Genomic DNA, 57,671 nt, shown 5'->3' with positions numbered 1-57,671 from the left:
TAATAGCATTTTTAGTAAGTATATTTTTCTACAAGTATTTTGAATTTTCGTTCCTTTATTTTATATTGTTTTTATTACTACCGGATATAACGATGTTAGGCTACATAGTAAACACTAAAATTGGCGCGTTATTTTACAATATTGGCCATAGTTTAGTCGTGCCAGCCATTCTCTTGATTATAGGCTTTGCCACAGTATCGCCCCCGCTACTAATGGCCTCTATAATTTGGCTTGCTCATATATTTTTAGATCGTACGCTAGGCTATGGTTTAAAATATGATGATGCCTTTACTAAAACTCATTTACAACAAATAGCTTAAGTTAGAAGTTGTGATTTGTATCGATGGGTTGGATGGTTTTATCAGCGATGTTTGATGTTATATCAGCGGTTTTTGTGGTTTTATCAGCGATGTTCGTGGTTCTATCAGCGATTCTTCCGCTTTTATCAGCGATGTTCGTGGTTCTATCAGCGATTCTTCCGCTTTTATCAGCGATGTTCGTGGTTCTATCAGCGATTTTTCCGCTTTTATCAGCGATGAGTGTTTTTATCAGCAGTTCGGTTCACTTTATTAGCGATTATGTACACCCTTTCAAAACCAATTTTTCGGAGGGATACTATGGTATTGAATTTAGTACTTCGCTTTCTATTAGAAATTTGCGTGTTAATGGCTTTTGGATATTGGGGTATACAAACTGGGAAAGGCATGTTCTTCAAGCTTTTACTTGGCATTGGAGCACCGGCTTTGTTCGTAGTTAGTTGGAGTTTGTTCGGTTCACCCAAAGCAACATTTCCATTGAATGGGATTTCGCATTTTTTGTTTGAATTTGTGATATTCTCTTTAGCCGTCATAGCTCTGTATGCTACAGGACGAAAACAATTAGCGATTATATTTGCCATACTAATTATCATTAATGAGATTTTATTGTCCGTATTTCATCAACGCTAAAAAATCCACGTTTTTATAAGTGGATTTTTTAACTCTTTTGAAGATACTTGTATATCGTTGTAAGGTTACCTTTAATACCGTTTACTCCCTTCCATTCCCTATACTTTTTAGGTAAATCAAATTCAGAAATAAAATCTTCCAGTGGCAACTTTCGTTGAAGAGCCTCTTTTGCGCGTTGAATCATGAATGATAAATAGTCAATTAATGTATCGCATAAAGTCATATCAGCAACATTACCATGGCCAGGTACAATTATATTTATATCGATTTGTTTAGCTCGCTTTAATATAGTCAAAAATTCTTCAGGATTATAGATTGGAACATGTAAATCTTCAGTCGCTAAATCACCCATAAAAGCTATTTTTTCGTTAGGCAGGTACATAAATGTGTCACTCGGTGAATGTCCTCCGCCTAAACAGTATAATTCCACAGTTCTTTCGGAACCGGTGATGGTTAATTTCTCTTCAAACAACAAGGATGGTAACACAATTTGTAATTGGGATAAATCAACCAACACCTTCGACATTTCTTGATATTGGTTTATTAAACTCGCTTTTATAATGGTGTCCTTTGTTGAGCCGATTTGATTTTCCAGTTGAAGGAGGTATTGATTCATGTCCTGCTTTTCCTTCTCATAATCTTCAATCTTATTTTTTTCTTTGCACAATTTCTCAGTTACATATGTAGAAATAATCGTTGTATCTGAAAATACTCGATTCCCAAAAACGTGATCTCCGTGATAGTGACTATTAATCAAATACTTTACTTTCTTACCCGTTAAACTTTCGGCTTGGCGCCTTAACTCTTCCCCCGCTGAAGGAGTACTTAGCGAATCAAAAACTAGAAGTCCGTCACCTAAATCAATTATTCCTGCATTACTCCAAGCACCTTGACCTGGTTTAGCAATAGCAGCAAACACACCGTCACATAAAGTATGCAAAGTAAAATATTTTGTTTCTACAATCTCCCGCTCCATTCATAGCTCCCCCTAAAAGTTTTTACATATTATAGCATTCATACTGGAAGATAAATCAATACAAAAAAAATCCACTCTTTTAAAGTGGATTTTTCTCATCATATTAAATAAGTCTCTTAATCTTCGTTTCATATAACGCAACAATTAGTAAGCCTCCAAGTATAGGGGTTAAAGAACTTAAACTGAAATAAAAACCTTCATCATTATATTGTCCTAAGAAATGAAATTGTAGCCATGAAACGCCATATGTTTCACCTATACCGTATAAAAAAACTGTGCTAAATAAAAACAATGTAAGACATTTGATAAATTCATTTCTTTTCATTGCAATTCACCTCACTTAACGATGGTCATTTGTTTTGCATAGGCTACAAGGTCTTCGATAGTAAGCTTAGGTTTTGCAAGAAAAATGCTATATTGATAGCCGTTTTCCTGCCAGCTAATATAACGGAAGTTTTTCTCATCCATTACAGTACCTTTTTGACCTCGGATATCCATTTCTTTTTGACCTTTAATAGGCTCTTCCTTCTTAGCATTGCTAGTTGCTTTAACAACTGTTACTGAAATATTTTGCTGACCATTCTTCGCATAACTAAAGGTATATGCTGAATGATCTTCTATCCCTTTATCTAATGAAATATCCTCCAAAGTTAGTCCATTTACTTCTGGCACCATTAAAAATTCGCCAAGCTGTTCTTTCACTGTATCCAGTGTCACTGATTCAGGTTCAGGTACATTTATTTCTTCTACCGTTGCATCCTTTGGAATATCAAGTGTAAATTGTGCATCATCAATTTTTGCATTTTCATCCATTTTCGTATACTCTGATGTCATTTTACTTCCAGCACTATTCGTTATTGTTTTTAACGTTACCCATGTTTTTTTATCAACCCATACTTCTATATCACCTATTAAAGTATCATCTTTTTTAGCTTTCGCGACAACTTTATACGTATCTCTTCCAGCAATCTTCTCCTCTCCTGCAATTTTCACATCATGCGTATCCTTTACTGCGTTAAATAGTAATTCTAACTGGTCTCTTTGTGATGGGATTTCATCTAACCCACCGTTGCTAATATCTAATTTATGAACAGTGTTTTTAACAACATCATACATCATAATCTGTGAGCCATCGTTGACTGCGATGCTATGCTCACCATTTTCAGTTGTCGACTCAATACGTCGTTTACCATCTTTAATCCACTCTTTGACTTGAGCTTTTTCACCAGCCTCGCCTATATCCATTGTGTATTCACCGTAATACGTAAGTGGTTCTTTCGTTTCCTGTAATGCATGATCAATAATTTCCTGTGGTGAATATGATCCCTCTGTATTACAACCTACTAAGCTAAATGTTAGGGCAGCAACTAAACCTGCTGCACGTAATGATTTTTTCCAATTCATCATGAATTCTCTCCTTTAAATGATGGTAACCAGCAAAGTACAGCTGTCCCATAGTTTTCTTTTGATATAAGCTCTACTGTCCCACCATGTTTTTCTATTATTTGTTTTGCTATATTTAATCCTAGTCCAGTGCCGCGCTCCCCAGCCTTAGTTCGTGCTGAATCTGCTTGGTACATGGGCTCGAATAACTTCTCGATATCCTCTTTTTTTACACCTTGCCCGCTATTTTGTACAATGATATACATACCATTCTGCTTATTCAGTGCAGGCGATACAAAATCAAAGCTCTCTATAGGGCATTGTCCAGCATTCACGGCTGCTAAGCCTATCGTTGTACCTACTGCTCCATAGCGCCAAGCATTACTCATTAAATTGTCGATCACCCGTTGAAGCTGCTTCGGATGCACTGCATACATACCCTCTATGTCACAAGTAACTTCAAGCATAAATCCTTGATCTTTGCACAGCTGCTCGTAATCAGACAGTGCCATTTCAAAAAACTCTGCCCCATCAACTGCAACAAGTTCTAAATGATAGCTTGTCGATTGCAGTAAAGTGTACATTAGTAAATCCTCTAACATATGCTTCATCGTTTCAGACTTTGTTAAAATTATCTGTCGGTACTCGTCTTGCTGTTCTTCTGATAACGCCTTGCTTTGTAAAGATTCAGCATATGCTTGAATAGCTGTAAGAGGTGTTTTCAAATCATGGGAAATACTTGCAATCATTAGCTCCTTTTGCTGTTGTTCAGTTTTCAAGTGAGCACGCGCTGTTTCAATTTCGTCCTGCATGGCAAGAAAGGTTTGAGCAAGTTCCCCAATTTCATCTTTTCTTACCACTAAATTTGATTCCACATGCTCCCCCTTTGCAAAAGTACGCATTTGCCGCATCAGTTCATGTAACGGGCGATTTAATTTACGGTTAAGCAGCATCATTACTGCAAAATAAATAAGGAGAAATAAAAATATAGAGCTAGCTATTACAAGCCAAGAACGACTTTCTACACCTTTTACCCAATCCGTCCTAACTAATTGAATCTCATAAACCCCAAGCAATTCTCCATCTTGATAAACAGGTTCTTTATAAGTAAAAGCATTGTAATTTTGCTTTAGCTCATATAAACCTTTAAATATTCTATCTTTAGAATCAAACACCTGTTTCAATGGATTTGAGGAATACAAAATCAAGTCTGATTTCGAGTAAAGAGTAATTGCAAGATGCTCATTCGTTAGTGCTTCAATATCCTTTATATCCGCATTTTTTTTATAATACATAGGATTTTCGAGAACAGATTTTACCTGATTGAGCTCTGTTAATTTTTCAAAATATTCACCAACGTTTTTATCTTGGTAATAGGCATTGATCCACACATAAAGGCTATAAGCACCTGTTATCGGTAAAACCATCACGATGAAGAAAGTGATGAGTAACCATGTTTTAATCTTCATAAAAGTTCACCGATAAAGCGGTACCCCTTGCCCCATACTGTTTGTATATAATACGGTGATTTTACTGGGTCTTTTAGCTTTTCTCGTAGCGCCTTTATATGTACTGTGACTGTATGTGTTTCATCTACGCTCGCCTGTTGCCAAATATGCTGATAGAGCTCTTTTTTTGAAAAGGTTTGGCTTGGATTTTTCGCAAGTAGTTTTAACAGAGCAAATTCCTTCTGTGTTAAGGCAAGCTCTTGATCATCAAGGCGCGCTGTTTCCTTTTGCCAATCAATTTTTAAGCCGTGTGCAAAGGACGTAACATCATCTGCTATCTCTTTTTTCGTATAACGTTTCCAGCGACGTAAGTGTGAGGCTACACGTGCCTTTAACTCCTCTAAGCTAAACGGTTTCGCTATATAATCGTCAGCACCCTGCAAGCCCTCAACCTTATCTTCCTCCTCCTTACGCGCGCTCATCATTATAATAGGTACATCACTTTCCCAACGGATATTTTGGCAAACCGTAAGACCATCCATCTCAGGCAACATCCAGTCGACTAACACTAAATCGAACGTATCGGCTTGAAAATCAGCTAGCCCTTCAAGTCCTGTTGTTGCCCAAGTAATTTGGTAACCTTCTTGCTCAAGCGTATCCTTCACAATACGTCCAATCGCCGTATCATCCTCAATCAGTAATAGCTTTTCTTTCATCTGTTTTCCTCCTGTACTAACCTTACTATGTAAAAAGACAATTTTTCTGAACTTTATACTTTCTTTATAATTACCATAGATTTGGTTATCCGTCACTTCTCGTTTTTTATCCTTCGGTCAGGATGAGCTTTCCGTCACCTTCTTTTGTATCCGTCGGTCTGGGCTGACTATTCGTCGCTTCTCCTTTTCCTTCTGTCGGTCTGCCCAGGCTTTCCGTCGCCTTCTTTCCCATCCGTCGGTCGGCTCGGACCTTCCGTCGCTTTGCCTCTTCTTTCCGTCGTTCTACCCGGACTTTCTGTCGCCTTCTTTCCCATCCGTCGTTCTGCTCGGGCCTTCCGTCGCTTCTCCTTTTCTACCCGCCGTTCTACCCGGAATTTCCGTCGCCTTCTTTTTCATCCGTCGTTCTGCCCGGCCATTCCGTCGCTTCTCCTTTTCTATCCGTCGTTCTACCCGAGCTTTCCGTCGCTTCTCCTTTTCTATCCGTCGTTCTACCCAAAATGCCCCTCAATTCTTATCTACAGCAACTTCAAAAACTCCATTTCGAAAAAGATTGTTCAAAATGGAGTTACTCTTTTAGATTAGTATGAAATTTTTTGTAAAAAAGCTTGATCATTTTAATAAGCCTTATTCTGCAAACGCTCCTTTTTCCGGAATAAGCAATTCACTTATTGATATTAATATAACAGTTAGATTTCCTTTATTAGACAATATATTTTTTCTACATCTACTATTTGGCTGCCACTGACTAACTCGAGAATACTGTTTTTTTCAACTTCCGTTTCGAAAACTGATTGTTCGTCTCCGCTTTGAACTCTCACTTTCGCATCCTCTAATGGCTGCGCTATCGAAACGATACGACCACTTTTATCGTGAACGATCGACACCTTCACTTTTGTCATTTCTACTTCACCCCTTTCGGTCGATCCATAGGCCAGATTATGAGAACTTTCGTCCAGAATACCCCCGCGTCACAGTGTCTCAACTTGAGCAATAATGTGAACGTTACAGGAGTTGAAGAATGCATTGTTCATAATTTTGATTTTATAGGCTTTTTGTGACGTCGACGTGCTCGAACGACTCCCCGGCGTGAGCGTTGCGTGTCTCACAGGATTTAGAACACCCGTACCGGGAAAGACTACAATACTGAAGACCACTAACTCATTTGCGTAGAATCCATGGATGAACTACGCATAGCATTATGACTAGCTCCAACTCCTCCAATATAAAAACACGTGAAGATTTATCAAACCCCATACCTTTTAAGTCTTCGCAGAGTCTAATACTTGAAGAAGATACAGTGTCTATATCACGTGTTGTATAGTTATTTTGCGCATAAATCTCTACCGATAGACTACCATCTATTAACCTTCATAAAGATCATAGATCTATATGTATTTCTAACTCTTAAAAAATTATTAATCAAAAATAACGGATTTTGTTCATTTCTTTTTAGGACATTCTAGAAGTGGCTTGGTGATCATGGTTGGTGGTACTAAGTAAAAAAGCGTGGTGAAATGGGTAATATTTGTAATTTTTTCAAACAACTACAATTTTCGACAACATTTTCATTTTTGTTGTGTTATGGTTGTATTATTCTATTAAATGCAACTTATTAATAGAAAAAACAAATGTAAAGGGAGAGTTAATTATGTTTAAATCAAAAATTTCAAAAATGGTAGGATCACTGGCTTTATCAGGGGCTATACTAATTCCTGCAGTATCAGCGAATGCATGGACTGAGTATGTTTATGTTAAGGACTTATATCCGAACGCTGAACATTTTGTATTTGTAAATAGCGGGGCAAATGACAAGTATGTAATAGTACAAGAAAGAGGATGGGATGATAGAATATACGAAACAAAGGTAAAATGCGATAAAATGATGGATGGTAAGTGTTATGTAGCACGTGAAAGATAGTTCAAAATGTGCTACTAGGTGGGGCATTTAGTATTTATTGAAATACATAAATACAAAAAGGCGCATTGGCTCATTAACGAGTTGTGCGCTTTTTTTGTTTCTCGGGGAGTGAACCTAGAGTTGTTTAGTTAGTATCTGGTATTATAAAAACATCATTTTAAGTAAGAGATTTATTATTTGTTATATCCAGCCAATCATTCTTCGTACAAACTCTTCCAGAATATTTAACATTTACTACCATTCTACCTGCATGTAGTACTGCACTTTCTTTTGAAGCAATTACAACTACTTTTAACAATTCAATCGTGTTATTTTATTTGTCTTCATTTTCATCCTGAATTATTCATACTTTTAAAAAGAAAAACATTTTGTTCTTGAAATTTAGGGAAGAAAGATAGTAAATAAATGGACGAGATTTTTTTCACTTGCCTTGATTCCTTTTCCTTTAGATTTAAGAATAAAGTGTCATCCTTTTAGGATAAAGAAAAACAAGTAACTGTTGAAGTGACCCCTAAAAGTTAGACACGGTTATTTCATATCACACAAACCAAAAAAGCGAATGGAACTATATTCATTCCATTCGCTCTTCTTATTCCTCACTTATTTGCAATTTACTTCATTATCCAACGTGTCAATCTACCTTAATTATCCTCTCCCGCATACCATTTACCCTTAACAATAACAACCTTTCAGCAGGCACCGAAGAAATTGTCGGTAGTGTGAATTCGATCCACTCCATAACTAAATCTAACGCAGCAGGCACAGAAAGTATTTCTGCTACGACCGAAGAACAAACGGCATCAATGGAGGAAATTTCATCATCTGCTTATGCACTTGCAAACTTGGCAGAGGAGTTAAGGGAATTGGCAGCTCAATTCCGTGTATAATCTCATAAACGGAGACAGCATCACTCTTAACATTTAAGTGTAACTTTGTACATTTTTTAAGGAATAACCACTTCAGTCATATAAAAAGAAGCGGCAAGATTATTTTTTGATCTAAACCGTTTCTTCCTATTATGTTAAGCCATTCCTATACACCAATTAAATAAATTGTTAAATTTTGAATCACTCTCTAATTCTGGATAGCTATCTATGTAAATGGTATAAGCTTTTAAGTATGAAGGAATAGCTTTCTCAATTACTACATTTATTGGTAAATCTAATAAAAAATAATAACCTTGCACTCTTAATAGCATACAGTCCTTCTCATTTTAAACATCTTCTCTTTATCCTCTTGTGATAATCTAAATTTAATTGAAGGTAAATTTTGAGAGGCATAAGCTTCGATGATTTTTTTGAAAGTGTTAAAAAAGCGTTAGATATTATTTTCTAAATACACAGATAAAAATAGTATTGCTCATCTTACTACAAGGATATTAGTAGATATGGGATATTCAAATTCAGTGTATGAGCTTATCAAAGATTCAGAAGTTCGACTTTTGGTTGAATTAGCGAATAAAATCAAGAATTAACAACTTATAAATCTAAATATTAAAAGGAGGACATATGGAAATATACAATATTAATTTGAATATTCATTATTCTGCCCCACAAGAAGTTTGGGATAAGTTGGAGCGTTTATATAGAGAAATGCCTAACTGGAACAACTTTGTAAACGGCTGTCCACAGTGGTATGGTTCACATGGTAAATTGATAGAAGTAAGTATTGAATCAAGTGGATTACAATTCTATGCTAAATTACCATCAGAAGAATGGAATGAATGGATTACATTATTTAAGAATAGAGCTACAAAATTATTGGGATATGAAGTTGGCGAACCAGAAGACGGTTTTGAATTTAACTATTATGATTAACCCTACAAATTCAAAGTTGTCCATAAGCTTAATTTGAAAATACATAAGACATTTCGGTGTCTTTTTTATATCATCGACAATTCTTCCAATCACACCTAATTTCACAGGCAATTCACTATACAAATATAGCTATCACATCATAATAATAGTAAGGTAAAGCTAATTTAGCCTTACACCTCCTATTCTTTTTACTAAGGGTCACTCCATCCCAAGTGGCCTTTTTTTAATGGTTTTATCTCACGAAAATATATTTTTAAAAGCCTATAGCTCAATGGTTTAACAACCATACTCCTTCTCCGCAACCAACATATTATATATTGTAGAAAGGAGGTGTTTTTTATGGGATACTATGGCGGAAATGTTGGTGGCATTGGTAACTGCGGCTATTCCGGCGGCGGTTATGGTAATGGTTCTGCATTTGCCTTAATTGTTGTTCTATTTATACTTCTAATTATTGTCGGCGCTACTTTCTTAAATACAGGGTATTAACATTTCCGATGTAAGGGTCGCCCTCCCAGGCTGGTGACCCTTTATTAATTTCTCACATCAGAATGCCCCCACCTTACTGAACATTTTCTTTCAGATATTCATTCAATATAGTTTTGAAATTTATAGTTTCACTTTGGTATCTTTGTTTAAAGTAACCTTCTACTCCTTCTTCTTCAATTAACCTGCACCGTTAGCTTAATTAGATTATTTAAGAACTATGAAAAACGCCCCTCAAGAATCCCTCTTCGGTCATTTTAAAGATGAAACCAATATGAAAGCGTGCGAAACATTAGAAGAAGTAAAAGAAGTGAAAAGTTATATGATGTATTACAACCATTATCGAGGGCAATAGAACTTGAAAAAGCTGCCGCCTGCAAAATACAGACAGCAGCTCCAAAAGGTTGCCAAGCTTTTTTCAAAATGTCCTTTACAAAGGGTACACTTTAATGAACCGTGTAGCCCTTTTTACTATTGTTTTGAGTAATATTCCAAAATTCCTTTGTAGATAGATTCAGCAAATAGCTCAATATATTGATTATCTGTCAGTTTAGCTCGATCTTTACTATTTGATAGGAAGCCTAGCTCAACTAGAATCATTCATATTTACGTTTTTAACAATTTGATTGTTTACAAACGTCGCAAGATCAATGTCTTCCTGATGCATATCACCTAGTGTTTTAGCGAAAAATGTTTCGGTACCTTGCGCAGAAGTATTATCTGCATAATTAACACATGGATACTTACGAAAATCTCACCATAATTATCATGTGTAAAGTCAAGTTGAACAATATTCCCCCTTTTTCAACCTATAAATCTCGAGATAAACGAACCATATCCCTGCACTGAATACCGTTCTCAAAAATTTCTTCTGGGTAATGCTTAACTAGGTTTGAATTAACCAGAAGTCTGGTAGCGTGCCAAAAACAACTCTTTGAAAACTCCCTGCATCACAATTGTGGTAAAATAGGTTAATTATGGTGTGTTATATTATTGGGGGTACTATAATTGATGAAGAAATCCATAATTATTTTAGTAGTGATAGGCGCAATTGGTGTATATTGGTTTTGTCCTAAAGCACACGTTGAAGAACCTATTGTGATGTCCGTTCAACTTGACGAAGTAAGTAAAACATTAGCCGTTTCATACATAGTTGAACAAAATAACGATACGTATTTAATGGAAATTGCACATAATACAAAAGGATTTTACCCTCCACGAAACAGTGGTAATTGGGATCGGGAAACTAATTTTACAGAAGTATTAGCAGTATAAAATGGCTATGAGCTACGAGAAGATGTAGTTGAACTAACAGACGAACTGCTCTCCTACTTTCTTTCATTAGAAGGGCGTACATTACCTGTTGAAATTTCATTTGAAAACTATTATCCAATTGAAACAACACTTGTTCTACTAATGGAAGGTGAGGCAATAGACGTAATAAAGAATGATGATTTGCTTCGCTATACGTATACATCCTCTAAAGATGAAACGATTGATTCAATCGGTCATTATGATAGTGTAGCTACGATATCATTCGAGCAGAATAATTAGGAAGTTGATTTTCCACTCACACTTACACAAGGAAGTTCAGTAGATATTCTTATCCACGAACCATACAAACTTAGTTCGAAGGATAAACTTTTACTTGAAATTACAATGATTGATGGACAATCAGTTACGAATAATATCTTAATGACTAGATCTATTCCAAAAGGATACTTAAAGCAAATTGTAAAGGAAGCGAATGCTAATAATAATTGAGTAGATTATTTATAATCTACCAAAGCCTATTTAAATACATAAGCGTTTTAGTTGAATAAAGTTTTTACTATATACAAAACAAATCTAATAAACATTCCTAAATGCTAATTTGGGCACACATAAACCTCAAAATGTTGATAGTACAGCGTTCTGAGGTTGTTTTGTGTGCGATACGTCCATACGTTTTTTTATGCAAAGGCCTTGAACGCAGTTACTGTAAGTCTTTTTTTAATTTGCAGAAAAATGTTGCTGGTGTACTGTCTGTATAAAATCGTACATATTCAGGCAATTTCTTAACGTCTTAAATATGCACTTTTATTACGAGCCCCTTATTGAACTACCCTGCTCCGTTAGTTGAATAGCAACAATTTTTTTCGAAAACAGCCTTAATATTTTATGTACTCGCTATTTAATACAATAATTATAAGAGTAATTATCAGAATTATATATCCCAAAGAACCTAAATTATTATCATTATGTTTATTTTTCTTTTCAATGATTTTTTCAATAATTACAAAATAGATAGAAAAAAAAAGCTCCAATATACAAATAATCAGAGAATAATAGGATTAATAATAATGCTCAAAATATTAAATATCTAAAAACTTTACTTTTAAGTATAAATTCTCCTTCAAATAGTTTATAGTTTTATTTTACATTTAGCTGTTTTTAGCATATATTCTTTAATTCCTTTCTGAACTAAACTGCACCATTAGTTCAATAAGAAAAAAGAGCTGCATATGCAACTCAGTGATCTTCAAGAAAAGCACTCCGTTAGTTTAATTTAGCTAGGTGTTTCAATTAATATTTTTTATATTATAAATCAATACCTACGTTTTTACTCGGGTTTGAAATTGTAGAGTTTTCCTTGTTCAATACATCACTCGTAATAATATTTATCGTATTAATTTCACTATATGGAACCTCTAAAGTGGGAATAAGAATATACCTCTCATCGACTACTTTATTTATAAAGGTTTGCGAATCAGATGTTTGATGGAATTGTAACTGTATCAACAGGGTGGAAAGCTATATCTTTATCGGTTGTATTTTCAACTTTATAAGATATATCAATTAAATTTAATTCATCATTGAGATCTTTACCATGTTTCTCTTTGATTTGTTTTACAGTAAACTCAGGTAAATTTGTCAATTGTACAAAATTGATGGATTCAATAGTAAATTTAATAGCACCCATATCATAGGTTTTGTCTACATTTTTTATATTAACTAATGTAGCTTTATTATAACCATTACCTAAAAATTTCCACTGCCCTACTTCTGTAAGTGGACCGTTTGTTGGTTCGCTATTTTTGACACTTAATTGGACCACCTCTGTCTTCCCTTTTTCTTCATTAAATTCCGTACTTTCATTCATCTGGTTAGTCGGTTTATCTACACGTGCATTTACTAAAGATATAGATGAGACAGCGATTAAAGTAGCAACGCCAAATACAGACCAACGATAAGAGTTTTTGAATTTTTTTATCATAAGGATCCTCCTTTTCAAAGTTTTTTTATTTCTACTTAGGTTTGCTAAACTTGGTATTTGATAAAAATTTGAGTAGTGTTCTAAAAGGCTAATAATAGTATGACCGTATGCAAGTTGCTCCTCTGAATTTATATATGTAAGAGCTAATGAATCACAGGCTAATTCCTGATCTTCTCTCATACATGAGTAGGCATACCAAAGAATAGGATTAAACCAATTTAGAATGAGTAAGCCATACATAAGCCAATTCACCCCAACATCTCTTCGTTTGATGTGGGCTAATTCGTGATGAAAAATGTATCGTAGCTGTTGCTCATTTAATATTTCCGAGTGTACACCTGACAATAACACCTTTGGCCTAATAAATCCGACTACAGTTGGACTTGAAATATTTCCAGCAAAAAAAAGTGGGATTTCCTGTTGAACAGACATAGATTTTTTACAATTCTCTGATCTGTAATCATAGGCTGTTTTTTTATGAAGTGAAGTAAACGCCTATTTATAATGATAGTAGTAAAGCCCAAAATGATAACCCCAGTAAGCCAAATGTATATAAGGATTGTATAAAAAGAAAAAGTCTCATTGTTTTGGTTTGCAATATTGCGACTTTGTTTCTTATTTTCCTCAGCTACTTGGGTTGAACCAGTTGCAAAGGAATCTTCTTTAGTAACTAACTTTGAATAGTCTATATCTGTCAATTCTTTCATATGTTCTTTTGAAGAAGAAACAGTTGTAACAGCAGTCCCATTACTGTATGAAAAGATAGAATAAATACTGTAGGTACTATTCAAAGACCATGGCAATAAAAGTCTTACAATTAATATCATCCAAAGTAGATATTGCCCTCGTGGATTTAGCTGATTTCTAAACACAATTTTTACAAATAAGATTAGAACAACTAGAATACTTGCCATAATTGAGGTTTCTATCAACCAATTAAAAAAGTGAGGTAGATAGACGTTTATAAACATATCCATCATTATTAGCTTTCCTTCCTCTGATTTTCCTCAGTCTTCTCATCCAGAATACGTTTGAGTTCGTTAATATCTTCTGAAGACAACTTTTCTTCTTTTAAGAAATTCACAAGAAGAGGTTTAAATGCTGCGCCATAGAAACGTTTAAGTAATGATTCTGTTTCTACTTGAAGATACTTATCTTGAGACACTATAGGAAAATATGCATATATACGCCCTGTATCTTGATGGTAAGAAATAGCTTCTTTTTGGACTAATCGATTAATAAGTGTTCGAATTGTCTTCGGTTTCCAATCCGTTGTTGACTCTAATACTTTAATTACTTCATTTGCTGTTTGTGGGGATTTTGACCAAAGAACTTTCATAACTTCCAATTCAGCTTCGGAAATCTTAGGTAATTCTTTCATAATATAAAACTCACCCCCTTGTATTACAAATGTAATCCATATACAAATATTACATTCGTAATCAATAATTGTCAATCTTATTTTAATTTTCAAATAGATGCTCACAATACGCTCATGCTTTCCGTCGCCTTCTTTCCCAGCCATCTGTCTGCTCGGGCTTTCCTGCTTCGCCTTTTCTATCCATCGGTTTACTCAGATTTTCCGTCGCTTCGCCCTGTTCGGCCTATCCTCACCTTGCCATATCTATCCGTCGAGCCTACTTATTAATCAAACAAAAAAAGGAATGCACGCAATTTGTGCATTCCTCCCACTATGTTAGAAAAATAAACTTAATATGAAATAAATAGCTGCCGCCATGACTGCGGAAATTGGCATGGTGATTACCCATGTTGTCACGATTTTTCGTGCCATGCCCCATTTAACACCTCTTACACGGTGTGCTGTTCCTACTCCCATGATAGATGAAGAAATAACATGTGTTGTAGATACTGGTAAATGGATTAATGTCGCACCGAAGATGATGGATGCAGAAGCAAGGTCTGCTGCTACCCCGTTTACTGGACGGATTTTCATAATCTTGCCGCCGACTGTTTTGATGATTTTATAACCACCTACAGAAGTACCAAGACCCATCGCACAGGCTGCTGCAAAACGTACCCAGAAAGGAATATCGTCTGTGTGATGCAAGCCTCCCGCAATTAAAGCGAGCGTAATAATCCCCATCGCCTTTTGTGCATCGTTTGTACCGTGTGTAAATGATTGTAAAGCAGCTGTACCAATTTGCATTGTCCGGAAGCCTTTATTCGTTCGATATAAATTCATATCCTTAAATAACACTTTAAATAAAGACATCATTAAGAAACCAGCTGCAAACGCAAGTAATGGTGAGAAAATAAGCGCCTGAAGAATTTTTATAAAGCCACTATAGTTCAAAACATTAAAGCCAGCTGCCGCAATGGCAGCACCAGCCACAGAACCGATCAATGTATGCGATGAACTAGACGGAATTCCAAAGTACCACGTTACTAAATTCCATGTGATCGCTGATAATAATGCCGCTAAAATAACGACAGAACCTGTAGTATCTCCATTAAAAGCATTTAAGCTGAATGGGTCAACAATATCCTTTGTTAATGCTTTTGCTACCCCAACGAATGTAATAGCTCCAATGAAGTTCATAATTGCAGCCATATATATTGCGGTACGTGGCTTTAATGCCCTTGTTGATACCGAAGTTGCGATCGCATTGGCCGTATCATGGAAGCCGTTAATAAAATCGAAAACAAGTGCAAATAAAACGACTAATATTGTTATCAGTAATATCGTATCCATTTCTTACACTCCATCTTACGCGTTACGCATAATTATTGTTTCAATTGTATTTGCTACAGTTTGACAGTAGTCTGCAATATCTTCAAATTGTTCGTAAATACTCTTGAAGACGATGATGCGCATCGGATCTTTTTCTTGAATAAATAATTGCTTCATAGACGAGCGGAAAATTTCATCACATTCACGCTCATAGTCTTTAATTTGAATAGCATGTTTACGCATTTCAACAAGCTTTTTACTATTTAATAGCTCCATTGCTTGGACCATTTCGTCTGTACTTTTCGCAATATATGTTAAGAATTGGCGCATCGGGTCTGTAACTTCTGTTAAATTGTACATATCAAAATGAGCAATACAGCCTTCCATTCCATCAATAACATCATCTAATTTATTGGCAAGTGATAAAATATCTTCACGCTCGATAGGTGTCATAAATGATTTATTTAGCATAACGATAAGCTCGTGAATCAATTTATCTCCACTTGTTTCATATCGCTTCATTGTGTCTGCGATTTCTTTTAGTGAATCTATATTTTCAATACGTGCGTTATGAGCGTAATAAATACCTTCTTTCACGTTTTTAGAAATGTTTAACAATGCCTTAAAAAATGGATCTTGCTTGTTTGAGTTGAACATCATGTTCCTCCTGTTGAATGAATATTGACGATTTCTGCAATCATCATAACAAAACTTTCACATAGTTCTACAGATTTTTAAAGATAAAATAGTTGAATTTACAAAAATGTAATATAAAATTCGCCACAATTATTTTTAGGTACTTTTCCAAGTTGAAAACGTTGGAAACTCGATAACAAAATTTATCGATTTTTCTTTAAATATTACCGTTTTTTCTTTCATTTTTATAAAAATACTTGAAAAAACAATTTTTTCTTCAATTTTTTCATCGTTTTCAATGTTAAGGAATTGTAAACGATATTTACATTCCTCCATTGTCATTTATTACAATTCGCAGTACTGTTATAAGAAAAGTTTATCTTACAAATAAGGATGTGGGTATCACATATGGACATCGATTTACTATCACTTGTAATCCTTTTAGTACTTGGCTTTATCGCATCCTTTTTAAATGCGATTGTCGGTGGCGGAGGATTAATTTCGTTACCTGCGCTTTTAGCTGTTGGTTTACCCCCAAGTACAGCAATTGCCACAAACAAACTCGCCAATACAATTAGCAATGGGACTAGCATGTTAACTTTTTTACGAGCTGGCAAGGTTGATGTGAAAAAGAATAAGAAAATAATGCCTTTTATTTTTATTGGTTCATTCATTGGTGCATATACTGTGCATCTCGTATCGCCAGCTATTTTAAAGCCTCTAATGCTTGTTATGCTCGTACTAGTTACAGCTTATACGGTTTTCAAAAAAGATTGGGGTCAGAAACCTGAAGAGCAGACATTAAGTACTGTTAAAAAAATTGCCTTTGTTGGCGCTTTTGCTGCTGTTGGCTTTTACGATGGTTTCTTCGGACCTGGCACTGGTTCTTTTTTTATTTTCCTTTTACTAATGATGGGAAATGATTTCTTGCAGGCCGCGGGTAATGCAAAAGCCTTTAATTTCACGTCGAACTTAGCCGCGCTTGCTATGTTTTTACTATTAGGCAAGGTTAATTTTTTATACGGTTTACCTATGGGCTTCGTCATGATTTTCGGTGCGATAATGGGTTCAAAATTTGCGCTAAAACGTGGGACAAAAATGATGCGTATTATTTTTATCATCATGACTTGTACATTAATTGTCAAAAATGCATGGGATTATTTCAGTATTCATTAAGGTGGATCATTATCATAACGTGTGGTTGATTTCCGTTCCAACTGGGCGCTTTGTTGCTGACGCTTCGCTTTCGCACAGAGCAAAGCTTCCTGGGGGCGTCCGATGAGCCGCTTCGCTTGGCTGCAGGGTCTCATCTGTGACGCTAATCCCCAAGGAGTCGCCCAGTCTCCACTCCAATCAACTAATATACAAGGCATACGTTTTAATGAATGTCATCCACAACTTTTGGTGATGAGCCATTAAGGTCCAGTTTTAAAAAATCACCAAGGAGAAATACTATCGATTTCATCGGCGAAATTTATCAGCCAATTGACAAAATTTATTAGCGTGCTATAATTCTTTTAGGCTTCACCGCGTTGAAGCGAAGAAGTAACTAGTAGGAGGATTAGCATGTTTCGAATAGAAGCTAAGAGTAACCCTCGATTTATTGAGGCAAGCTTTATAATTATATTAATAATTGCCACGATGGCAGTCAGTATTGGGTATTTAAAAGCAACACCCCATATACCTATTTTTCTTGTCATTTCACTTTTAATTGCCTATGGATTACTAAAAAAAGTTCCTTTTCGTGAGCTTGAAACTGGTATGATTGCTGGTGCAAGTGCTGGACTTGGGGCAGTTTTTATTTTCTTCTTTATTGGCATTTTAATTTCGAGTTGGATTATGGGTGGCACGATTCCAACACTTATCTACTACGGCTTTTTAACAGTTACACCAAGCTTTTTCTTTGCAATCGTATTTTTGATTTGTAGTATCGTTGGTGTTTCTGTTGGTAGTTCTTTAACTACTGTAGCAACTGTAGGCGTTGCCTTTATGGGAATTGCCGGTGCAATGGACATCTCTTTAGCGATAACAGCTGGTGCGATTGTTTCAGGAGCTTTCTTTGGCGATAAAATGTCTCCGTTATCGGATACAACCAATCTTGCATCTGGTACGGTTGGCGTCGATCTTTTCGAGCATATTAAAAATATGGGTTGGACAACGATTCCAGCATTCGCAATCTCATTCGTTCTTTATGCAATATTATCGCCAACAGAAGCAAATACTTCATTTGAAACAGTTGAGCAATTTAAAGATGGATTACTGTCAACTGGTCTTATTCATTGGTATACATTATTGCCAATTGTTGTTCTTGTTATTATGACTTTTTATAAAGCGCCTGCACTTATCACACTCGCAGTCGTCTCAATTCTTGGTGTTGGACTTGCCTACATACAAGAACCGATTGCACTCTCAAATGTCTTTAAAATGCTTTTTGAAGGCTATGTATCTACTACGGAGAATAAAGACGTGGATGCATTACTGAGTCGTGGTGGTATGAACAGTATGCTATCTACAATTGCCTTAGTCTTATTAGCATTAACAATGGGTGGTCTATTATTTACGCTCGGCATTATTCAAAGTATTTTAGCGAAGGTAGAGAGCCTCTTTAAAAGTGCTGGCTCTGTCATTACAGGAGCTGCTATTACGGGGATTGGTGTTAACACATTAATTGGTGAGCAGTATTTATCTATCCTACTTACTGGTGAAGCTTTTAAAGCACAATTTGAGAAGGTTGGACTTGCCCCTAAAAATTTATCCCGTGTTATGGAGGACGCAGGTACTGTAGTCAATCCTCTTGTTCCGTGGAGTGTTTGTGGTATTTTCATAGCTAGTGTACTAGATATTCCAACAACAACTTATCTGCCATTTACCTTCTTCTGTCTACTCGGACCAATTTTGACGATTATCTTTGGTTGGAGCGGTAAAACATTAACAAAGCTTGAAAAATAAGATTGGTAGCTGATGAATTCGTCAGCTACCTTTTTTCTATCTCCCTCTATAATTTTGACTTTAAATGGATATTTAACGACTTTATGTGTTTTATCTTACTTTCTTCTGCTATGCTAAAAATAATAACTGGTTTTATTCGAGGGGGTATAGAATTGACACCAGCTGAATCAATTTATTTTAGCGTGATTGCTCTTGCTCTATTAATCATTATTTTACTAATCGCTTTCATTTTTAGAAAACGAAAAAAATGCGTATTAGCTATTATTATTCTACTGATTATCAGTTATATAAGCTATATTGTTTACTATCCTACTTTAAAAATCAAAACTCATGCAGAAAGGTATATTCAATTAGAAGCTTATTTGAACCAAACACATCCTAATCAACAATTTTCGGTAACGCCTGAGCATTTTGAGCCTGGCTATACAGTTGGTCAGTTTAGTGTGCATGCAATGGAAACACCTCAAATTGGCGTCAATCTTAGAGTTGATAAACACGGAAAAGTTACGCAAGTCTCTACATGGACAAAAGAGGAATACCCTACACAAGAGAATCTATGGAAGGTGATCGAATTACACTTTTTTGAAGAATATACACTCGATAAAAATATACCTCTCATTACAAAAAAAGATTTTTGGTTTAACGGAGATGGATTAACTGTTTTTGCTTTAGAAGTCGATGATTCACCAACCATTGCTGTTTTTACATATAGTACAGCTGGATACAGTTTACAACATTTTGTCGAAGGTAAAGCTGGTGAAATGATTTCTATTGAAACTGAGAATTTTGTCTTCGCTTATATGGATGAAAAGTATACAGGCGAAGCAGCAACAATTACTACAAAGTCTGGGGAACAATATGAATTAAATCCAGATAATCAAAAAATGAAATTAACTGTTATTCATATTGCTAAATAACCTTTCTTTACTTTAACTACAAGATATAAGAACCTCAATTAAAACATAAAATAACAAAAGAGTATGTTTTGAAATAATTTTTCAAAACATACTCTAATTTTTGCCCTGCTGACTATTTAATTATATTGTTACCTTTTGTCTCATCAAGTCTCTTAGTCATTTTTCCCATTGTCCTTTGATGATAAAAAGTCTTCTAATGCTTGTTTGTTCTTATCAAAGTCAATATCCAAAACGTCACCTACATCGACACGTTTGTCTTCATAAGCATCTGCAACAGGAATTCGTAAAGTGTCAATACCTTTAGATTTTCCATTTACAATCCCTTTTGCAATTGTAAGGATCGTTTTATTATCTACATTTGTATCAATGTAGGAATCTGCAACGCCAAGTATTTTTGGCAAATTCATTAAGCTTGAAACACCGATTTGTTCTTTCACCTTACCTAAAACCTCTTGCTGGCGTTCCACTCGCCCAAAATCACTTAAACGATCATGGCGGAATCGTACATAACCTAATAACTCGTTACCATGTAAAACTTGTTCCCCAGGATGTAATGTCATACCAATTCCATGAGACATTTCATAAGGAATATCAACCTCTATCCCATCAGGTGCTAAAAGATCTATAATTTTAGGGAATCCTTTAAAATCCACGAGAGCGTAGTAATTTACATCAATATCAAAATTTTGCTTAATTGTTTTCCTTACAAGTTCAGGACCTCCTAAAGCAAAAGCAGCATTTATTTTATTCATTCCGTAATCTGGGATGTCGACATACGTATCCCTCATAATCGAAACAAGTTTGACATCATTTGTCGTTTGATCATAGTGTGCAATCATTAAACTATCCGATCTACCATCCTCATCTCTAGCGTCACTGCCTATTAATAGCACATTAATCTGACCAAATTGCACATCCGCACCTTCAAATGGATCAAACGCCTTTTCGTTATCGTTTATATGACTGTCGTCTGCCATAGCCAATCCACTATTGTATTGGTAAACCCCATAAATAATCCCTGCTACGATTACTAATGCGAATGCTAAGAACAAATTCCTTAGCCATTTACGGCTCTTTTTGCTTCTTCTCATAAATCAATCCACCTATCATTTCAATTATGCCACGGTATCATTGCGTCCGGAGGCTTTTACTTCTTTCAGCGGATGTTTGCGCACGCTAAAAGAAGTTAAAATCTAAGTTATTCTATTTAGTAACGCCTTTGTAGTAAGCTGTACAGCTATTGCATCATCTAAATAACCAATAGGAAATAAATAATCCGGTATTACATCTACTGGAATAATAAAATATAATAATGTACTTCCAATTAAAGTTAGTTCAAAAAGTGTTCCTTTCCCCGATGTGAATTTTCCATATAACTCTTTTAATTGGTTTATAAAAGGGCCAATGCTTCCTACACTCTTAATTTTTTCGTCAAAATCCTTAAGAATCGTATTTTTACCTTCTTCTGTTTGCGCATATAATCCATAGCTTTCAAGTTTCTGTTCAACATTGGACACCGAAAATTCATTATCGTAAACATTTGAAGACTTAAGAAGAGCTTGTATTGCATCAACAGACGTATGAATATCATCTGAATCTGACTCTTCTTGTTTCTGTTCAATCGGGTATCCTGCTGCTTCAAAAAGATTGATTAAAGGAACTTCAAGGCAGTCAGCAAATTTTTCTAAATGTTGTGGTGTCGCTTTTCTCTTATCATTTATTATCCGTGAGATCGTAGCTGTATCGATTCCAGTGAGTTCACTAAACTTCCGCATAGATAATGAACGTTCTTTCAATAACTGTCTCAGTAATAAACCTAGAGTATTACTGTTACTCTGTTCAGCCATTTTCGATTCTCCCTTCTTACGGTGACTAACGTGACTTAAAGCAGTCGTCTAATAAATCAATTATACCTCGGCATAATTCCGTGACATCCACCGGAGGCTTTGTAAATAAATGCCACAGGACGTGGCGTTTTTAGAACTGAGTTCCTCTATTTCAGCGGATGTCTTTTGTACCAAAAGCGTAGCGACAAGTACAAATGTTTGAACACCCTCTGAAATATGTTAAATTATCATTCTCAAGAAGTGTATAATTACGTTGACATTTTGTCAACACATAAACCATTTAAGTCTCGACACATAATTGCGTCCACTAAAGAAGTTAAAAGAATGCTGCAAAAGCAATTATTAACAACATTACTCCACTAATAATTGTTCCAAATTGACCTACAGTAAATGTGCCAATCCGAACATCTGCTACTTTACTTCCTAAACTGACACCTAACCAAACAGTAATAAAACTCCCAATTGCAGCAAGTATCGAGATGACAAGCGGCGAAAGACCGAGTAAACCTGCACCTACCCCATTCGTAAGTGCATTCGCCGATAAGGCAATACCGAGAAGTACAGCTTCTCCCCATCCAATTTCCCCAGACTTATTGAAATGAGCTTCCTCGGGATTTCTTAAAATACCTTGAACATTATTGGACTGCATTTCATTGTTACTATCCACTATTGAAGTCTCTTGTTTCCGCGGTTTAGCCAACAGAATTATCCGAATTCCGATGATAAATAATAATAACGCTCCAATGATCACAGGAAGCATACCTGGAAGAATTTTTGACATCCATACACCAAATGAAATGCCTCCCATACTCATAAGAAAACAAATAACCGAGATTAAAATATTTTTATCAAATCTAACATTTATCTTACGAATTCCGTAAGAAAGACCGACACCCAAATTGTCAATGCTGGAAGAAAAAGTAAAAGCCAAAATGATTAACCAATTCACCGTACCACATCCCTTATTTTTTTATATCATATTACTCGTATTGACAAATGGTGCCTATTTATCCGAAAAACGTTGACAAAAAAACAACATTATCTTAGTAACACAATAAAGTGTGCGAATTAATAAAAAATATTGGCTATCAGCATAGCGTGAGGTTGATTACATTCTGGTTGGAGCTTTCAATGAACTAATTGAGTTAACGAGTATTAGTCAGAAGGCGGTATCGTATTATTACAGCGTTAATCCCTCTTATATTCCAATGTGGAATCAAAACTGATCATTTTACGCATTTCTGTTCAATTAAACTCTCTGGTAAGCTCAAAGAAAGGAGATGAGAGACAATGACAACAAAATGGAATGCCAATTTGTATGATCAAAAGCATGACTTTGTTTCAAAATTTGGAGGGAGCTTAGTGGATTTACTTGCACCACAAAAAAATGAAGGAATTTTAGATGTGGGTTGTGGCACAGGTGATTTAGCCCTTGAAATTGCAGCTCTTGGTGCCAATGTTCAAGGGATAGATGCTTCCCATGACATGATTATCCCTGCACAGCAAAAATACCCAAACATTACTTTTCACACAATGGATGCTACCGCACTTCAGATGACAAATCAATTCGATGCAGTCTTTTCAAATGCTGCATTACATTGGATGAAACAGCCGAATGAAGTCATTCAAAATATTTACAATGCACTAAAACAAGGTGGGCGTTTCGTCGCTGAAATGGGTGGACACGGTAATATTGCTTCTATTGTTTGGGCACTGCAAAAAAGTATGGAGGAATTAAAATTTTCTTATATCGAGGATTATTTCCCATGGTATTTTCCAACTTTAGAAGAATATCAGGCGAAGTTGGAAGGCGCTGGATTTACAGTTGAAATGATTACGCTATATGAGCGCCCAACACCCCTTCAAGGCGAGGATGGGTTACGTAATTGGCTAGTGATGTTCAGTAATAATATGCTAAAACATTTATCAGAAACTGAAAAAGAACAGATTTATGAGAAATGTGAAGAATTATTAAAGCCAAAATTTTATCAGGATCATCAATGGGTTGCTGATTATTGCAGATTACGCTTTGTTGCAATAAAAAAATAACAGCCATTTCACAAATGAAATCACAGAAAGCTTCGATGAGTAACGAAGCACGTAAAAACGCTTGGAAATATTTAAATAGACTAAACTAATAAGAGGATATTATGTTCAATATATGAGCATATATTCTCTTTTCTTATGCATATCATAATTGTTAATTAGATGTTGAGAATATCGTATAATATGTTTATAATGTATAGGAACGTTTGTTTGTTTTCGTGGAGGGTGTAGCCCATAGCGGGAGGCGTAGTGAGGTCTTTAGACCGAGCGTTAATATCTTTTAGGAGGAGTGTACTATGAGGGTGCAAGAAGTTCTTATTGAGGCTAATATTAAAAGATACATATTACTGAATCAAGAAGGGTTCCCTGTAATGCCAGTTATGAAATATATAAAGTATTTAGATAAGACAGGAAAAAGCCCTAATACTCAAAAAACATATTGCTATTCCTTAAAACATTTTTATACCTACTTAGAAGAAAAGGAGAAAGATTATAAGTTTATTAGATTAGAGGATTTAGTTGATTTTGTGGGATGGTTAAGAAGCCCTTATCAGAGTTCAAACGTTACTCCCTTCCAACAAGAGAAAGCAAAGCGAACAGAAAAGACAATTAACCTTACAATTACAGTTATAGCAAACTTCTATGACTACCTTTATCGAAACGAAGAAGTCCAAAATGACATAATGGAAAAACTGATGAAGCAAGTGTTTACAGGAGGACACTCACGTTACAAAAGTTTCTTACATCATGTAAATAAAGACAAGCCTTCAATCAGTAACATACTAAAATTAAAAGAACCGCGTAATAAGGTAAAAACATTAACGAAAGAACAAGTGCAACAAGTATTAGAAGAAACTACTAATATTCGAGATAGATTCTTAATTCAACTGTTATTTGAAACGGGACTGCGTATTGGAGAAGCTCTTGCTCTTTTCATGGAGGATTTTGTTTTTGACCATGGAAAGGGGCATCGGATTCGTTTAATAGAACGTGGGGAATTAGAAAACGGTGCGATGTTGAAATCTGGGGAAAGAGAAATTTATGTATCACAGTCCTTAATGGATTTATATGACGATTATTTGTATGAAGTTCTTGATGAATTAGAATTGGACACAAATTTTGTTTTTGTAAAACTACGAGGAAAAAATGTAGGGAAACCAATGGAATATTGGAACGTAGAATCTTTATTTAAGCGTTTGAAAAAGAAAACAGGGATAAACCTACACCCTCACCTATTTCGCCACACACACGCTACAATCTACTATCAGAAAACAAAGGATATTAAACAAGTACAAGAACGATTAGGTCACTCTCAAATTCAAACAACAATGAACCTGTACCTACATCCTTCGAATGAAGATATTCGAGAAGATTGGAATAAAGCACAATCTGAATTTAACCTAAAGAGAAATGACTGAAAGGAGTAACAGATGAAACAAATCAAGAATGTTCAGGTAGAAGCAATAGGCTTCCACGAAGGATTACAAAGAGCACTATCAACTTATCCTGAAAAGACTGTTCAAAAAGATGGTTCTGTTTCTATTGAACAGGTAAAAAATTCATATTTCTTAATCAATGACAAATGGAATATTAACGTTATAAGTGAAATTAAGCAGTTCGAAGAACTGGTATCGAACTATAACTATTCAAATAAAAATATTCAATTTCAATTCGATAACCCTTCTATCAATTTAGAAGTGAAATATGTCTATTATCAACAATTGTTTAATGATTTATGGACAATCAAAAGTATATTTATGAATCAAAGTCCATTAAAAAGAATTACGGAGTTCTTAAACGAAAAATATCCTAAACTATCATCTTTATTGGATTTAGACATTGATAAAGCAGAACGGGAATATTTGTTTTGGTTGAATGAAAAAGGAATGCCGACTCAAGCAACTGTAAAAGTAAAAAATAAAGAATATCTCAACAAGTCAGGTTTAGCAAATTTTTTAAGAAAAATTTATAAAACTTTTTTTCAATACACTGATACTCGAGAAGAATGGGAAAAAGATAGATGGGATGTTCGTATATTACACGATAAATACTGTATTGATTATAACAAAAGTAGAAATAATTACTATATTGACTTCTCGAACATAGACCAAAATATTCGTGAGCAAGTGAAAAAATATGTCAAACAGCGATTGATTAGTAAGAATAATTTTTCTTGGGGTTCAGCATTAAGCTACCTGTCTATTTTACCAAAGTTCTTTACGTGTATCTTTTCATTAGAACCAACGTGGAAGGATTTAAAACGAACACATATCGTAAAATACATTGAACATTTACATGAATACGCTATAAAGAATTTAAAACAACGTAACGCTCATCCTGAACGCCATGTAAATGAATCATTATCAACTTTGCAAAAATTCCTTGAAGATATTCAACGATATGAATATGAGATGGCTCCCGAAACCCATGTACGACTATTGATTTTTCCCGAAGATAAACCAAAAAGACGAAAAAAATCTATTGACCAAATTGATTTTATTCCCGACTTTGTATTAGAGCAATTATTCACTCACATCAATGATTTACATAAAGATGTTCAACCTGTAGTTTGGGTAGCATTTAAAACAGGACTTAGAATATCTGATGTATTAGGCTTAACTATTGATTGTTTAGTCAAACTCAATGAACAATATTCGATTGAAACAGATATTGAAAAAACTTATGTAAAAGGGCATCGAATTCCAATAGATGAACAGTTAGCAAATATTCTTGCCGTTCTTATTGATAAATCCAAAGAATTAAGTCATCAAGAGAATAATCCCGAAGGGTATATTTTTGTTCGCTATCGTGGTCAACGAAAAGGTAAACCATTTTCTCAAAAGTGGGTTCAAGACCAACTAAATATTTTAGCAAATCGAAAGAACATTACGGATGAAAATCGAGATTTATTCCATTTCAAAACTCACCAATTCCGTCACACCTATGGTGTAAAAATGTTAAATGGTGGTGCGGATATTCTAACGGTACAAGAGTTATTAGCTCATGCTTCACCCGAAATGACTTTACGATATGCCAAGCTATTAGATAATACGAAAAGAAAAGCGTTTGAATCCGTTATGAAACAAGGAGTTTTTAGTTTCAACTTAAACGGTGAAGTGCAAGAAATCAAAGCAGGAGAAGACATACCAAGGGACATCTTAGATGCCTTATGGCAGGACCATAAACTCAATGCGATGGACAACCCCTATGGGACGTGCCATGCTCGTTTGAATGGTAATTGCCCGCATATGGAAGCTCCTCCATGCCTCACTTGTGGTGACAATCAAACGCCATGTAAAGACTTAGCTGTTGGTTTTTCGGAGTTAGATAAGCAAAAATATGAGCTTCATATTAAAACAACATCAAAGGCAATTGAAATAGCAAAACAACGAGGGCGAGAAGATATTGCCGAGAAGAACGAAAAAAACTTACTACGTTATCAAAACATTTTAAACATCCTCCAAGAAGGAAATATCATCTTCGGTCGGCAAGAACGGATGAAAAGAAAGTTAGGTGTTCAAAATGACTGAATATGACCGTTCTGAACATTTGAAAGCTATTCATGCCAATCGTAAGGCTACTACCTCTCGGAAGATAGATGAAGCCATTAAAAGGCTCATAAGAGCCAATGAAAAAATAAACTTTAACAGCGTAGCCAGTGAAGCAGATGTATCTAAAGCAACACTGTATAATAACAAGGCCTTCCGTTCAAGAATTGAAACTTTACGAAATCAGCAATCACAAGTACCTACACCAAAACAAGTAAAACGAGAAATGAACGAGAGCAATAAGGATGCCCTCATTGCATCTCTAAAAAGAAAAAATCAAAAGTTGGAAGAGGAAAACAAGCAATTAAGGGAACAACTGAAAGTTGCTTATGCAGAAGTTTATAAGAAGTTATGAGGGAGAACGCTGTTTTTCCCCTCTATCTTCAACTAACGGTGCAGTTTAGTTGAAAAGTGTTGTTTAACTTGTTGTTCAACAATCGAGCAATTTTATTGAATAACATTCTTTTATGAAAGTTCCCAAAAAGCTTTGGGAACTTTCCTTACACAATATAGACAATTAAAGTCGGTATGCTGTCTTTCCTGCCAAGTAATCTATGATTTCGTTGTTTTTTATATTTAAAGTTTTTGGAAGTTCATTTCTTATTGAATTTAGACCAAATAAATAAAGGTTTTCTTTATCCTGATAATAATTAAATTGAACCTTTATTATTTTAGATGTTAGCCTTTTTATTAATTCCTCATAGAATTGAGATTCTATTATCTTATCTTCGGAACTCAAGTGAATAGTTCCACGTACTTCATTTTTTAAAATAAAGTGCAATTGCTGGGCTAAATGTACATCCGTCAAGAATGAACATTCTAAATTATGATAAGCTTGTATAGGCTCATTCTTTTTTAAGTTTTTTAGAAGTGAATTAAATCTTGGGGAATTCTTTCCCCAAATACCTGGGATTCTAACAATTATTGCACGTTCCTTTAACAAATCTTGAAGCATTATTTCACAATTAATCTTATATTGACCGTATTCAGATTTTGAAATAGGTTCATCTATTTCACTATGATGTCTTGATAAATCACCATCGAATACATTTGTCGTAGACAAAAAGTAAAGTAAACTACTTCTGTTTTTTAATTCGACAGCTAAAAGTCTATGAAACTCCAATAATTGTTCAAAATCACCGTGTAGGCACGAAATGACAATATCAGGTTCAATAGTATTTAGTATTCTCTTCAACACTTTACCATCTTGTATATTCATTTGAAACTGTTTATTATCAGGAAGATTTGTAGCAGATGTGAAGTATGTTCCATAAACTTCAAAATCATTTTCACACTTTTTTGCTAAAGCTTTTCCAACTAAACCACTCGCACCAATAATTAATAATTTCTTCAATCTTTTATCAACACTCCTTCTAAATTATTTAGTATATGTATTATAACTTGATTAGTTGGAATATTGAAAATTTTGTACATCGTATTAAATAATAATTTTTATTGTTATACATAAGGAACTAAGTCATCATCACAACACAAATCAACCATATAGATATCATCAAGTTCATTTAACATTTGTTTGACTAATTCCTTGCCAATACCTTTATTTTTATACTCTGGCAAAACTTCAAGGAACGGAATGTAAGCAGATAGAACTCCATCACTAATCGCTGTTATAAATCCAACTACTTGATTCGTATAATCATCTAAAGCAATGACCACCTTACTACTGTTTGTTAACAGCTTTAAGTGAGTTTTTGGATTAGGTGGATTCGGCCAATCTACAAAAAAGCCATTCAACATTTCAGAAGAAATTCCATCAAGAGAATTTTTGTATATCATCATATATCAGCTCCTAAATTTTCTTTAAATTTTTAGGTGGATGATATATCTCAAAAATAAAGTAGCAAAATTGCGACCTCCAAACATTTCTGGGATTACTATAAAATATTCGATTCAAATTCTATAAATCCTTCTTCAATGACTTTTACGTTAAATAACTTTGTAACTAATAATATTTCAAACTACATTAATGAAAAATTCGCCTTTTTTAGCTTTAATCTCGAGGTAATAGTTTACGTTCTTCTTTAATCCCTCCAATTTCTTGCTTTTCCCGGGCGAAATGTGAAATTCGTCTACTATAACTTGACCATTTGCATCTTTAATTCTTAGAAGTACTTCACCGTCATTATTTGCATCATTAACGATTTCCTTGTTCCAAAATATACTATCAAACTTAAAATACTCTTTATTGTCGAAATATACTGCATTCCACTCTTCCTTATCATCTGTTACATATACAGTTGTCATATTCTTTGGAAAAAAGAAATTATGCACAGCTCCCACTTCTTGAACAACAAAAGAGCCTATAATTGTAATAATAAAAGTAATCAAAATGGAAATTAAAACTTGAATACGACGCTTTTTATTTATTCTTTTAAATGGTGCTTTTGCGATTATAACTTCTTCTGGCAGAATATCATTTGTTGGCTGCTCCATCACTTCTAGATACAATCGACACTCTTCACAATGATGTAAATGTTCCTCGACAACTTTAGTAGTATCTTCACTACAAATTCCATCAATATATGAGGGTAATAAATCCTTTATAATATTACAATTCATCATGATCACCTCGGACCCTTTCTACTAATTTTAATTTAGCTCGATAATACGTTACCCTTGCCCAGTTCTCACTTTTATCGAATATCTCTCCAATTTCCTTAAAACTAAGATTGACGGAAGTTCTAAGTAAAAATATTTCACGATACGGTTCTTTTAATTGATGAATTTCTCTATGTAAGGAAATAAATGTAGTACGATTGGCAAGCTCTACGTCTGGTAATTCCGAATTAGATGGAACATCCAACCCCACTTCCAACATTTGTTCTACACTACTATGGCTATAACGTTTTTCCTTTTTTAAATGGTTATAGTATGTATGCTTTGCAATTTGGCATAACCAAACAGACATCTTACATTCACCATTGTATCGGTCAATTGACTTTACAGCTTGATAAAAAGTTTCTTGCGTTAGTTCCTCAGCTAAATCCACGTTAGTTGTTAAACAAATAAGAAACCGCTTTACTTCATCTGCATAAGATTTGTATATTTCACTTAAATCCTCCACTTTCCTCCCTCCTCTCTCTACTTTTAACGGTGGATACTTATATATAGATTTTAAAGAAGATTCGTTACAAAAATTTTTATTTTTTTAAATTAAATTTTTAATTTAAAATAAAAAACCCTTCACAATCATGATTTTACTCAAATTGTGAAGGTTATAAAAACATACTATCTATCATGAACGAGGTATTAAAATCACCAAAACACCAATTAAACAAATACCAGCTCCAACGAAATCCAAGTTGTCTGGTTTTTTCCCGTCGATTCCCCATCCCCATAAAATAGATAGGACGATAAAGACACCTCCATAGGCAGCGTAGACCCTTCCAAAGGTTGGGAAGGACTGAAAAGTAGCGACAACTCCATATAAAGCTAACACAATCCCGCCTATAATTCCCCAATAAAATGGTTTACCTTCTCTTAACCAAAGCCAAATTAAATAGCCGCCCCCTATCTCGCCAATTCCTGCGAGGATAAATAATAATGTTGCACTAATCATTTTTTTCACTCTTTCTGTATATGTTTCAGTATCTACTCTATTATACATAAAAGCACGTTACCATTAATAAAATCAAAAAATTCAGCTTACCTCCTGGGCAACCATAAGCAGAAGGTTGTTTTTTAACAGGAGATATGCGAGATATTGTAAGTTGTATATATCGCTATATTTACTAAACTCCCCTTTCTCCTGTTAGAAGGAGAATCGTAATAGCTGTCTGTGTTTTATGTATACCAACTTGGTTTTACATTACTAAAATACTGATGATCATCTAGGAAGATACTAATTTTATTTCGCATATTATCCATATCTTCTGGAATTGTTTTTAATGTCCATACAACTGTTGAAAATACACACATGGCTAAATATAGACTATACAAAGTCCAAAATTCATCATTTGGCTCTTCACCATTAAAATAACCTTTTATTTGACCAATGGAAAAAGGAACGCTAATATTTCGTGTGAAAATACCGATTTTCAAAAATTCATGAATCGGATCACCCCAATCATATCTCCCAAAATCAATAATTCCGTTTAATTTCCCTTCCTGTGCAATTAAATTACTTGGATGATAGTCATCATGTTGAAAGATATTAGGGCGATTTTCCATCAACAACATATGATTATCTATAAATTGTAGGATTTTTTCATCTTGATCAATTTTTATTGGGCATGCTAGATATGCCTCTACATATTTTTTATGCTTTAGACTTTTTCGTTCATACCATGATTCTATATGTTTAGGTGCTTGTATCTTATGTAGATTCAAAAGCTCTTGCCCTGCTTCAAAACCTAATTGATATTGCTCTTTTTCTGTTAATACTAACAATTCAGCTTCAACATCATTCCCATCAATATAAGTGGTTACTATATAACCTCGACCTTGAATTTTCCCAATCTCAATCGCTTTTATCGCTTTATTTGTATGAGTCTCAATTGTTTTTAATATTGCAAACTCCTTTTCTCTATCTTCAAATTGATTAATTGGAAAAAATCTTATCATATATTTTTCATCACTATTTTTAAGAGAAATGAAATACTTTTCATCTGAAGAAAACCCCTTATTAATTCTCTTCCACTCTCGATAATCTTTTAGCAAAGGTATCTCTTTCAATAATTGTTCAATCATGTATTCCCTCCTTTAGATAAAATATGGAATGCAACTCCAATTTCGATGTTTAAATGCTCTGTAGCGTTTAGGGGCAAAGGCGCTTCTTCCTCTTTAATACAATCCCCAGTATGTAATCGCATCTGCTACCCCTATAATAATCAGAATAACACCCGCTACAATTTGAATCACTCGTCCCATTTTCATGCTTGTACGCATAATGAATCTTTTTGCGTCAAAAAAATGAATAAGCCCCAGCATCACTAGTAGTGGTACAGAAGTTGCTATTCCAAAAATGGCCGGTAAAACTACCCCATACGAAGAGGTTACGACTGTTGGCATTAACCACACGAAAAATAGCACAAACATCGTAGGGCAAAAGGCTATTGAAAAACTAGCCCCCATCAGAAAGGAGCCCAATTTCCCCTCTTTTATAACTGCCGGAATGTACTTAGGAATTTGATTTAGAAATTTCAATTTTAAAATTCCAATTAGCACGAGCCCTGTTAGGAACATGATTGGACCAATTGCTTTGCGAAAAATAGGAAAATACTTAGTCATCTCAGTTTCAAAGGACTGACCGAAAAGCCAGGCGAAGAAACCTATTAAACTAAATACAACAACTTTCCCTAGAATAAAAAATACAATTTCTTGCCAATTATTTTTCGTTTGAAATGTCCGATTTCCATAAAAAGTGATTGCACTTATATTCCCCGTTAATTGACAAGGTGCTAAAGCGCCTATTAAACCAAGAAGAATCGCAACAATGAAAGGAGAATGTTCATAGGAGTTCAAAAATACTGTAATAGGGTCACTAATGAATTGGCTTATTTTGGACATTAAACTATACATCTAAAAACACCTTCTATTTTTTATTAAAGTACGATTACAGATTTAGTACCTCAAGTTATTTACTGTTTCTTTGTATATCAGATGACAAACTGTTTAAATTGCCTCAATATCCGCTCGTAAAAAAATAGCTTTTCACTACAAGAACATAAAAGAAAAATCCTGTATCAAAAAATTAACACAGGATTTTAATCAAAACACAAATAAGCATTAATCCACCTGAATTTGACCCATCATTCCATTATCCTCATGCTCTAAAATATGACAATGGAACATGTAGATGCCCTTATGTTTAAATTGTACAGCTATTTTTACTGTCTCATCTGGTTTTACGGAGATTGTGTCCTTCCATCCTTGTTCATTTTCAGGTGGCTTTTTCTCATCACGAGAGAGTACTTTAAATTGTGCTCCATGAATATGGAATGGATGAATCATGCCGCCCATCATATCCGGTTTATTATAAATTTCCCATACCTCAGTAACACCTTGTTTTTGGGTAAAATCAATTCTTTCCGGATCAAATTTCTTTCCGTTTATCGTGACCATGTCCATCATTCCAAAGAGTTCCACTTTTTTTGTAACAGGTAGATCTACTTCTTTACCTTCTAATGATAAATCATTTAATTTTTTAGGGAGCATACTCGTCTTTCCACTTTGATCAGTAACTACAAATGGTAAAAGGACAGAACCATCCTCATTTATTAAAGCTAGGTCTTTAACGTCCTTCATTTTTGAAAAGTCAACTACGATTTCTGCCCTTTCGGATGGCGTTAGTGTAATCTCTTTTAAAGAAACCGGTTCATTCAAGAGACCACCATCTGTTGCGATTTGAAAAAATGAATCCTCTGTATTCAATTTAAAGGTATAATTTCTCGCATTAGATCCATTTAATAAACGAAGGCGCACTTTCTCTTTGTTTACAGTCAATTTAGGATTGAGCGTTCCATTAATTAATAATGTATCTCCAATCGTTCCGTCTGTGTTCATTGTGGCGCTATAATTCAATTGCTTCTTATCATCAAATATTCTATCTTGGAAAATCAAAGGGAAATCGTTCTTTCCATAATCATTTGGCAATCCAAGACTTTTTGAATGATCATCTTCAATATAAACTAAGCCTGCAAGCCCGATATATACCTGTTCAGCCGTTTTTCCATGTGGATGGGGATGGAACCATAGCGTTGCTGCTTCCTGATTCACTTTAAATTCGAGAATTTTTTCTTCTCCAGGTTTCAGAATGCTTTGAGGCCCACCATCTTTTTCCCCTGACACTTCTAGTCCATGCCAATGAAAAGTTGTATTCTCATCAAGTTCATTGATAGTTCTAATCTTTACAGTTTCACCTTTTTCAAGACGAATCATCGGTCCGAGAAACGATCCGTTATACCCATAAGTATTTGTTTGAACACCATCGAATATTTCTGTTTTTCCTTTTTGTGCCCTAACTGTGTATACAACTTCATCCTTTTTATTACTTTTAAGTTCAGCAGGGACTTTTACTTCATTTACTCCTGTCGAATTGTTTAAACTTACGACATTGCTATGACTCTCATGGTCCTTCATCTTGTCATGATCCATGTCTTTCATATCTTTTGAAGAGTGTTCCATACCCTCCATCTTCATAGAGGAATGATCCATGTCCTTCATATCGTTACTTTTCCCTTGGCTACAAGCCCCAAGTATGCCCAAACTTGCAATAATACCTGCTGCTAATGCTATTTTCCTCATGTCAACCATTCCTTTCACCTAAAGTATATAGAACAGTTGTGTAGGAATTATGTAGAAAACGGCATTTGTATACAAAATGTTGTTCCTATATTTTTCTCACTTTTGACCGAAATTGTACCATTATGTGCTTCCACTAGCTTTTTGGTAATTGTCATACCAATACCGTTGCCAGTATATCGATTTTCCACTCGGTAATTTCGTTCAAAGATTTTTTTACTTATTTCTTCATCCATACCAATTCCATTATCATGTACAAGTATTATATAATCGTCACTTTCTTTAAATAATTTGATTAATATCATGCCATCTTTTTGAACATGGTACATTGCATTTTTTATAATATTGTGTAGAATTTGATTCAATCTCAAGGCATCTACCTTTGCATTGATTGTTTTGTCTAAATCCAATTCTACTTGTATTTCTTTTTCAAGTAATTCACTTGCCAACATAATAACAGACTTTTCGATTACATTAGCAATCGGTTGCTCTTTCATCATGACCTTAAATGTAGGATTATTAATATCATTTAATGTATCCAATTCTCCAACAAGAAGAGTTAGTCTATCAATTTCCTCAACACATGCTTTCAAACGATCTGGAGTAGCTGTCCATATCCCATCTTCAAATGCACTCAAGTAGCTTTTAATCGAGGCTAATGGATTACGAATTTCATGCGCAAGATCCTGTGTCATTTCTTTACGACGGAGTTCATAAGCGTTTAACGTTTCATCTAGTTTCATCAGTGATTTACCTAATTGACCAATTTGATCATTAATCGTATAGCTGATATTTAAGTGACGGTCTCCACGCACTAGTCTTAACGCAAAGTGATTCAGTTCTTGGATAGGCTTCGTTAATGTTTTTGCAATTAACAAACTAGAGATTACTATAAAAATAAGCAAAAGGCCTAATGACCACATTGCTGTTTCCCTTAATGCCATGTCAAAGTGGTGAATTAATTCTTTAGAATCTGTAATATGAAGCATCATCAAATGTTCATGACCTTTATAAAGTAATATCCCTGTGATGAATAAAAGTATGCTTGTAGAAAAGATAGCTATAATTAAGGCAATTTTTATATGAAATTTCATTGATTTATAACCTTTTCATTTATTCTGTATCCCAAACCAAAAACAGTCTGGATGTACTCTTCCTTCATTTTTTTACGAATATTTTTAATATGTTGATCCACAATACGTGGATTTATGTTCAAATCAAAACTATATATTTTTAGAATGATATCATCCCTGCTAAAAACCTTTTTAGGATTTTCAGCCAGTAATAGTAAAATGCTAAATTCATGTGGCGTGAGCTGAATACTTTGATGATTTACAAATACTTTTCTCTCATCTTTATGGAATTCCAACTGTCCTAAAATAATAATTTGTTTTTTATGTGAACTAGGTAACAACCTTTCAGCTCTTATTAATATTTCTTTAGGATGAAATGGTTTAACTACATAGTCATCTGCACCCATTTCAAATCCAATTACCTTATCATCAATAGAGATTTTTGCTGTAAGCATAATCACCGGAATATCGTAATTTGATTTTACATATTGGCAAATATCCTCTCCGTCCATATCCGGCAACATTAAATCTAAAATAATCATATCAAGAGGTATTTGATCGATCATTTGAATTGCGGATTCTCCTGTATGCGCAATATATGTATGATCTCCGTTTTTTTCAAAATAAGATGACAATACCTCAGTAATCTTTTCTTCATCATCTACAAGTAACACTTTCATTTTTCAATTACACCAACTTTGTATAAGAGATTCAAAAATATTATAAACAATAAAAACAGTAAAAGCGCTTCATTCATACTATTACTCAATCTAATTGCCCTTTAATGAAAGAACATCTACTCTCTAGCTCTCATATTAATCACTAATAACGTCTTTGTAAATCAGATGACAGACTGCTAAAAACGCCTCAATATCCGCAGTTACATATTTCGTTAAAAAATAGGTATTCGAAACAATATGGGCGCATTCCTTTAACGAATAGCTATGAAGCAATTGCTGATGAGATTCAGCCTCAATTACACTCTTTGGTAAAAAGGCAATCCCTAATCCTTGCTTAACAAAGTTTTTAATAACCTCTGTTTGATTAATATTCATACTTTTATAGCTTTGGAATTGTTGTAGTACTTGTTGTATGTCCTGCCAATAAGGTGCATATTCATGTGTTAATATAGTTTCTTGCTGTAATAGAGTCTGTGCATCTGTCGCCTTTTTTGATATCGGAGCAATCAAATGAAGTGGTTCTTGGGCGAGAAGGACTGTGTGGATGTCACGTGTCGATGTTAATTTTGATAAACCGATATCTACTTTGCCTGCATATACCGCTTCTCCGATTTCATTGGACTTTAACAGTTCGATCGTTAATTGAATAGCAGGGTTTTGCTGTTGAAATGTATGAATGATTGCAGGCAATGTAGAATTAGCAATTTGTGGTGAAACACCAATCGTTAACTGGGACGTATAACCATTCAAAAAGGATCTAGTATTTTGTAATCCTTCATCAATCGTTGCCATCATTTTCTCAGCGTGTTGAAGGAAGTGAACACCGATATGATTTAATTTCACATTCTTCCCTTGTCGTTCAAAAAGTGTTGTTTGTAGTTCTTTTTCTAGATGTTGAATATGCTTCGATACAGTTGATTGTGTTATAAAACGTTGTTCTGCCGTCTCACGAAAATTCTCTGTTTTCGCAGCAACTATAAAAGTTCGTAACCATTCTGTTTCCATAAACATGCCTCTCTAGTTTTTTTATTCATTATATCGAATTCTATTTACGTCTTGAAACCTTTTCTACAAAACACTTACAGAAATAAAAAAAAGCAGTTGAAGCTACAATCTCTTGTATCTTCAACTGCTTATTACCTCGTCTACTAGTAGCTGACTAGTCGGACGTATGAGGACCTGTTCCCTACTCTTGTAAATCTGTTAAAATCACAACATTTGGATGCTTTGTTAAAACACTTGCTGGCACCTCTTCAGTATATTCAGAAGCAAGTACACGTTGTAATACATCCCGTTTTGCTTCTCCAACTGCGATTAACAAAATGCATTTTGCGTGCATAATGGATTGAATCCCCATCGTTATAGCTTGTGTTGGAACTCCATCGATTGAATCAAAGAAGCGTGCATTTGCTTGGCGGGTTGATTGTTCAAGCGTTATAAGATGTGTCAATGAATCAAATGGCGTTCCAGGTTCATTGAAACCAATATGGCCATTTTGTCCGATACCAAGCAATTGGAGATCTAATGGATTCTGTTGTAATAGCAATTCATAGCGTGCAGCTTCCTCTGTAGGATTATCAGCTAAACCATTCGGTAAATAGGATTCTTTAAATGGTTTATGACGAAATAAATGTGTATCCATATAATATGCATAGCTTTGTTCATGTTTAGCACTTAATCCAACATATTCGTCTAAATTAAAGCTAATACAATCGGAAAAATCAACCTCAGTCTCACAGATTTTAGAATAAAGCGGTTCCATTGTACCACCTGTAGCTAGACCGAACGTTATAGCACCGTCATTTTTTACATTCGTTATAATGTCTACTGCACGAGCGTATAAATCATTTCTAGAAGAATAACGTTCTAATTTCAACTCACTATCCCCTTTACTCAATTTCGTTAAAACACCTATACTTGTAGCTCATCTTACCAGAGTTGCTAGATTCCTGTGGAAAAACATGATACTCAAGCTTTCCCGCACTTTCATCTTGTTTATTACTTCTTAATAGAAATAATATTATTAGAACCAGCTCGTTGGAAACCGGATTTTTCAAGTGTAACTTCTCGTCCAATTAAACTTGTGAATACAATTGGTGTGACGATAGAAGGTACATTTTCTTTAATGTTCTTAAAGTCTACTTTTAATAAAGGATCGCCACTTTGAATTAATTGCCCCTCTGAAACTATCATTACCGTTTAGCTTGGCAGTATCTAAACCAACATGAATTAAATTTCTTCACCTGTATCGGATTTTAAGCCAGTAGCATGCTTCGTTGGAAAAATCATGACTACTCTTCCATCAAACGGTGCATATACCGTACCATCTGTCGGATGAATGCCAAAACCCGGCCCCATTATACCTGATGAAAAGGCTTCGTCAGGATTGGAAACATTGACAACCTACCGATTTTTTGAAGAAAGCTAACATTTTTCGCCTCTCCCTAGGTATAGTTGTCTATACCAATCATTGTACTATCTATTATATTCTTTATCTAGAAAAAAACAACCAATTTTCAGAATTTTTGTTATTTACCCCTCGTATTCAACCTCTTATCTTTATGTATCTGTTTTATTTGGATAAAGTTATATATGGTCATCCAATACATATAACAACTAAAATTGTCTCATCCAGACAAAAAAAGCACCTCCAATTGTTAGTTATATCTCTAACAATTGAGGTGCAGTTCATGAAACAGCTAACGCCTTTTTATGCAGTTACATCGCGTTTCGTAAAGGACATATAGCTGATCACAAGGAAAATTACAGCGTAAATCGCAAGAATTGTGAGTGAGAATGGCATTGTCATATCATCTACTATAAAATTGCCTTTTTCATACTGTGTTAAGTCTGAATGTGTTAGCCAAATATATTTAACGATTTCAAATCTGCTTAGGAACATCACAATCATTCCACCTGTAAAAGATAAGAACATCGTTAAGCCAATCGCTAAAGAGCTTGAACGGAAAACTGAGCCCACTAAGAAAGCGAACAATATTGACATGACAAAGTCTCCGCCAGAAAGTAAATAGTGATAAGCTAAATCATTCCATACTGCTTTTTCAACAACTTGACCGTTGACGATTTCTAGCTCAACACCAGTTGAACCGCCAAATAGTATCAGTCCAACAAGAGCACTTACTACTACATTGACAACAAACAATAAGAGTCCGAATATGAAAGTTGTAAGTAATTTTGAAGTTAATATTTTTGCTCGCGAAACCGGACGTGTTAATAGCATTTTAATCGTACCAGTAGAGAATTCACTAGATACAATACTTGCTGCAGTAATAACTGTAAATAATGTCACTAAAGTCAGCATGCTACCTGTAAATGACATAAAGCTTGCTACACTTAGATTTTCTTGAGACGGCACATCGTTTGCTATTCGATACTCAGAAATAGCAATTTGCTCCTCGAAGCGTTTTTTATCCTCTACCGATAAACCGTCTTCTTTCATCATCTCTTTATTATTATTAATAGCCTTCTGTTCACTTTCCTGCCACGTTATATCCTCTGTCGTTTTTGTTTCATAGTATTTCATCATAATACCAGGACCAATAATAAAGAGGATTAATAGCGCGACCATTACCCAAGTACCTTTTTTATGCCATAATTTCATCCATTCATTTTGAATTAGCTTCAGCAATTTGGCCACCTCCTGTCATTTCTAGGAATTGATCCTCTAACGTTTTTTGATGTGGTTGGACGGCAAATAATTGAATTCCTTCATTAACAAATTGTGAAATGAGTTTCGGTATATCCTCTTTCTTTATTTCCACTACATAACCATTATTTTCTGCAACAAAGTTGTAATCAAGTTTTTGTAGAAGTGCTGCAGCCTGATCATTTGGTGTAGCTTCAATATAATAAAACGAAGAAGTTTCAACGTTGATATCACGAATATCGATAAGTTTGCCATTTTGTATGACAGCTACTCGATCACACATTAACTCAATTTCGGATAATAAATGACTGGAAACAAAAACAGATACTCCATCCTCCGCCGCAATTTTACGCAAATACATACGAAATTCGCGGATACCTGCTGGATCCAGACCATTTGTTGGTTCATCTAAAATTAAAAACTTCGGTCGATGAAGTAGTGCCTGTGCAAGTCCTAAACGCTGACGCATTCCTAACGAATACGTTGACACCTTTTCATGAATGCGCTTTTCAAGACCAACTTGTTTAATGACCTCTTCAATACGCTCTTTTGTAACGTTTTTATGCATACGTGCAAAGTGCAGCAAGTTTTTATAGCCCGTCATAAATTTATACATTTCCGGATTTTCTACAATTACGCCGACCTTACTAATCGCTTCTTCATAATTGTCCTTTAGAGAAAGACCATCAATAATGACATTCCCCTCAGTTGGATGCATAAGCCCTGTCATCATACGAATTGTCGTCGTTTTCCCTGCTCCATTCGGTCCTAAAAATCCAGTAATTTGACCTGGATATAAATCGATATTCAATTGCTGAATCAATTGCTTACCACGAATGGTTTTTGATATATTTTGCAATTGAACAATTGGTTGTGTTGTCATTAATTTCACCCTTTCTTATAATACGCCTTCATCCATTGCACAGCATCCTTATTCGAGACATCTCGAATCGTTTCTACTTCCTCATGTGCAATAATCGAACCATTTTGCAATAAAATGATTTGATCTAAAATAGGCTCTACCTCATATAATTCATGCGTTGATAATAATATTGTTTGGTGTTCAATATCTGTAAATTGAATTAACCCTTTAATGAGCTGTTCACGAACAATAGGATCAAGACCAGAAAATGGTTCATCCATTAAATAATAGGGTACTTCTCGCCCAAGAGTTGCGGCCATTTTCATTCGACCACGGTTCCCCTTTGATAATTGCCGTAGTTTCACACTTTTATCAACCTGTAAAAACTCCGCAACAATACATGCCTTATCATACGAAAAATCTTTGAATTGAGAAGCATAGTGCTGAAAAAGCTGCTCACCTGTGTAAAAATCAAAAAACAAATCAATATCTGGTAAATATGCAATTTTGTCAGCACTTCTACGTGTAACAGGCGTTCCGTTTAGCAATACTTCACCACTTGATGGACGTAATAAACCTGCCAACACTTTTAATAGCGTCGACTTACCACTACCATTTTCTCCAACAAGCCCTATGATTTGTCCCACAGGAAAGGAAAAAGACACATCTTGTAAAATAGGCTTTTTCATATAACGAAAAGAAACATTCGATAACTGTAGCATTTATTTCACCTCACGATTTATTTTGTAAAACAACAAGCATCTCTTCCTTTGAAAATCCAAGTGCTTCAATGGAAGTTAAAAAATGATCTGCTAATTGAGTTTTCATTTCTTCGCGTAAAAGCGCAATTCGCTCTTCATTAGTTGTAATAAATGTACCTTGACCTCGTTTAGTTTCCGTTATATTCATCGCTTCTAACTCCTTATACACCCGTTGCACAGTATTTACATTAACACCTGTTTCCACTGCATATTCTCGTACCGAAGGAAGTCGATCCCCAAGCACTAGATTCCCTTTCAAAATGTCCCCACATATCCGATCTACTAGCTGACTATAAATGGGCTTATCACGTGAAAAGTCGATTGTCATCGTAAAACCACCTTTTCAAGCCACTTTGTCGCTATGAAAAATAGGATTGCTACCAAAATAAAAGTTGCTACTTCATCTACGATATACATTGTGCTCAAACTTAAATTCATTGTTGGTGACTTCGGGAAAAATTGTTCCAGACCCGTTAATGAAATACCCATACGATGGAAAATATTATCATATAACTTACTTTTTGTAAATTCGAACCATAAATTCAAACTGAAGAAAAAGGTAAACATAGTGATAACTACGGAAAAGTTACCAATAAAGTGTTTCATTTGGAAATTAAATGCAAAAAATAGTAGCACTATCACAAACATCATCAATTGAAAAATAACAATAATTGCCACGGTAAATATAAGCAATAAAAGTATTTGGGCGAAGTTGCCTATAATCCCATCTTTAACATTGTAAATAGCTATACTCACAAAGATAAAATTGAAGATAGCGTATCCTATTAAGGAGAATACAATTTTCACACCTACAAGCTGTGCAATGGAACTAGTTGAATGCAGCCAGATCTCTTTGGTCCTTAAGTCATTACGGATACTAACTAGATATTGTAATACCGAAAAAAAACCACCTAACATAAGTACTAATATCGAGAAGAAAAATGGCAGCTGGTTTTCCATCGTAAATTCATTACTAAAACGCCTAATTAAATATGGAACTACCATTGACAGCATGATCCCAATAAAAATCCCACCGATTAACCATGCCCTATAGAGCACCCATTCCTTTTTCAATAGCCCTGCAAAATTTTTCAAAATAAACACCTCGTGTCATAGTGTACTAGCCAAATATTACACTATGACTTTTAACTTTGCAAGTATCAAAAGCAAAAAAAAGGAAGAACCGCTAATTAAATGGCTCTTCCTTCATGAATTTAAGCAGAATAACGTATGCCTCTTGCCTTTTCAGCAAAGCGAGGGGGGTGATTTCCGTACTGACTGGGCGCTTTGTTACTGTCGCTAGGCTTTCGCACAGATAAAACATTTGTTGCTTTCGCGCAGAGCAGAGCTTCCTAGGGGCATTCTGTCTCCACTCCAATCAACCAATTCATCTGACATACGTTTTACAAAATGGCATCCAACTTTTTTAGTTTTATCGGAACACTTTCAGGAATTATCGCCCAACTTTTAATTTTTATCACCCAACTTCTGAATTTTATCGACATCCACCTTGCAAAGAGCAAAAAAAAGATTCACACATAAAACTGTGCATGAATCCTTTTACTATTCATTCTTGAATGGAAAAGTTAAAGTTTATCAGCGCAAATGCGGAGTGTTAACGCTACTCGCTCTCCCAAAATATATATATTTAGACTGTTGTCATTGGTTTAACAGAAAAGCTTCTAACACAGTGATAAAAGCCAAATCTAACCCATTTTCCCAACTACTTTAACTTCTTTTCATCTAAGTCAAGTTCGATTATTTCATTAGTGAGCATGTATTCTTGGGAGTTGTCGACACAAGCTAATAAATTTTTTGATGCTCTAAAACCAATGATTTATTGCCAACTCGGTACGTAACTACTATAGAAATCCTGCATTCTTCATTGTGAGATTCGGTGTTAATTGATACAGCAACTCATATTCCGATTTCCCACATTTTCTCCGTTACTTTCCCTACTCTGCCATCAATATTCGTTCCATCAAATTTTGGAAGTTTCAGCTCACTTACGATTTTTCCATCACGCATAAACATCACACGCTCCGTCCGCGCCGCTACTTTTGCATCGTGAGTGACAAGCATAATCGCTGTACCGCCCGCGTTAATTTCGGAAAAGATGTCCATGATCTCCTGTGCTGATTTTGAGTTAAGTGCACCTGTAGGCTCATCGCCGAAGATGATTTTCGGGCTGTTCAAAAGCGCTCGGCAGATCCCTGCTCGCTGTAGCTGCCCTCCCGAAACTTGTGTAATGTCGCGCATTTCAAGCTCCTTAATGCCTACCCTCTTCATAAGTGCCCTTGCCTTCTCTGATATTTTTGCAACGTTTTTTCTGTTTTCGCGCATTGATGGAAGAATTATATTATCGAGAATATTTAGATTTTTAAGCATCGTTGGCTGCTGAAATACAAAGCCCATTTTAGTTCTACGTATATCTGAAAGTTCAACCTCTCCGACTGACGATAAATCATTACCATCAAAAATAACCCTTCCGCCATCAACGCTGTCCATGCCACTCAGTGCAAACATTAGCGTTGATTTTCCCGAGCCAGAGGGTCCCATTATCGCAACAAACTCACCCTCGTTTATGTCAACGGACGCTCCGTCGAGAACATTGCACTTTTCATCGCCCTCACCGAAAGATTTTACAATATGTTCACCGCTTATAATCTTCTTCATAAACTACTCCTTTATATTTTCGGATATTTTTATTTTCCCCGCGCCCGATGTACCAATTATTGTTGTGATCAGTACCGAGCATACCATCATTAACGGACAAATCACGTACGCCGAGAGTGGATTAATTGAAAAACTAAACGACGACGCCCCAAACGAGGAGATAATTGCGCCTGCAAGTACTTCTCCGAGAGTATTTGCTAGTAGAGTGCCAAGAACAATGCCGATCATTGATACGAATACCGCTCGCGAAGCAAACTGTATCGTAATATCCTTATTTGTAAAACCTAATGCTTTCATGACGGCAATCGAATATCTGTCCTTTGCGACAAGCATTTTCATAAATAACAGTGTTACTAGTACCGTTATTACGAGTGCTATAGCAATGGCAGCAATGGATGCTTTGCCGACTGATTTTATAGTCGAGCCGAATGTTTGAGTTACAAATTCATCGATATTGGAAATCTTAGCGAAAGTAAATCTGTCCGCATACTCTGAGACTTTTTCATTAACAAGATATATATCTGAAAGCTTCGCGCAAATCACGCTCCACATTATACCTTCCGAATTGTCGGTAAAAACAGCCTTTGCTGTTTTTCCGCCGTTCGTAATGTCGGAATAAATGCCACTGACCGTGAGCTTTGTCTCCTTCCCCTTCATCACGATCGTAATGACATCGCCGACCTTTTTGCTCATTTCATCAGCGTTCAAAGCCGAAAGTGCAATTTCGTTTTCTGCTGCGGGTGCTCTGCCCTCGGTATATTGAATTGGGAATATTGAATGGTCGCCGAGTTCGATTTTTATATTTTCTTCCGAACCGTCTTCCTTTTTGGTTTTGAATGTCTTAGTTGTAAGGATGGTATATTTTGAAATGGAACTATCACTGTTCATCGATTTTAAAACATCTGCAGATTTTTGGGATATATGATCAGTCTGCTGAATATCGATACGAATATCGTAGTTTCCAATACCCATATATTTAATGAAACTTGTTGAGGAAATCGTGTTGTAAAGGTTTTGTGGAACAATAATGATAAATGCTGAAATTACAAGTACTGCAAGCATTGTGGCGTAAAGTCTTTTCCTTGCAAGAACATCTTTGATACCAAGAAAAATATTCGTGTTAAGCAGTTTGTTTTCATTCAAACTAAAAAGCTTTGCGCCTGCGTTTTTTTCCTGTGAAGTACCAAAACGGATTGCTTCTGCAGCAGATATTTTCCGAAAGCGTCTCAGCACCCCGCTTACATAGGCAATGATTGCGAGGAATACAAGCAGAATTCCGATTATTCCTAAAGCCGCAGCAAAGGAAGAGTTTTCACTTTCCCCCATATAAAGCCGGATATTTTCAAGAAGGATGCCTTTGAATAAGAACGAAAGTGCAAAACCGAGAATACTCCCCCCTGCTGCAATCGCTGTGTACTTCGCAAGATAAATTTTCTTAATGTCAGATAGACGTAGCCCTATTGCCTTCATAACACCAATTTCACGGTAATCGTCCTCAATTTTCGCAAGAAGTGTAAAGCGTATACACATAAATGCGATGGCAACGACGAGAACGCTTATAAGAAGAATAACTGCTATCATGATCCCGTCAGAAAATGCGTTAAGTGTTTTGAAAAGTGGATATGTAATCGTTGGCCCGTTCGCTTCAAGTCCTGCGGAGGCATAAGCAGTTTCAAATTCACCGAGCTCAGATAAATCCTTTAATCTAAACTCAATCAAATATTCCATACTTCCATGGTCTTTTATTGCCGCGTAATCATTCGGACTGACTAGAAATCTTTTTGAAGAAGACAGCATAGAATTCATCTGTGAATCACGAAGGAAGCCCGCTACAGTAAATTCCTTTCCACCTATTACGGCTTTATCACCGACTCTAGTTGTGTTGTCCTTCATATAGTTAATTGGAACATAAAGCTCGCCATCGGATACGTTGATAATGTTTCCTTCAAGATCAAGAAGATAATCGAATTTTTCACTCTGTATGCTGAAACCATTGTCTTGAACATTATTCGCAAGCGAACTATCCCCTAAAATAATTTGCCCGTTATCCATATTGAGAAACTCAAGTACTTGAAATTCATCGACATCGCTATTTTGCTCCGCGAAATTCGCAAGCCGTACAGTATTAATATCCCCCGAGTGCATTTGCATAAAATGCGGAGTTTTCGCCTGATTCATAAGTGAATCAATCGCACCTGAAAGATTGATGATAAGTATCGCCGAGAGAGAAACGAGCATAGCCGCTGCGGCGACAAATATTGTTGTTGTCAGCGTTATCAGTTTGCTTTTAGAAATGTCATTCCGGATTATTCTGTAATACATACGTCACCTCTGTTTTCAAGCTTTTTAACTGACTTCAAGTTGAACAGAATGAATGAAGTAACACATAATAAAATGCCAGCAATTATGATGAGTAAGCCCATTCCTCTGCCTTGACCTGTACCAGTAATTTTCCCTACACTGTCGGCAAGCAATCCGCCGTCAACTAGCAAAGGGGTGAACACATAATCTGCAAGTATACCTGAGAGAGCATAGGCGACAACAAATCCAAGCTGTGAAATTACCCCGATAAGTGACCACGCTCTACCCTGAACGGCATTATCAATGTTAGTACGAACAAGAAAATCCAATGTTGAGTTTGCAAATGGCATCATGGCAAAAAAGAAAAAGCCTGAAATGCAAATAAGTATTATATTTTCGCGAAGTCCGAATGCCGCCATAAATACTCCTTCAAAAAATAGCGAAAACGAAAGAATTTTCACATAACCTTTTTTGATTGGAAGAAATCCAATGATCACACTGGATACGAGCATCCCCATAGCAACAAAAGTTTCCACCGTTCCTATTACGGAGCTGCTCGTAAAAGTAAGCAACATCGGAATGGAAAGTGTTTCAATAATTCCAAGATAAAATGTCAGCACCGATGTCATCATTACAAGAACGAGCACACCTCGATTTTCAGAAACTGCACGCCAACCATCTTTGAACTCATGGAAAAATGATTGTGTCTGTTCATACTTCTTTGAAACAAGACCTCTCCGTACTGCAAGGGCTGAAGAAACGGTTACAAAAAATGTACAGATGTCGATGACAAGCAAAAGCTTTATATCCGAAACGACAAGCAAAAATCCCGCAATAATAGGTGAAATCAAATATTTTGCAGAACCCGCCACCTGGACTAAACCACTTGCCTTTGTGTATTGTTCCTCGGTCAGTAAATCCGTAACCGTAGCCTTGTATGCGGGATCAAGCAGCGATGAAAACACCGAGCTTATTGTAACTCCCACACAAATCTGCCATAACAGTGCTTCCCCGCTAAGCATACAGATAAGAATATAAACAAGTCCTATCGCTGAAAGACTGTCGCCTAACACCATTAAAAGTCTTCGGTCATAACGATCCGCAAGCACTCCTGCTACAGGGCTTAATAGAAGCGAAGGCATAAACGCAAGTAAGGTTACAAGTGCCATTGCCGATGCCTTTCCCGTCTGTCAGAAAACATAAATACCAAGCCCAAACGCTGTAAGCCCGCTTCCTATTGCTGAAATTAGTTGTCCTGACCATAGCAGAAGAAATCTCCCGAATAACCCCTCTGAATTAACTGTTGTTTCTATTTTCTTCACCCCCACTGCCAAACATCTTCATCATGTACATAAGACTTCCGCTTTCGACACCGAGCAGTCTTTCTACGTTGAATATAAAAGCTGGTATACGTGCAGCACGTTCTTCATCTGTCAGATCTACCATATCATCATCAAAAACGGTATTCGTATAGGCCACAATCATTTCCATACATTCATACGGATACGGTGTACTAAATAGTCCTTGCTCAATACCCTCACGAATTATTTCCGTCAATATCGGTGGAAGACCATTAATGATAACCTTTTGTATTTTCTGATGCATAAGCGCGTTCTGAGGCTTATGTATATGGTCAATAATTTCCTTGCCATTTCCGCCGCTTATGTTTAGTGCCATCACAACACGAACAATACGCTCGTGAACGGCTATGCTCTTATCTGCAGCAATTCCATTGGCTGCACCTAAAATTTGAGTATTATATCGATCAATAAGCGCGTCCATAATATCTTCCTTCGACTTGAAGTGATAATACAGCGTTCCCCGTGCAATTCCGACCTTTTCAAGAATATCGTTAGTACTTGTGCCATCAAAACCCTTCTGGCCGAAAAGCTCATCAGCCGCATCAAGTATTTCGTTTCTGCGCTCTATCGCTTCTTTTCTCATGTTTACTCCCCCCTTAATAGACCGACTGTCTGTCGATAAAAATTATAGCATTTTACAATAAATTGTCAATGGGCTATTCCGATTTTGTAAAAAACTATCAATTTATTTCCTAAATATCTAGAGGTAAATAATAAATTTATCCATACAAAATTATCCTTTTAACGCATAATAAGTGATAGAATAAAATGTAAAAAGTTTATGTGCTGAGTGAGGTAAACAATAATGTCTGAAGTAAAAAAAATCGATTATACAATAGGGAAAAAAATACGTGAAAGTTTACAGGCAGATTGCCAAAGCTGTTTTGGTCTATGTTGCACGGCTTTAAACATTGCTGCTTCTAGCGACTTTGCCATTAATAAAGCAGCTGGGACACCTTGCCCTAATCTACAATCGGATTTTAGCTGTCAAATTCATAGTAAACTTAGAGATCAAGGGTTTAAAGGGTGTACAGTTTTTGATTGTTTAGGAGCAGGACAAAAGGTGTCACAAACAACCTTCCATGGACAAGACTGGCGACAACACCCTGAAATTTCTGAGAAAATGTATCGAGTCTTTCCGATTATGGAACAACTTTATGAAATGATCGCCTACGTAGCAGAGGCATTATCGTATACGGTCGATTCATTCCTATTTAATAAACTACATATGCAATTAGAACAACTACAGCGTGCAACTGAGCTAGAAGCAGATGCATTACTAGCAATAGATATTCCTAATTTCCGACTGCCAGTGAATGTTTTACTGTTAGAAACAAGTGAGCAAATTCGCCAAAACCTTATCGAGAATATTAATGGAAAAAACGCTCGAAAGTATAACTATCGTGGGGTTGATTGGATTGGGAAGAATTTAAAAGGCAAGGATTTAAGAGCAACCGATCTTAGAGGAGCTTATTTAATTGCTGCCAACCTACAAAATGCAGATTTAAGAGGTATTGATTTTATAGGTGCGGATTTACGTGACGCAAATTTACGTGGCGCAGACCTTTCTAGCAGTATGTTTTTAACCCAAATGCAAATAAATTCAGCACAAGGCAATCACCAAACAAAATTACCCTCTCACCTGAAGCGTCCGTCTCATTGGGGTAACTAACTTCTAAGCAGCTCCCCCTCAGACTGAGAAAAACACTATTTTGTTTAGCTGCAGTTTCTATAAATCATGAAAAAGAGCAAATAGAAAAAGCGTGTTTTGAAAAAAGAATGATCAAAACATGCTTTTTCTATATTCAATTGAACCGTACTTGTCGCTACAGAAAACACTTGTTGATGAAAAAAGTTAAACTCCAAACTGTTTAAAATGATGGTCAAGGTGCTTGTATACGCATTTACCCCATTGCTCAGAAGTGAGTTTCCCAAAAAAAGGATGCGGATGTGTTGTGCACTTCTCTGGTCCGTTATTTTGGAATGTGATAATTTTTTGTTTAAGCTTTTCTTTTTCTGTCTCAAATTCTCTATCATCTGCAATCAAAATAGTTGGAATAGTAGACATATTATGAGGCAATGTCTTGTCATTGTAAACGATTTGTTTTGCAAACCTCCCTACTATTATTCCTAACCAACTCCTTGGTGGAAAAGAATTTCCCATTGCGATGTCCTGGAAAGATGAACAATGCGCTAGCATTTGGGCAACATCCATTTTTCCCCATTGCGGTTGTGAATTTGGACTCAATTTGTCGATACGCTTTAAAACTTCTGCTGTATGCATATGGTCAAAAATATTTTTCATTAGTTTGGATATCCCCTTTAAAGATGTACGGTATTTTAAACGGCTGACACCGCTATTTATAATAAAGTTTGATTAAGACTACAGAAATATTCAAAGCAGCTGTAGCACTTGTGAGATTTGATTCAATCATAACCACAGCTTTGACATGCAGCGCTCCATATGAAAATGTAGAGTTCCAGTAAGTGAGTGAACAACATAACAAAAGGACTTACGTGTATGAGTTGTAATACGCACAAGTCCCCTAGATTGTTGGAGCATTCATTATGAAAATTGTACTTAATGATTATACAATCCCTATTCCAGTAAAGCTACATCTATAGATTATTAATTACGAATACATTCAGAACCCAACCAAGAATTGAAATGATAATAATACTCCATGCATTTTTCTTACGCTGTATTACACCTACAATTCCCATAATCACCCCTAATAATGGTGAAAATAGAATACCGATAATATACGCAAAAATATTGTAGGTTTGATAACTGTAGCTTTCGTTACTTTCATTACCGTATTTGTTGTCACTATCCATCTCCATCCCCCCATATTCTTTTGGCCAACTTGATGTTGGTCACTGAGTCATGTGTTGATGTTGCTGTCACTTTGCTTTCGCACAGATAAATTGCCACAGGACATGATGTTCTTGGACAAAGTTCCTCTATTTCTGAGGATATTTGGACTTCCGCTGAAACAAGTTAAAACAATTGTAGCACGAGTCCAACTTTGAGTTAGCTACCGTAACAATTTATAAAGCCTATTCGAATAATAACTCAAAAAAGCTTATTCCTTCTTCCATTTATAGGGGATATTTGCCCAATCGTAAAATATATGAAAAAGGAAAATTAAAATTGAAACTCCAATAATTTGTCCCCATTGAATGTCACCACGAAATAACCATTGAAATATAATACATAGTATGAAAAAAATTAACGGATATTGTATATTTTTCTTTATGATTTTCACCATATTCATCCTCTCCATACAATAATACTCTATTTCTACTTATTGAAGAAGCCCCTACCTTTCGTTTCAATAAGCACAACTTTATTCAGAAAAGGTAAAAACAATACAATTAATTACATAAAATATTTATCGACAAGCAAAAAGGCAGATGAAAATATATTCATCCGCCCTTCTACTTATTTTTGTTTCTTTTTATAAATAATCGTAGCTACAACAAGTAAAAGTAAAATCGCTTGTCCAAGCATTGTTTCTACTGTTGGATAGAATCCAATGATGCTGACAACTGGCAAGCCATCCACAATTGTTGTTGAAACTGAATCTCTTAGCTGCAAAGTGTGCAGACTGACACCAATAATTTTAAATGCCAATACATAGATTAACACCGTTGCCACTGCGAAAAATTTATGAATTGGAATTTTTCCACTTGCTTTCAATAACACAAATGCAAAAATAGCTAATAATAAAAGTGCTACTATGATACCTAGTACAAATTGAGATGTCTCCATTTTAGGTGCAATCCCCGCATAAAAGACAAGTGTTTCTGCACCTTCACGGAAAACGGATAGGAAGCTAATTGCTGCCATCGCAAACACCGAGCCAGTTGAGATGGCATTGCCCATTTGTTTGGAAATATAGCGATTCCAGCTTGTCACACTTGATTTACTATGGAGCCAAATACCAACTCCAATCATCATTGCAGCTGCTAGTAACCCAATATAACCTTCCATCAGCTCTCGACTTGTATCAATTGTCGCAGATTGGAAAAGTGTCGACATTAAAACAGCTGCTACCGCTGATAGTAAGATCCCTACAAATGCGCCAACAAATATCCATTTGCGCATTGTTTTTTGTCCAGATTTCTCTAAGAACGATACTAATGCCATAATAATGAGCAGTGCCTCTAAGCCCTCTCGCAGTAAGATTAATGCTGCATCCCACAGAGTATAATCCGAGTCACCTTGAATCAGCTCAATTTCAGTGCGGAAAGTATCAAGCTTACTTTTAATTGCTTTGACATCGACGTTTGATTTTAATAAGTCACTAACGAGAATCGGCATATCACTTTCAATTTTTGTATAAAGGCTACCGTTACGTGTTGAAATATCAATCTCTACACTTGGCCATATTTTAATGAACTCTCGAATTTTATCAGATGCAGCCTTGTAGTCACCTGCATCGATAAAATCATTCGCCTCATCAATATAAGCGACTAATGTTGCTAAAGAATACTCACCTTCAACAACTTTCGCCGTATCATTACCTGCTACAAAATCCTCGATTGTTTGTTTTAAATCTGCATATTGCGATTGCATTAAAGTTACATCTGGCTTTTCAGAAGCAAGTGAGATCCGAATAAAGGCCATCTGTGTTTCAATTTGACCGTACATCGCAATGCTTTGCTCACGTACAGGGCGTTCAATTTTCTTCCATTTCGCATTAAAATCCTTATACGCCGCATCGATTGTAGTTAAATCACCGCTAGATAAAGCATCTTCAAATGCTTTCATGATAGGTTTAAATTTCGTGCCAAATTCTGCTCGCTGCGCGGCTTCATCTACAGGATTCTCAAGCTTTTCTAATGCACGTAAGGCATTTGACAAGTCAGATAGTGCCTTTAAACGTTCATCCTTAGACGTAGCTTCAACTGCTTGCGTAAGAATTTCGTCCACTTTTTCTTTTGCATCCTTTTGCTCAGAAGTGACCGACGCCCAGTCTGTAGCAAATTGTTCAAGGGCATGTTGTGCCTCAGCTTCTTTGTCTTGCTTCGTATTCATTAGCGCATCACTTATAGAAATGTACAAATGACTATATGATTGCGCTGCCTGCACCGGTACAGCAAGTGCCAATAACAAGCAAAGTACTAAACTACAACGTGTTAAAAAGTGCTTCACCTATATAACTCCCCTTTGATACACCAGGGAAACAAGCAAACACTGCGCTGCCTCGATGGGTAATGTACTCATTCATTTTATCCATTCGCCCTAAGCTATTTTGAACTGTTGTAAATTGGGCTGGGTCTTTTTGATAAGATATAAATAATAGTCCGGCATCGTGCGCACCAGTATTCGTCATAACACCTGATGCATAAGAGTAAGAACGACGTAAAATACGTGCACCTGATTTACGTGCCAAATGGACATGTGAAGTATCTGGCATAATATACTCACCGTTACTATCTTTCGCCTCTACATCAAAATCATCGAACTCTTTCTTTTTACCGAAAGGTGCACCACTATCGCGATAACGACCAAATGTTGCCTCCTGCTCCTTCAAAGATGTGCGATCCCATGTTTCAAGATGCATTTGAACTTTACGTGCAACTAAATAAGAGCCGCCTTTTAGCCATCCTTTATCGACCCATACAACTTTATTTAAATCTTTGTCGTCGGTAGTCGATGGATTTCCAGTGCCATCCTTAAATGCAAATAAATTTCTCGGTGTTCCCCCACCAGCGGGGAATGAGTTAAAGCCTGCTTGAGACCATTTAATTTCAACCTTGCCTGAAGCTGCTCGAACTAAATTACGCACTGCGTGGAATGCTACCTGTGGATCATCCGCACAAGCTTGAATACAAAGATCGCCACCAGTAAATTCTTTTTGCAATTGATCTTTCGGGAAATGCGGTAAATCCTTCAATTCAGCAGGTTTCAAATGCTGGATACCAAGCTTATCAAACAAAGATGGTCCTATACCTATTGTGATCGATAAGTTTGATGCATCCAATCCTGCCGCCTCACCCGTATCTCCTGTTGGGATACTAGCATTTTTCGTTAAATCTACCATTAATTCACCATTCATTAAACGTACAACAAGAGGTGTCCATTGTTTGAACAACTCTTGTAGTTCTTTCTTTGATGTAAATAAAACATCCAAAGAAGCAAAATAAATATTTGTTTGGACTGGTGTAATAATGCCAGATTGATGTTTTCCATAGAAATCAACTTTATTACGTGCTGTCGTGCTGTCCGCAACAGGCTCAAAGACATCATAGCCCATTACTTTCATAACACCACCTAAGCCAGAAGCACCGATAGCTACACCAGCTACTCCGATACCCGATAGCTTTAACATGTCACGTCTAGATATTTTTTTATTCATCCATTTTTCATCATTTGACGCTGTCATTCATTATCACTCCAAAATAATACCCATTTGACTTAATGGTTCTCCAAGTTGATTAACTGCTGCTGCAAGTGCTTTTGTGTTTTCTTCCGTTAACTCTTCGTAAGAAACATACCCACCATCAGCTGTTGCATGCTGTGCCAATAAATCATCTACTGCTTTGAATTTTTCATCTAATGTAGCTACTAAGTCATTGTCTTTCGCTTCTAATTTCGGACGTAGGATTTCAAAGATTTTTTCTGCGCCTTCGATGTTTGCTTTAAAGTCATAAAGGTCTGTGTGAGAATAAATTTCTTCTTCACCAGTGATCTTAGATGTCGATACTTCATTTAATAAATCAACAGCACCCGTAATCATTAAATCCGGTGTTACTTCTACAGTTTGAACTAAAGCGTGTAATTCTTTTGCGTCTGCTAGTAATTGATCTGCAATTTTCTCATAGCCTGCTGTTTTATTTTCTACCCAAAGCGCATGCTCAAGCTTATGATAGCCAGTCCATTCTTCCTCGCCTTTACCTTCTTCTTGGATATCAGCTAAACGACCGTCAATTCGTGGGTCAAGATCACCGAAGCTCTCAGCGATAGGCTCTGAACGCTCAAAATACATACGTGCTGGTGCATAAGCTGCTTTAGCTTTTTCAATATCACCAGATTTAAATGCGTTCACAAAGTCTTCTGTTTTTATTAAGAATTGATCCATTTGCTCTAAAGCAAATTTTTGATAGGCTGCTAGTTCAGCAGATAAATCAACCTTTGAAGCTTGCTCTGTTTGCTCTGTTGCAGGCTTATCTACTTTTTTAGCTTCATCTGTATTGCCGCAGCCAGTCATAAGAATGCCCCCTGCAACTAATACTGACAATAATGATGTTTTTTTCATGCTAAGTACCTACTTCCGAAATAGTTTATATCGAGAATGATAATGATTATCATCTTCAAATGCAAGAAGTATTTTCATTTAAAGAAAAAAACATCATTATCTAGTTGATAATGATGTTTTTTCTTCAATATAACGATTCTAACCTATGAAATTTTTGCTTGTTTTTCATACTTTCCGTATAAGAAATAATAAAGGACAATTGAAACTAAAATAACGAATACCATCGCGAAGAAAATGGCACTGTACCCCGACGTAGGGACGAAGAATCCTAAGAAATAAGGACCAACCCCCAAACCTAAATCATATAAGATAAAATATGTCGATGTCGCAAGTCCTAAACGCTCATTTGGTGTAACTTTAATAGCTATTGCTTGCGCTACTGAGTTGAAATTGCCATAACCAATCCCTATGCAAGCAGCAGCTAGTAAAAAGACAACACTACTTGTCGCCGAACTAAAGGCATACATACCGATCGCAAAAATGACTAGACATGGATAGATAACAATGTTCGCACCTCTAGTGTCTAGTAATTTCCCTGTAAATGGACGTGTCGCTAAAATAACAATTGCATAAATAATAAAGAAATAACTTCCTGCTGTAACCAAATTAAGCTCTTTCGCGTAAAACGTCATAAATGACATAACCCCTGAATAGGCAAAGCCAATAACGAGCGCCACAAAAGCAATTGGCACAGCGCGCATTTCGATAAAATTACTTAGCTTAAAGCCTGTTTTCTCAGCCATTTCTTTGGCCTTCTTCGGTGCATCCGGAACGGTTACGATAAAATACATCAAAAAGCAAACAATAGCTAATACGGAATCAACAGCAAAAATCATACGATAATCTTCAAACAGCTGTGTTAAAAGAATACCTACAAAAGGTCCTATAGCCGTTGCTAAAATAGCACTTAAGCTGTAATAACCAATACCTTCCCCTCGACGCTCAGGCGGTAAAATTTGCGCAATAATTGTTCCTGTCGCCGTACTAGCCACCCCAAGTGCAATCCCTTGTACTAAACGATTGATCATTAAAAGTGGCAAATTCGTTGCGATGAAATAAGACATCGTTGATAGCATAAACAATAATAATCCACAAAATAATGTTTTCTTGCTACCCCAATCCCCAATGATACGCCCTGTCCCAAGACGACCAAATAAAGTACCAATAATAAAAATACTCGATACAAGCCCTGCCGTACTAGTTGAAGCCCCAAAGTGCTCAACCGCATAACCTGCAATTGTTACCATCAATAAATAAAAAATTAATGTAATGGTAAAGTTTATAAGTGAGACGATTAAAAAGTCCTTCGTCCAAAGTTTTTGTCTAGATGCTTCCACTTTTTTCTCTCCTACCTATTGATATTTGCACAAATGTTCGCTAAAACTTTTGTCGCAATTTCAATATCCTTCTCTGATACGCCTGCGAGTGCCTGTTCAAAAAATGGTTTTAATTGTGCCTTAATTTCCTGCACAACCTCTTCACCATTAGCCGTTAATTTCACAAGCTTTTCGCGCTTATCCCTACCCGCTACCGTTTCCACATAGCCAAGCTCCACAAGCTTTTGCACAAGCCTTGTCACACTCGGCTTTTCAATAAACATAAAATTCGCAATGTCAACAAATGTATGTGGCCCTTTATCCATCAATAACCGAAGGAGAGCCCATTGAGAACTATACAACTGGTATTTCTCTAACTGCACATTTACTAGATTGATAAACGGTCTGTACATTAAGCGGTATTGATTAAAAAATTCTTGTTCGATTGTCAAAAATACCACTCCTTTTAAATTAGTTAGCCTAGCTAACTATATACTTAAAAATTCTATTTGTCTAGTAGGGAATTTGCGAGAATACTGTCATTTTGAGAATGTTCTTTCCGTCAGTGTGGTAGTTCTTTCCGTCGGGACCAGAGTTCTTTCCGTCGGTGAGACCTTCCTTTCCGTCGTTGCTGATTCTATCCGTCACCTTGAGGGTTCTTTCCGTCGGTGAGACCTTCCTTTCCATCGTTGCTGATTCTATCCGTCACCTTGAGGGTTCTTTCCGTCGATGCAGGAGTTCTTTCCGTCGCTCTGAGACTTCTATCCGTCGGTGAGACCTTCCTTTCCATCGTTGCTGATTCTATCCGTCACCTTGAGGGTTCTTTCCGTCGATGCAGGAGTTCTTTCCGTCGCTCTGAGA

At 35.8% G+C, this 57,671-nt stretch carries 59 protein-coding genes and 4 pseudogenes (1 of these 63 cut by a window edge); 17 read left to right on the top strand and 46 right to left on the bottom strand.

Annotation, left to right across the window (positions count from 1 at the left end):
• Both ACIQ7T_RS06240 and ACIQ7T_RS06235 read left to right on the top strand, forming a co-directional pair.
• Nucleotides 1-320: the 3' portion of a DUF4260 domain-containing protein gene (locus ACIQ7T_RS06240; RefSeq protein WP_402869183.1), read on the top strand. Its footprint begins 34 nt before the window's first position; the window shows 320 of its 354 coding nt (coding positions 35-354); the start codon falls outside the window, past its left edge; its stop codon occupies nucleotides 318-320.
• 297 nt (nucleotides 321-617) lie between these two features.
• A complete protein-coding gene (locus tag ACIQ7T_RS06235; RefSeq protein ID WP_370082367.1) occupies nucleotides 618-947 on the top strand; it encodes a YrdB family protein in 330 nt (109 codons plus the stop codon).
• A gap of 28 nt (nucleotides 948-975) precedes the next feature.
• Here the strand turns inward: ACIQ7T_RS06235 and ACIQ7T_RS06230 are convergent, their stop codons facing one another.
• From ACIQ7T_RS06230 to ACIQ7T_RS06200, 7 genes are all read right to left on the bottom strand, one after another.
• Nucleotides 976-1,923 (bottom strand): MBL fold metallo-hydrolase, encoded by a 948-nt coding sequence (locus ACIQ7T_RS06230; protein WP_370082365.1) that lies wholly within the window; start codon nucleotides 1,921-1,923, stop codon nucleotides 976-978.
• A gap of 103 nt (nucleotides 1,924-2,026) precedes the next feature.
• Nucleotides 2,027-2,248, bottom strand: a complete 222-nt coding sequence (locus tag ACIQ7T_RS06225) for a hypothetical protein (protein ID WP_370082363.1) — start codon at nucleotides 2,246-2,248, stop codon at nucleotides 2,027-2,029.
• Between the two features lie 11 nt (nucleotides 2,249-2,259).
• Nucleotides 2,260-3,327 (bottom strand): LolA family protein, encoded by a 1,068-nt coding sequence (locus ACIQ7T_RS06220; protein WP_402869180.1) that lies wholly within the window; start codon nucleotides 3,325-3,327, stop codon nucleotides 2,260-2,262.
• On the bottom strand, nucleotides 3,327-4,775 hold the full coding sequence (locus tag ACIQ7T_RS06215; protein ID WP_370082360.1) for a HAMP domain-containing sensor histidine kinase: 1,449 nt from the start codon (nucleotides 4,773-4,775) through the stop codon (nucleotides 3,327-3,329). The genes ACIQ7T_RS06220 and ACIQ7T_RS06215 overlap by 1 nt, the downstream gene beginning before the upstream one ends.
• Nucleotides 4,772-5,470: a response regulator transcription factor gene (locus ACIQ7T_RS06210; protein WP_402869178.1), complete on the bottom strand. Its 699-nt coding sequence runs from the start codon at nucleotides 5,468-5,470 to the stop codon at nucleotides 4,772-4,774. The genes ACIQ7T_RS06215 and ACIQ7T_RS06210 overlap by 4 nt, the downstream gene beginning before the upstream one ends.
• Nucleotides 5,471-5,834: 364 nt before the next feature.
• The gene (locus ACIQ7T_RS06205; RefSeq protein ID WP_402869177.1) at nucleotides 5,835-5,966 is read right to left on the bottom strand and encodes a hypothetical protein; all 132 of its coding nucleotides are present in this window, start codon (nucleotides 5,964-5,966) and stop codon (nucleotides 5,835-5,837) included.
• A 190-nt stretch (nucleotides 5,967-6,156) separates the two neighbouring features.
• Entirely contained in the window at nucleotides 6,157-6,369 is a 213-nt protein-coding gene (locus ACIQ7T_RS06200) for a hypothetical protein (protein ID WP_370082354.1), read from the bottom strand.
• Between the two features lie 749 nt (nucleotides 6,370-7,118).
• On the opposite strand from ACIQ7T_RS06200, the gene ACIQ7T_RS06195 reads away from it, so the two are divergent.
• Nucleotides 7,119-7,388: a hypothetical protein gene (locus ACIQ7T_RS06195; RefSeq protein WP_370082352.1), complete on the top strand. Its 270-nt coding sequence runs from the start codon at nucleotides 7,119-7,121 to the stop codon at nucleotides 7,386-7,388.
• A gap of 719 nt (nucleotides 7,389-8,107) precedes the next feature.
• Nucleotides 8,108-8,275, top strand: a complete 168-nt coding sequence (locus tag ACIQ7T_RS06190) for a hypothetical protein (RefSeq protein ID WP_370082350.1) — start codon at nucleotides 8,108-8,110, stop codon at nucleotides 8,273-8,275.
• 134 nt (nucleotides 8,276-8,409) lie between these two features.
• Here ACIQ7T_RS06190 and ACIQ7T_RS06185 read toward each other — a convergent pair whose 3' ends face one another.
• A complete protein-coding gene (locus ACIQ7T_RS06185) occupies nucleotides 8,410-8,586 on the bottom strand; it encodes a hypothetical protein (RefSeq protein ID WP_402869174.1) in 177 nt (58 codons plus the stop codon).
• A gap of 310 nt (nucleotides 8,587-8,896) precedes the next feature.
• Here ACIQ7T_RS06185 and ACIQ7T_RS06180 point away from each other — a divergent pair, with 310 nt between their 5' ends.
• The 3 genes from ACIQ7T_RS06180 to ACIQ7T_RS06170 all read left to right on the top strand — a co-directional run bounded on the left by ACIQ7T_RS06180 (nucleotide 8,897) and on the right by ACIQ7T_RS06170 (nucleotide 10,046).
• A complete protein-coding gene (locus tag ACIQ7T_RS06180; RefSeq protein WP_370082346.1) occupies nucleotides 8,897-9,205 on the top strand; it encodes a hypothetical protein in 309 nt (102 codons plus the stop codon).
• A 339-nt stretch (nucleotides 9,206-9,544) separates the two neighbouring features.
• Nucleotides 9,545-9,694 (top strand): YjcZ family sporulation protein, encoded by a 150-nt coding sequence (locus ACIQ7T_RS06175; RefSeq protein ID WP_370082344.1) that lies wholly within the window; start codon nucleotides 9,545-9,547, stop codon nucleotides 9,692-9,694.
• Nucleotides 9,695-9,911: 217 nt separating this feature from the next.
• A complete protein-coding gene (locus tag ACIQ7T_RS06170; protein ID WP_483308143.1) occupies nucleotides 9,912-10,046 on the top strand; it encodes an IS3 family transposase in 135 nt (44 codons plus the stop codon).
• 116 nt (nucleotides 10,047-10,162) lie between these two features.
• Here ACIQ7T_RS06170 and ACIQ7T_RS06165 read toward each other — a convergent pair whose 3' ends face one another.
• Nucleotides 10,163-10,291 (bottom strand): N-acetylmuramoyl-L-alanine amidase family protein, encoded by a 129-nt coding sequence (locus ACIQ7T_RS06165; protein ID WP_370082342.1) that lies wholly within the window; start codon nucleotides 10,289-10,291, stop codon nucleotides 10,163-10,165.
• A gap of 209 nt (nucleotides 10,292-10,500) precedes the next feature.
• A pseudogene (locus ACIQ7T_RS06160) lies at nucleotides 10,501-10,578 on the bottom strand (GNAT family N-acetyltransferase); the annotation flags it as partial.
• A 121-nt stretch (nucleotides 10,579-10,699) separates the two neighbouring features.
• On the opposite strand from ACIQ7T_RS06160, the gene ACIQ7T_RS06155 reads away from it, so the two are divergent.
• Nucleotides 10,700-10,966 (top strand): hypothetical protein, encoded by a 267-nt coding sequence (locus tag ACIQ7T_RS06155; protein WP_370082332.1) that lies wholly within the window; start codon nucleotides 10,700-10,702, stop codon nucleotides 10,964-10,966.
• Between the two features lie 1,819 nt (nucleotides 10,967-12,785).
• On the opposite strand, the pseudogene ACIQ7T_RS06150 reads toward ACIQ7T_RS06155, so the two are convergent.
• The 4 genes and pseudogenes from ACIQ7T_RS06150 to ACIQ7T_RS06135 form a co-directional block, all read right to left on the bottom strand.
• Nucleotides 12,786-13,927, bottom strand: a pseudogene (locus ACIQ7T_RS06150) (M56 family metallopeptidase); the annotation flags it as partial.
• Nucleotides 13,928-13,929: 2 nt separating this feature from the next.
• Nucleotides 13,930-14,331 carry a BlaI/MecI/CopY family transcriptional regulator gene (locus ACIQ7T_RS06145; RefSeq protein WP_402869236.1) on the bottom strand — a complete coding sequence of 134 codons (402 nt, stop codon included), beginning with the start codon at nucleotides 14,329-14,331 and terminating at the stop codon, nucleotides 13,930-13,932.
• 312 nt (nucleotides 14,332-14,643) lie between these two features.
• Nucleotides 14,644-15,660, bottom strand: coding sequence for an inorganic phosphate transporter (locus ACIQ7T_RS06140; protein WP_370082330.1), 1,017 nt, complete (start codon nucleotides 15,658-15,660; stop codon nucleotides 14,644-14,646).
• Between the two features lie 15 nt (nucleotides 15,661-15,675).
• Nucleotides 15,676-16,296 carry a DUF47 domain-containing protein gene (locus ACIQ7T_RS06135; protein ID WP_370082328.1) on the bottom strand — a complete coding sequence of 207 codons (621 nt, stop codon included), beginning with the start codon at nucleotides 16,294-16,296 and terminating at the stop codon, nucleotides 15,676-15,678.
• Nucleotides 16,297-16,683: 387 nt separating this feature from the next.
• Between ACIQ7T_RS06135 and ACIQ7T_RS06130 the strand changes: the two genes are divergently transcribed.
• The 4 genes from ACIQ7T_RS06130 to ACIQ7T_RS06115 all read left to right on the top strand — a co-directional run bounded on the left by ACIQ7T_RS06130 (nucleotide 16,684) and on the right by ACIQ7T_RS06115 (nucleotide 20,141).
• Entirely contained in the window at nucleotides 16,684-17,451 is a 768-nt protein-coding gene (locus tag ACIQ7T_RS06130; protein ID WP_370082326.1) for a sulfite exporter TauE/SafE family protein, read from the top strand.
• Between the two features lie 102 nt (nucleotides 17,452-17,553).
• Complete coding sequence (locus ACIQ7T_RS06125) at nucleotides 17,554-17,694, top strand: hypothetical protein (protein ID WP_402869170.1); 141 nt, start codon at nucleotides 17,554-17,556, stop codon at nucleotides 17,692-17,694.
• Between the two features lie 147 nt (nucleotides 17,695-17,841).
• Entirely contained in the window at nucleotides 17,842-19,224 is a 1,383-nt protein-coding gene (nhaC, locus tag ACIQ7T_RS06120) for a Na+/H+ antiporter NhaC (RefSeq protein ID WP_370082324.1), read from the top strand.
• Nucleotides 19,225-19,376: 152 nt separating this feature from the next.
• Nucleotides 19,377-20,141 (top strand): hypothetical protein, encoded by a 765-nt coding sequence (locus ACIQ7T_RS06115; RefSeq protein WP_370082322.1) that lies wholly within the window; start codon nucleotides 19,377-19,379, stop codon nucleotides 20,139-20,141.
• A gap of 152 nt (nucleotides 20,142-20,293) precedes the next feature.
• Here ACIQ7T_RS06115 and ACIQ7T_RS06110 read toward each other — a convergent pair whose 3' ends face one another.
• The 3 genes from ACIQ7T_RS06110 to ytaF form a co-directional block, all read right to left on the bottom strand.
• A complete protein-coding gene (locus ACIQ7T_RS06110) occupies nucleotides 20,294-21,232 on the bottom strand; it encodes an LCP family protein (RefSeq protein WP_370082320.1) in 939 nt (312 codons plus the stop codon).
• A 102-nt stretch (nucleotides 21,233-21,334) separates the two neighbouring features.
• A complete protein-coding gene (locus ACIQ7T_RS06105) occupies nucleotides 21,335-21,988 on the bottom strand; it encodes a DUF1232 domain-containing protein (RefSeq protein WP_370082318.1) in 654 nt (217 codons plus the stop codon).
• 316 nt (nucleotides 21,989-22,304) lie between these two features.
• Complete coding sequence (gene ytaF / locus ACIQ7T_RS06100) at nucleotides 22,305-22,937, bottom strand: sporulation membrane protein YtaF (RefSeq protein WP_370082316.1); 633 nt, start codon at nucleotides 22,935-22,937, stop codon at nucleotides 22,305-22,307.
• 341 nt (nucleotides 22,938-23,278) lie between these two features.
• Between ytaF and ACIQ7T_RS06095 the strand changes: the two genes are divergently transcribed.
• From ACIQ7T_RS06095 to ACIQ7T_RS06080, 4 genes are all read left to right on the top strand, one after another.
• Nucleotides 23,279-24,037 (top strand): methyltransferase domain-containing protein, encoded by a 759-nt coding sequence (locus ACIQ7T_RS06095; RefSeq protein ID WP_402869167.1) that lies wholly within the window; start codon nucleotides 23,279-23,281, stop codon nucleotides 24,035-24,037.
• Nucleotides 24,038-24,330: 293 nt separating this feature from the next.
• Complete coding sequence (locus ACIQ7T_RS06090) at nucleotides 24,331-25,452, top strand: tyrosine-type recombinase/integrase (RefSeq protein WP_402869165.1); 1,122 nt, start codon at nucleotides 24,331-24,333, stop codon at nucleotides 25,450-25,452.
• Between the two features lie 12 nt (nucleotides 25,453-25,464).
• The gene (locus ACIQ7T_RS06085) at nucleotides 25,465-27,564 is read left to right on the top strand and encodes a tyrosine-type recombinase/integrase (protein ID WP_402869163.1); all 2,100 of its coding nucleotides are present in this window, start codon (nucleotides 25,465-25,467) and stop codon (nucleotides 27,562-27,564) included.
• Nucleotides 27,557-27,937: a DUF6262 family protein gene (locus ACIQ7T_RS06080; protein WP_402869161.1), complete on the top strand. Its 381-nt coding sequence runs from the start codon at nucleotides 27,557-27,559 to the stop codon at nucleotides 27,935-27,937. The genes ACIQ7T_RS06085 and ACIQ7T_RS06080 overlap by 8 nt, the downstream gene beginning before the upstream one ends.
• Before the next feature lie 162 nt (nucleotides 27,938-28,099).
• On the opposite strand, the gene ACIQ7T_RS06075 is transcribed toward ACIQ7T_RS06080, so the two are convergent.
• The 22 genes and pseudogenes from ACIQ7T_RS06075 to ACIQ7T_RS05970 all read right to left on the bottom strand — a co-directional run bounded on the left by ACIQ7T_RS06075 (nucleotide 28,100) and on the right by ACIQ7T_RS05970 (nucleotide 48,809).
• Complete coding sequence (locus tag ACIQ7T_RS06075; RefSeq protein ID WP_402869159.1) at nucleotides 28,100-28,936, bottom strand: sugar nucleotide-binding protein; 837 nt, start codon at nucleotides 28,934-28,936, stop codon at nucleotides 28,100-28,102.
• Between the two features lie 110 nt (nucleotides 28,937-29,046).
• Nucleotides 29,047-29,379 (bottom strand): annotated as a pseudogene (locus ACIQ7T_RS06070) (GNAT family N-acetyltransferase); the annotation flags it as partial.
• Between the two features lie 177 nt (nucleotides 29,380-29,556).
• On the bottom strand, nucleotides 29,557-30,162 hold the full coding sequence (locus ACIQ7T_RS06065) for a zf-HC2 domain-containing protein (RefSeq protein ID WP_370082312.1): 606 nt from the start codon (nucleotides 30,160-30,162) through the stop codon (nucleotides 29,557-29,559).
• Nucleotides 30,152-30,667 carry an RNA polymerase sigma factor gene (locus ACIQ7T_RS06060; RefSeq protein ID WP_370082310.1) on the bottom strand — a complete coding sequence of 172 codons (516 nt, stop codon included), beginning with the start codon at nucleotides 30,665-30,667 and terminating at the stop codon, nucleotides 30,152-30,154. Before ACIQ7T_RS06060 ends, ACIQ7T_RS06065 begins: the two co-directional genes overlap by 11 nt.
• Nucleotides 30,668-30,838: 171 nt before the next feature.
• Nucleotides 30,839-31,162, bottom strand: a complete 324-nt coding sequence (locus tag ACIQ7T_RS06055) for a YnfA family protein (protein WP_370082308.1) — start codon at nucleotides 31,160-31,162, stop codon at nucleotides 30,839-30,841.
• A gap of 224 nt (nucleotides 31,163-31,386) precedes the next feature.
• Nucleotides 31,387-32,292: an aminoglycoside phosphotransferase family protein gene (locus ACIQ7T_RS06050; RefSeq protein WP_402869156.1), complete on the bottom strand. Its 906-nt coding sequence runs from the start codon at nucleotides 32,290-32,292 to the stop codon at nucleotides 31,387-31,389.
• 93 nt (nucleotides 32,293-32,385) lie between these two features.
• Complete coding sequence (locus tag ACIQ7T_RS06045) at nucleotides 32,386-33,123, bottom strand: urease accessory protein UreH domain-containing protein (protein ID WP_402869154.1); 738 nt, start codon at nucleotides 33,121-33,123, stop codon at nucleotides 32,386-32,388.
• A gap of 207 nt (nucleotides 33,124-33,330) precedes the next feature.
• Nucleotides 33,331-34,848 (bottom strand): multicopper oxidase family protein, encoded by a 1,518-nt coding sequence (locus ACIQ7T_RS06040; protein WP_402869152.1) that lies wholly within the window; start codon nucleotides 34,846-34,848, stop codon nucleotides 33,331-33,333.
• 47 nt (nucleotides 34,849-34,895) lie between these two features.
• The gene (locus ACIQ7T_RS06035) at nucleotides 34,896-35,939 is read right to left on the bottom strand and encodes a sensor histidine kinase (RefSeq protein ID WP_402869150.1); all 1,044 of its coding nucleotides are present in this window, start codon (nucleotides 35,937-35,939) and stop codon (nucleotides 34,896-34,898) included.
• A complete protein-coding gene (locus tag ACIQ7T_RS06030; RefSeq protein ID WP_370082298.1) occupies nucleotides 35,936-36,598 on the bottom strand; it encodes a response regulator transcription factor in 663 nt (220 codons plus the stop codon). The genes ACIQ7T_RS06035 and ACIQ7T_RS06030 overlap by 4 nt, the downstream gene beginning before the upstream one ends.
• Nucleotides 36,599-36,733: 135 nt before the next feature.
• Nucleotides 36,734-37,603 (bottom strand): LysR family transcriptional regulator, encoded by an 870-nt coding sequence (locus tag ACIQ7T_RS06025; RefSeq protein WP_402869147.1) that lies wholly within the window; start codon nucleotides 37,601-37,603, stop codon nucleotides 36,734-36,736.
• Between the two features lie 181 nt (nucleotides 37,604-37,784).
• Nucleotides 37,785-38,474, bottom strand: coding sequence for a glucosamine-6-phosphate deaminase (locus tag ACIQ7T_RS06020; protein ID WP_402869145.1), 690 nt, complete (start codon nucleotides 38,472-38,474; stop codon nucleotides 37,785-37,787).
• Between the two features lie 122 nt (nucleotides 38,475-38,596).
• A pseudogene (locus ACIQ7T_RS06015) lies at nucleotides 38,597-38,956 on the bottom strand (PTS sugar transporter subunit IIA).
• Between the two features lie 352 nt (nucleotides 38,957-39,308).
• A complete protein-coding gene (locus ACIQ7T_RS06010) occupies nucleotides 39,309-40,256 on the bottom strand; it encodes an ABC transporter permease (RefSeq protein ID WP_370082292.1) in 948 nt (315 codons plus the stop codon).
• Nucleotides 40,225-41,148, bottom strand: coding sequence for an ABC transporter ATP-binding protein (locus tag ACIQ7T_RS06005; RefSeq protein ID WP_402869143.1), 924 nt, complete (start codon nucleotides 41,146-41,148; stop codon nucleotides 40,225-40,227). The genes ACIQ7T_RS06010 and ACIQ7T_RS06005 overlap by 32 nt, the downstream gene beginning before the upstream one ends.
• A gap of 5 nt (nucleotides 41,149-41,153) precedes the next feature.
• Complete coding sequence (locus tag ACIQ7T_RS06000) at nucleotides 41,154-41,849, bottom strand: ABC transporter ATP-binding protein (RefSeq protein ID WP_370082288.1); 696 nt, start codon at nucleotides 41,847-41,849, stop codon at nucleotides 41,154-41,156.
• Nucleotides 41,850-41,859: 10 nt separating this feature from the next.
• The gene (locus ACIQ7T_RS05995) at nucleotides 41,860-42,216 is read right to left on the bottom strand and encodes a GntR family transcriptional regulator (protein ID WP_370082286.1); all 357 of its coding nucleotides are present in this window, start codon (nucleotides 42,214-42,216) and stop codon (nucleotides 41,860-41,862) included.
• The gene (locus ACIQ7T_RS05990; protein ID WP_402869140.1) at nucleotides 42,213-42,992 is read right to left on the bottom strand and encodes a hypothetical protein; all 780 of its coding nucleotides are present in this window, start codon (nucleotides 42,990-42,992) and stop codon (nucleotides 42,213-42,215) included. Before ACIQ7T_RS05990 ends, ACIQ7T_RS05995 begins: the two co-directional genes overlap by 4 nt.
• 813 nt (nucleotides 42,993-43,805) lie before the next feature.
• A complete protein-coding gene (locus tag ACIQ7T_RS05985) occupies nucleotides 43,806-44,564 on the bottom strand; it encodes an ABC transporter ATP-binding protein (protein WP_370082282.1) in 759 nt (252 codons plus the stop codon).
• Between the two features lie 3 nt (nucleotides 44,565-44,567).
• A complete protein-coding gene (locus ACIQ7T_RS05980) occupies nucleotides 44,568-46,886 on the bottom strand; it encodes an ABC transporter permease (protein WP_402869138.1) in 2,319 nt (772 codons plus the stop codon).
• Complete coding sequence (locus ACIQ7T_RS05975) at nucleotides 46,871-48,034, bottom strand: MFS transporter (RefSeq protein WP_402869136.1); 1,164 nt, start codon at nucleotides 48,032-48,034, stop codon at nucleotides 46,871-46,873. Before ACIQ7T_RS05975 ends, ACIQ7T_RS05980 begins: the two co-directional genes overlap by 16 nt.
• 127 nt (nucleotides 48,035-48,161) lie before the next feature.
• On the bottom strand, nucleotides 48,162-48,809 hold the full coding sequence (locus ACIQ7T_RS05970; protein ID WP_370082276.1) for a TetR/AcrR family transcriptional regulator: 648 nt from the start codon (nucleotides 48,807-48,809) through the stop codon (nucleotides 48,162-48,164).
• Nucleotides 48,810-49,031: 222 nt separating this feature from the next.
• Here ACIQ7T_RS05970 and ACIQ7T_RS05965 point away from each other — a divergent pair, with 222 nt between their 5' ends.
• Nucleotides 49,032-49,898, top strand: coding sequence for a pentapeptide repeat-containing protein (locus ACIQ7T_RS05965; RefSeq protein WP_402869134.1), 867 nt, complete (start codon nucleotides 49,032-49,034; stop codon nucleotides 49,896-49,898).
• A gap of 183 nt (nucleotides 49,899-50,081) precedes the next feature.
• Here ACIQ7T_RS05965 and ACIQ7T_RS05960 read toward each other — a convergent pair whose 3' ends face one another.
• From ACIQ7T_RS05960 to ACIQ7T_RS05930, 7 genes are all read right to left on the bottom strand, one after another.
• Nucleotides 50,082-50,531, bottom strand: coding sequence for a DUF1569 domain-containing protein (locus ACIQ7T_RS05960; protein WP_370082272.1), 450 nt, complete (start codon nucleotides 50,529-50,531; stop codon nucleotides 50,082-50,084).
• A 314-nt stretch (nucleotides 50,532-50,845) separates the two neighbouring features.
• Nucleotides 50,846-51,064 (bottom strand): hypothetical protein, encoded by a 219-nt coding sequence (locus ACIQ7T_RS05955; protein ID WP_370082271.1) that lies wholly within the window; start codon nucleotides 51,062-51,064, stop codon nucleotides 50,846-50,848.
• A gap of 607 nt (nucleotides 51,065-51,671) precedes the next feature.
• Nucleotides 51,672-53,387, bottom strand: a complete 1,716-nt coding sequence (locus ACIQ7T_RS05950) for an FTR1 family iron permease (protein ID WP_370082269.1) — start codon at nucleotides 53,385-53,387, stop codon at nucleotides 51,672-51,674.
• A complete protein-coding gene (efeB, locus tag ACIQ7T_RS05945; RefSeq protein WP_370082267.1) occupies nucleotides 53,362-54,621 on the bottom strand; it encodes an iron uptake transporter deferrochelatase/peroxidase subunit in 1,260 nt (419 codons plus the stop codon). The genes ACIQ7T_RS05950 and efeB overlap by 26 nt, the downstream gene beginning before the upstream one ends.
• Before the next feature lie 6 nt (nucleotides 54,622-54,627).
• On the bottom strand, nucleotides 54,628-55,494 hold the full coding sequence (gene efeO, locus ACIQ7T_RS05940; RefSeq protein WP_370082265.1) for an iron uptake system protein EfeO: 867 nt from the start codon (nucleotides 55,492-55,494) through the stop codon (nucleotides 54,628-54,630).
• A 143-nt stretch (nucleotides 55,495-55,637) separates the two neighbouring features.
• Nucleotides 55,638-56,831: an MFS transporter gene (locus ACIQ7T_RS05935; protein ID WP_370082263.1), complete on the bottom strand. Its 1,194-nt coding sequence runs from the start codon at nucleotides 56,829-56,831 to the stop codon at nucleotides 55,638-55,640.
• Between the two features lie 11 nt (nucleotides 56,832-56,842).
• Complete coding sequence (locus ACIQ7T_RS05930; RefSeq protein WP_402869131.1) at nucleotides 56,843-57,271, bottom strand: MarR family winged helix-turn-helix transcriptional regulator; 429 nt, start codon at nucleotides 57,269-57,271, stop codon at nucleotides 56,843-56,845.
• Between the last annotated feature and the right edge of the window lie 400 nt (nucleotides 57,272-57,671).

It is taken from the genome of Lysinibacillus sp. NPDC096212 (assembly GCF_044763105.1).
In the GTDB taxonomy this organism is placed as follows: domain Bacteria; phylum Bacillota; class Bacilli; order Bacillales_A; family Planococcaceae; genus Lysinibacillus.
The sequence above is the reverse complement of the archived record's forward strand: the minus strand, read 5'-3'. Positions and strand labels throughout refer to the sequence as shown.

Bases quoted from the DNA above. Each gene is read 5' to 3' on its own strand.
- ACIQ7T_RS06035 (WP_402869150.1), bottom strand. From the start codon at position 35,939: ATGAAATTTCATATAAAAATTGCCTTAATTATAGCTATCTTTTCTACA.
- ACIQ7T_RS06235 (WP_370082367.1), top strand. From the start codon at position 618: ATGGTATTGAATTTAGTACTTCGCTTTCTATTAGAAATTTGCGTGTTA.
- efeB (WP_370082267.1), bottom strand. From the start codon at position 54,621: ATGACAGCGTCAAATGATGAAAAATGGATGAATAAAAAAATATCTAGA.
- ACIQ7T_RS06000 (WP_370082288.1), bottom strand. From the start codon at position 41,849: ATGCTACAGTTATCGAATGTTTCTTTTCGTTATATGAAAAAGCCTATT.
- ACIQ7T_RS06135 (WP_370082328.1), bottom strand. From the start codon at position 16,296: ATGTTCAACTCAAACAAGCAAGATCCATTTTTTAAGGCATTGTTAAAC.
- ACIQ7T_RS05995 (WP_370082286.1), bottom strand. From the start codon at position 42,216: ATGACAATCGACTTTTCACGTGATAAGCCCATTTATAGTCAGCTAGTA.
- ACIQ7T_RS06025 (WP_402869147.1), bottom strand. From the start codon at position 37,603: ATGGAAACAGAATGGTTACGAACTTTTATAGTTGCTGCGAAAACAGAG.
- ACIQ7T_RS06180 (WP_370082346.1), top strand. From the start codon at position 8,897: ATGGAAATATACAATATTAATTTGAATATTCATTATTCTGCCCCACAA.
- ACIQ7T_RS06140 (WP_370082330.1), bottom strand. From the start codon at position 15,660: ATGGATACGATATTACTGATAACAATATTAGTCGTTTTATTTGCACTT.
- ACIQ7T_RS05965 (WP_402869134.1), top strand. From the start codon at position 49,032: ATGTCTGAAGTAAAAAAAATCGATTATACAATAGGGAAAAAAATACGT.
- nhaC (WP_370082324.1), top strand. From the start codon at position 17,842: ATGTTTCGAATAGAAGCTAAGAGTAACCCTCGATTTATTGAGGCAAGC.
- ACIQ7T_RS06005 (WP_402869143.1), bottom strand. From the start codon at position 41,148: ATGACAACACAACCAATTGTTCAATTGCAAAATATATCAAAAACCATT.
- ACIQ7T_RS06065 (WP_370082312.1), bottom strand. From the start codon at position 30,162: ATGAATTGTAATATTATAAAGGATTTATTACCCTCATATATTGATGGA.
- ACIQ7T_RS06215 (WP_370082360.1), bottom strand. From the start codon at position 4,775: ATGAAGATTAAAACATGGTTACTCATCACTTTCTTCATCGTGATGGTT.
- ACIQ7T_RS06045 (WP_402869154.1), bottom strand. From the start codon at position 33,123: ATGTATAGTTTAATGTCCAAAATAAGCCAATTCATTAGTGACCCTATT.
- ACIQ7T_RS06105 (WP_370082318.1), bottom strand. From the start codon at position 21,988: ATGGCTGAACAGAGTAACAGTAATACTCTAGGTTTATTACTGAGACAG.
- ACIQ7T_RS06200 (WP_370082354.1), bottom strand. From the start codon at position 6,369: ATGACAAAAGTGAAGGTGTCGATCGTTCACGATAAAAGTGGTCGTATC.
- ACIQ7T_RS05955 (WP_370082271.1), bottom strand. From the start codon at position 51,064: ATGGATAGTGACAACAAATACGGTAATGAAAGTAACGAAAGCTACAGT.
- ACIQ7T_RS06040 (WP_402869152.1), bottom strand. From the start codon at position 34,848: ATGAGGAAAATAGCATTAGCAGCAGGTATTATTGCAAGTTTGGGCATA.
- ACIQ7T_RS06220 (WP_402869180.1), bottom strand. From the start codon at position 3,327: ATGAATTGGAAAAAATCATTACGTGCAGCAGGTTTAGTTGCTGCCCTA.
- ACIQ7T_RS06185 (WP_402869174.1), bottom strand. From the start codon at position 8,586: ATGCTATTAAGAGTGCAAGGTTATTATTTTTTATTAGATTTACCAATA.
- ACIQ7T_RS06055 (WP_370082308.1), bottom strand. From the start codon at position 31,162: ATGATTAGTGCAACATTATTATTTATCCTCGCAGGAATTGGCGAGATA.
- ACIQ7T_RS05970 (WP_370082276.1), bottom strand. From the start codon at position 48,809: ATGAGAAAAGAAGCGATAGAGCGCAGAAACGAAATACTTGATGCGGCT.
- ACIQ7T_RS06050 (WP_402869156.1), bottom strand. From the start codon at position 32,292: ATGATTGAACAATTATTGAAAGAGATACCTTTGCTAAAAGATTATCGA.
- ACIQ7T_RS06110 (WP_370082320.1), bottom strand. From the start codon at position 21,232: ATGAGAAGAAGCAAAAAGAGCCGTAAATGGCTAAGGAATTTGTTCTTA.
- ACIQ7T_RS05985 (WP_370082282.1), bottom strand. From the start codon at position 44,564: ATGAAGAAGATTATAAGCGGTGAACATATTGTAAAATCTTTCGGTGAG.
- ACIQ7T_RS06130 (WP_370082326.1), top strand. From the start codon at position 16,684: ATGGACATCGATTTACTATCACTTGTAATCCTTTTAGTACTTGGCTTT.
- ACIQ7T_RS06230 (WP_370082365.1), bottom strand. From the start codon at position 1,923: ATGGAGCGGGAGATTGTAGAAACAAAATATTTTACTTTGCATACTTTA.
- ACIQ7T_RS06030 (WP_370082298.1), bottom strand. From the start codon at position 36,598: ATGAAAGTGTTACTTGTAGATGATGAAGAAAAGATTACTGAGGTATTG.
- ACIQ7T_RS05975 (WP_402869136.1), bottom strand. From the start codon at position 48,034: ATGGCACTTGTAACCTTACTTGCGTTTATGCCTTCGCTTCTATTAAGC.
- ACIQ7T_RS06125 (WP_402869170.1), top strand. From the start codon at position 17,554: ATGAGCCGCTTCGCTTGGCTGCAGGGTCTCATCTGTGACGCTAATCCC.
- efeO (WP_370082265.1), bottom strand. From the start codon at position 55,494: ATGAAAAAAACATCATTATTGTCAGTATTAGTTGCAGGGGGCATTCTT.
- ACIQ7T_RS06175 (WP_370082344.1), top strand. From the start codon at position 9,545: ATGGGATACTATGGCGGAAATGTTGGTGGCATTGGTAACTGCGGCTAT.
- ACIQ7T_RS06165 (WP_370082342.1), bottom strand. From the start codon at position 10,291: ATGATTCTAGTTGAGCTAGGCTTCCTATCAAATAGTAAAGATCGAGCT.
- ACIQ7T_RS06080 (WP_402869161.1), top strand. From the start codon at position 27,557: ATGACTGAATATGACCGTTCTGAACATTTGAAAGCTATTCATGCCAAT.
- ACIQ7T_RS06090 (WP_402869165.1), top strand. From the start codon at position 24,331: ATGAGGGTGCAAGAAGTTCTTATTGAGGCTAATATTAAAAGATACATA.
- ACIQ7T_RS05980 (WP_402869138.1), bottom strand. From the start codon at position 46,886: ATGTATTACAGAATAATCCGGAATGACATTTCTAAAAGCAAACTGATA.
- ACIQ7T_RS06095 (WP_402869167.1), top strand. From the start codon at position 23,279: ATGACAACAAAATGGAATGCCAATTTGTATGATCAAAAGCATGACTTT.
- ACIQ7T_RS06210 (WP_402869178.1), bottom strand. From the start codon at position 5,470: ATGAAAGAAAAGCTATTACTGATTGAGGATGATACGGCGATTGGACGT.
- ACIQ7T_RS06195 (WP_370082352.1), top strand. From the start codon at position 7,119: ATGTTTAAATCAAAAATTTCAAAAATGGTAGGATCACTGGCTTTATCA.
- ACIQ7T_RS06225 (WP_370082363.1), bottom strand. From the start codon at position 2,248: ATGAAAAGAAATGAATTTATCAAATGTCTTACATTGTTTTTATTTAGC.
- ACIQ7T_RS06170 (WP_483308143.1), top strand. From the start codon at position 9,912: ATGAAAAACGCCCCTCAAGAATCCCTCTTCGGTCATTTTAAAGATGAA.
- ACIQ7T_RS06085 (WP_402869163.1), top strand. From the start codon at position 25,465: ATGAAACAAATCAAGAATGTTCAGGTAGAAGCAATAGGCTTCCACGAA.
- ACIQ7T_RS05960 (WP_370082272.1), bottom strand. From the start codon at position 50,531: ATGAAAAATATTTTTGACCATATGCATACAGCAGAAGTTTTAAAGCGT.